The 56,179-nt window shown below is 64.1% G+C and carries 51 protein-coding genes (1 of these 51 cut by a window edge); 33 read left to right on the top strand and 18 right to left on the bottom strand.

Annotated elements, in window-relative coordinates:
* Positions 1-136 carry the 3' end of a phosphonate metabolism protein/1,5-bisphosphokinase (PRPP-forming) PhnN gene (gene phnN, locus AAG793_RS10500; RefSeq protein ID WP_341907853.1) on the top strand. Its footprint begins 503 nt before the window's first position, so only the last 136 of its 639 coding nucleotides appear in the window; the start codon falls outside the window, past its left edge; it ends in the stop codon at positions 134-136.
* On the opposite strand, the gene AAG793_RS10495 is transcribed toward phnN, so the two are convergent.
* From AAG793_RS10495 to phnC, 4 genes are all read right to left on the bottom strand, one after another.
* Positions 43-660: a phosphonate degradation HD-domain oxygenase gene (locus AAG793_RS10495; protein WP_341907851.1), complete on the bottom strand. Its 618-nt coding sequence runs from the start codon at positions 658-660 to the stop codon at positions 43-45. The two genes, phnN and AAG793_RS10495, sit on opposite strands and share 94 nt — an antisense overlap.
* Before the next feature lie 16 nt (positions 661-676).
* Positions 677-1,408, bottom strand: coding sequence for a phosphonate ABC transporter, permease protein PhnE (gene phnE / locus AAG793_RS10490; protein WP_341908415.1), 732 nt, complete (start codon positions 1,406-1,408; stop codon positions 677-679).
* An 85-nt stretch (positions 1,409-1,493) separates the two neighbouring features.
* A complete protein-coding gene (phnD, locus tag AAG793_RS10485) occupies positions 1,494-2,459 on the bottom strand; it encodes a phosphonate ABC transporter substrate-binding protein (RefSeq protein WP_341907849.1) in 966 nt (321 codons plus the stop codon).
* 73 nt (positions 2,460-2,532) lie between these two features.
* Positions 2,533-3,417 (bottom strand): phosphonate ABC transporter ATP-binding protein, encoded by an 885-nt coding sequence (phnC, locus tag AAG793_RS10480; protein WP_341907844.1) that lies wholly within the window; start codon positions 3,415-3,417, stop codon positions 2,533-2,535.
* A 185-nt stretch (positions 3,418-3,602) separates the two neighbouring features.
* Here phnC and AAG793_RS10475 point away from each other — a divergent pair, with 185 nt between their 5' ends.
* Positions 3,603-5,102 carry an AMP nucleosidase gene (locus tag AAG793_RS10475; protein ID WP_341907842.1) on the top strand — a complete coding sequence of 500 codons (1,500 nt, stop codon included), beginning with the start codon at positions 3,603-3,605 and terminating at the stop codon, positions 5,100-5,102.
* Between the two features lie 19 nt (positions 5,103-5,121).
* Positions 5,122-5,697 carry a D-alanyl-D-alanine dipeptidase gene (gene ddpX, locus AAG793_RS10470; RefSeq protein ID WP_341907840.1) on the top strand — a complete coding sequence of 192 codons (576 nt, stop codon included), beginning with the start codon at positions 5,122-5,124 and terminating at the stop codon, positions 5,695-5,697.
* 14 nt (positions 5,698-5,711) lie between these two features.
* Here the strand turns inward: ddpX and purT are convergent, their stop codons facing one another.
* From purT to AAG793_RS10455, 3 genes are all read right to left on the bottom strand, one after another.
* Positions 5,712-6,920, bottom strand: coding sequence for a formate-dependent phosphoribosylglycinamide formyltransferase (gene purT, locus AAG793_RS10465; RefSeq protein WP_341907837.1), 1,209 nt, complete (start codon positions 6,918-6,920; stop codon positions 5,712-5,714).
* Between the two features lie 165 nt (positions 6,921-7,085).
* Positions 7,086-7,379, bottom strand: coding sequence for a DUF1330 domain-containing protein (locus AAG793_RS10460; RefSeq protein WP_341907834.1), 294 nt, complete (start codon positions 7,377-7,379; stop codon positions 7,086-7,088).
* Positions 7,380-7,440: 61 nt separating this feature from the next.
* Positions 7,441-7,815 carry a VOC family protein gene (locus AAG793_RS10455; RefSeq protein ID WP_341907831.1) on the bottom strand — a complete coding sequence of 125 codons (375 nt, stop codon included), beginning with the start codon at positions 7,813-7,815 and terminating at the stop codon, positions 7,441-7,443.
* Positions 7,816-7,921: 106 nt separating this feature from the next.
* Between AAG793_RS10455 and AAG793_RS10450 the strand changes: the two genes are divergently transcribed.
* From AAG793_RS10450 to AAG793_RS10435, 4 genes are all read left to right on the top strand, one after another.
* Positions 7,922-8,887, top strand: a complete 966-nt coding sequence (locus AAG793_RS10450) for an ATP-binding cassette domain-containing protein (RefSeq protein ID WP_341907829.1) — start codon at positions 7,922-7,924, stop codon at positions 8,885-8,887.
* Positions 8,887-9,699, top strand: coding sequence for an ABC transporter permease (locus AAG793_RS10445; protein ID WP_341907826.1), 813 nt, complete (start codon positions 8,887-8,889; stop codon positions 9,697-9,699). The genes AAG793_RS10450 and AAG793_RS10445 overlap by 1 nt, the downstream gene beginning before the upstream one ends.
* A gap of 114 nt (positions 9,700-9,813) precedes the next feature.
* On the top strand, positions 9,814-10,320 hold the full coding sequence (locus AAG793_RS10440) for a pyridoxamine 5'-phosphate oxidase family protein (protein ID WP_341907823.1): 507 nt from the start codon (positions 9,814-9,816) through the stop codon (positions 10,318-10,320).
* A complete protein-coding gene (locus AAG793_RS10435; RefSeq protein ID WP_341907818.1) occupies positions 10,317-11,690 on the top strand; it encodes a GAF domain-containing protein in 1,374 nt (457 codons plus the stop codon). The genes AAG793_RS10440 and AAG793_RS10435 overlap by 4 nt, the downstream gene beginning before the upstream one ends.
* A 16-nt stretch (positions 11,691-11,706) precedes the next feature.
* On the opposite strand, the gene AAG793_RS10430 is transcribed toward AAG793_RS10435, so the two are convergent.
* The 3 genes from AAG793_RS10430 to pcaH all read right to left on the bottom strand — a co-directional run bounded on the left by AAG793_RS10430 (position 11,707) and on the right by pcaH (position 14,003).
* Positions 11,707-12,459 (bottom strand): hemerythrin domain-containing protein, encoded by a 753-nt coding sequence (locus AAG793_RS10430; protein ID WP_341907815.1) that lies wholly within the window; start codon positions 12,457-12,459, stop codon positions 11,707-11,709.
* Positions 12,460-12,676: 217 nt separating this feature from the next.
* A complete protein-coding gene (gene pcaG / locus AAG793_RS10425; RefSeq protein WP_341907812.1) occupies positions 12,677-13,276 on the bottom strand; it encodes a protocatechuate 3,4-dioxygenase subunit alpha in 600 nt (199 codons plus the stop codon).
* Positions 13,277-13,301: 25 nt separating this feature from the next.
* Positions 13,302-14,003, bottom strand: a complete 702-nt coding sequence (gene pcaH, locus AAG793_RS10420; RefSeq protein ID WP_341908413.1) for a protocatechuate 3,4-dioxygenase subunit beta — start codon at positions 14,001-14,003, stop codon at positions 13,302-13,304.
* Between the two features lie 118 nt (positions 14,004-14,121).
* Between pcaH and pcaQ the strand changes: the two genes are divergently transcribed.
* The gene (pcaQ, locus tag AAG793_RS10415) at positions 14,122-15,045 is read left to right on the top strand and encodes a pca operon transcription factor PcaQ (RefSeq protein ID WP_341907809.1); all 924 of its coding nucleotides are present in this window, start codon (positions 14,122-14,124) and stop codon (positions 15,043-15,045) included.
* A 7-nt stretch (positions 15,046-15,052) separates the two neighbouring features.
* Here the strand turns inward: pcaQ and AAG793_RS10410 are convergent, their stop codons facing one another.
* Positions 15,053-16,069 carry an SAM-dependent methyltransferase gene (locus AAG793_RS10410; RefSeq protein WP_341907806.1) on the bottom strand — a complete coding sequence of 339 codons (1,017 nt, stop codon included), beginning with the start codon at positions 16,067-16,069 and terminating at the stop codon, positions 15,053-15,055.
* A 90-nt stretch (positions 16,070-16,159) separates the two neighbouring features.
* Here AAG793_RS10410 and AAG793_RS10405 point away from each other — a divergent pair, with 90 nt between their 5' ends.
* The 6 genes from AAG793_RS10405 (at position 16,160) to AAG793_RS10380 (ending at position 21,328) form a co-directional block, all read left to right on the top strand.
* A complete protein-coding gene (locus AAG793_RS10405; RefSeq protein ID WP_341907803.1) occupies positions 16,160-16,618 on the top strand; it encodes a MarR family transcriptional regulator in 459 nt (152 codons plus the stop codon).
* Between the two features lie 77 nt (positions 16,619-16,695).
* On the top strand, positions 16,696-17,112 hold the full coding sequence (locus AAG793_RS10400; RefSeq protein ID WP_341907801.1) for an organic hydroperoxide resistance protein: 417 nt from the start codon (positions 16,696-16,698) through the stop codon (positions 17,110-17,112).
* Between the two features lie 132 nt (positions 17,113-17,244).
* Positions 17,245-18,294, top strand: coding sequence for a serine/threonine protein kinase (locus tag AAG793_RS10395; protein WP_341907799.1), 1,050 nt, complete (start codon positions 17,245-17,247; stop codon positions 18,292-18,294).
* 266 nt (positions 18,295-18,560) lie between these two features.
* The gene (locus AAG793_RS10390; RefSeq protein WP_341907797.1) at positions 18,561-19,538 is read left to right on the top strand and encodes a tripartite tricarboxylate transporter substrate binding protein; all 978 of its coding nucleotides are present in this window, start codon (positions 18,561-18,563) and stop codon (positions 19,536-19,538) included.
* Between the two features lie 54 nt (positions 19,539-19,592).
* Positions 19,593-20,588, top strand: coding sequence for a tripartite tricarboxylate transporter substrate binding protein (locus AAG793_RS10385; RefSeq protein ID WP_341907793.1), 996 nt, complete (start codon positions 19,593-19,595; stop codon positions 20,586-20,588).
* Between the two features lie 44 nt (positions 20,589-20,632).
* The gene (locus tag AAG793_RS10380; protein WP_341907791.1) at positions 20,633-21,328 is read left to right on the top strand and encodes a substrate-binding domain-containing protein; all 696 of its coding nucleotides are present in this window, start codon (positions 20,633-20,635) and stop codon (positions 21,326-21,328) included.
* A gap of 39 nt (positions 21,329-21,367) precedes the next feature.
* Here the strand turns inward: AAG793_RS10380 and htpG are convergent, their stop codons facing one another.
* From htpG to AAG793_RS10360, 4 genes are all read right to left on the bottom strand, one after another.
* A complete protein-coding gene (gene htpG, locus AAG793_RS10375) occupies positions 21,368-23,272 on the bottom strand; it encodes a molecular chaperone HtpG (RefSeq protein WP_341907788.1) in 1,905 nt (634 codons plus the stop codon).
* A 130-nt stretch (positions 23,273-23,402) separates the two neighbouring features.
* Positions 23,403-24,725, bottom strand: coding sequence for an alpha/beta hydrolase (locus AAG793_RS10370; protein ID WP_341907786.1), 1,323 nt, complete (start codon positions 24,723-24,725; stop codon positions 23,403-23,405).
* A 111-nt stretch (positions 24,726-24,836) separates the two neighbouring features.
* Positions 24,837-25,682: a pseudouridine synthase gene (locus AAG793_RS10365; RefSeq protein WP_341907783.1), complete on the bottom strand. Its 846-nt coding sequence runs from the start codon at positions 25,680-25,682 to the stop codon at positions 24,837-24,839.
* A 79-nt stretch (positions 25,683-25,761) separates the two neighbouring features.
* Positions 25,762-26,484, bottom strand: coding sequence for a Crp/Fnr family transcriptional regulator (locus tag AAG793_RS10360; RefSeq protein WP_341907780.1), 723 nt, complete (start codon positions 26,482-26,484; stop codon positions 25,762-25,764).
* Between the two features lie 218 nt (positions 26,485-26,702).
* Here AAG793_RS10360 and AAG793_RS10355 point away from each other — a divergent pair, with 218 nt between their 5' ends.
* From AAG793_RS10355 to AAG793_RS10315, 9 genes are all read left to right on the top strand, one after another.
* Entirely contained in the window at positions 26,703-28,673 is a 1,971-nt protein-coding gene (locus tag AAG793_RS10355; protein ID WP_341907778.1) for an AMP-binding protein, read from the top strand.
* Positions 28,670-29,455, top strand: coding sequence for an ABC transporter ATP-binding protein (locus AAG793_RS10350; protein WP_341907776.1), 786 nt, complete (start codon positions 28,670-28,672; stop codon positions 29,453-29,455). The genes AAG793_RS10355 and AAG793_RS10350 overlap by 4 nt, the downstream gene beginning before the upstream one ends.
* 128 nt (positions 29,456-29,583) lie before the next feature.
* Complete coding sequence (locus tag AAG793_RS10345) at positions 29,584-30,513, top strand: branched-chain amino acid ABC transporter permease (protein WP_341907773.1); 930 nt, start codon at positions 29,584-29,586, stop codon at positions 30,511-30,513.
* 128 nt (positions 30,514-30,641) lie between these two features.
* Positions 30,642-31,718 carry a branched-chain amino acid ABC transporter permease gene (locus tag AAG793_RS10340; protein ID WP_341907770.1) on the top strand — a complete coding sequence of 359 codons (1,077 nt, stop codon included), beginning with the start codon at positions 30,642-30,644 and terminating at the stop codon, positions 31,716-31,718.
* A gap of 93 nt (positions 31,719-31,811) precedes the next feature.
* Positions 31,812-33,146, top strand: coding sequence for an ABC transporter substrate-binding protein (locus AAG793_RS10335; RefSeq protein ID WP_341907768.1), 1,335 nt, complete (start codon positions 31,812-31,814; stop codon positions 33,144-33,146).
* A gap of 229 nt (positions 33,147-33,375) precedes the next feature.
* On the top strand, positions 33,376-34,185 hold the full coding sequence (locus tag AAG793_RS10330; RefSeq protein WP_341907767.1) for an ABC transporter ATP-binding protein: 810 nt from the start codon (positions 33,376-33,378) through the stop codon (positions 34,183-34,185).
* 273 nt (positions 34,186-34,458) lie between these two features.
* Entirely contained in the window at positions 34,459-35,706 is a 1,248-nt protein-coding gene (locus tag AAG793_RS10325) for an AMP-binding protein (protein WP_341907766.1), read from the top strand.
* A 195-nt stretch (positions 35,707-35,901) separates the two neighbouring features.
* Positions 35,902-36,894 carry a tripartite tricarboxylate transporter substrate-binding protein gene (locus tag AAG793_RS10320; RefSeq protein WP_341907765.1) on the top strand — a complete coding sequence of 331 codons (993 nt, stop codon included), beginning with the start codon at positions 35,902-35,904 and terminating at the stop codon, positions 36,892-36,894.
* A 182-nt stretch (positions 36,895-37,076) separates the two neighbouring features.
* Positions 37,077-38,093, top strand: coding sequence for a tripartite tricarboxylate transporter substrate binding protein (locus AAG793_RS10315; RefSeq protein ID WP_341907762.1), 1,017 nt, complete (start codon positions 37,077-37,079; stop codon positions 38,091-38,093).
* A 103-nt stretch (positions 38,094-38,196) separates the two neighbouring features.
* Here the strand turns inward: AAG793_RS10315 and AAG793_RS10310 are convergent, their stop codons facing one another.
* Complete coding sequence (locus AAG793_RS10310) at positions 38,197-38,505, bottom strand: DUF1840 domain-containing protein (protein ID WP_341907759.1); 309 nt, start codon at positions 38,503-38,505, stop codon at positions 38,197-38,199.
* Between the two features lie 117 nt (positions 38,506-38,622).
* Between AAG793_RS10310 and AAG793_RS10305 the strand changes: the two genes are divergently transcribed.
* The 8 genes from AAG793_RS10305 (at position 38,623) to AAG793_RS10270 (ending at position 46,975) form a co-directional block, all read left to right on the top strand.
* On the top strand, positions 38,623-39,372 hold the full coding sequence (locus AAG793_RS10305) for a 2OG-Fe dioxygenase family protein (RefSeq protein ID WP_341907757.1): 750 nt from the start codon (positions 38,623-38,625) through the stop codon (positions 39,370-39,372).
* Positions 39,373-39,625: 253 nt separating this feature from the next.
* Positions 39,626-41,935: a bifunctional salicylyl-CoA 5-hydroxylase/oxidoreductase gene (locus AAG793_RS10300; protein ID WP_341907754.1), complete on the top strand. Its 2,310-nt coding sequence runs from the start codon at positions 39,626-39,628 to the stop codon at positions 41,933-41,935.
* A gap of 31 nt (positions 41,936-41,966) precedes the next feature.
* Complete coding sequence (locus AAG793_RS10295; RefSeq protein ID WP_341907751.1) at positions 41,967-42,455, top strand: MarR family transcriptional regulator; 489 nt, start codon at positions 41,967-41,969, stop codon at positions 42,453-42,455.
* Positions 42,452-43,306: an enoyl-CoA hydratase family protein gene (locus tag AAG793_RS10290; protein WP_341907748.1), complete on the top strand. Its 855-nt coding sequence runs from the start codon at positions 42,452-42,454 to the stop codon at positions 43,304-43,306. The genes AAG793_RS10295 and AAG793_RS10290 overlap by 4 nt, the downstream gene beginning before the upstream one ends.
* A gap of 3 nt (positions 43,307-43,309) precedes the next feature.
* Positions 43,310-44,509, top strand: a complete 1,200-nt coding sequence (locus tag AAG793_RS10285; RefSeq protein WP_341907745.1) for an acyl-CoA dehydrogenase family protein — start codon at positions 43,310-43,312, stop codon at positions 44,507-44,509.
* On the top strand, positions 44,506-46,134 hold the full coding sequence (locus AAG793_RS10280) for an AMP-binding protein (protein WP_341907743.1): 1,629 nt from the start codon (positions 44,506-44,508) through the stop codon (positions 46,132-46,134). Before AAG793_RS10285 ends, AAG793_RS10280 begins: the two co-directional genes overlap by 4 nt.
* Complete coding sequence (locus AAG793_RS10275; RefSeq protein WP_341907740.1) at positions 46,131-46,559, top strand: thioesterase family protein; 429 nt, start codon at positions 46,131-46,133, stop codon at positions 46,557-46,559. Before AAG793_RS10280 ends, AAG793_RS10275 begins: the two co-directional genes overlap by 4 nt.
* A gap of 17 nt (positions 46,560-46,576) precedes the next feature.
* Positions 46,577-46,975 (top strand): RidA family protein, encoded by a 399-nt coding sequence (locus AAG793_RS10270; RefSeq protein ID WP_341907737.1) that lies wholly within the window; start codon positions 46,577-46,579, stop codon positions 46,973-46,975.
* Positions 46,976-47,023: 48 nt separating this feature from the next.
* Here the strand turns inward: AAG793_RS10270 and AAG793_RS10265 are convergent, their stop codons facing one another.
* On the bottom strand, positions 47,024-49,681 hold the full coding sequence (locus AAG793_RS10265; RefSeq protein ID WP_341907734.1) for a TolC family outer membrane protein: 2,658 nt from the start codon (positions 49,679-49,681) through the stop codon (positions 47,024-47,026).
* Between the two features lie 321 nt (positions 49,682-50,002).
* Between AAG793_RS10265 and AAG793_RS10260 the strand changes: the two genes are divergently transcribed.
* On the top strand, positions 50,003-50,680 hold the full coding sequence (locus AAG793_RS10260; protein ID WP_341907732.1) for a transglutaminase-like cysteine peptidase: 678 nt from the start codon (positions 50,003-50,005) through the stop codon (positions 50,678-50,680).
* Positions 50,681-50,769: 89 nt separating this feature from the next.
* Positions 50,770-52,695, top strand: coding sequence for a LapD/MoxY N-terminal periplasmic domain-containing protein (locus tag AAG793_RS10255; RefSeq protein ID WP_341907729.1), 1,926 nt, complete (start codon positions 50,770-50,772; stop codon positions 52,693-52,695).
* Between the two features lie 139 nt (positions 52,696-52,834).
* On the opposite strand, the gene AAG793_RS10250 is transcribed toward AAG793_RS10255, so the two are convergent.
* On the bottom strand, positions 52,835-56,179 hold a 3,345-nt coding region (locus AAG793_RS10250), incomplete at its 5' end, for a calcium-binding protein (protein ID WP_341907727.1).

The raw sequence follows: 56,179 nt of genomic DNA, 5'->3' as shown, positions 1-56,179 counted from the left end.
CAACGACACCGGCCTGGCACACGCCGGCCGGCAGCTGGCTGATTACCTCATCAGCGCAGCAGACTCCGAAGCGGAAGTGAAAACGGGCGTGGCCCCGGTGACAGCAAAACGTACTTTTTCGAGCAGCGATTCATAGTGGGCCCAGTCGGGCGTCACGGCGCTCGGGTCCTTGGCGCTGTCGTCCCAGCGGCGCAGCGCCACGGCATCAGCGGCAAAAGGCTGCGTGATGAACGCTTTCGCCTGCTGTGCATCGAAGGGGCCACCCTGCAGCGCCAGGCTGCGTTGCGATGCCGGCGACAACGTGGCCCAGTAGCCCTCATCGATCTGGCACAGATAACGCTTGGCATCCACATGCAGGCGAATCGGCTCCAGCACGGCGGGTGAAAACAAGGGCTTCAGCAGCGGCAGGGCCAGGTACTCATGGCGCCGGTCCTGGGTGGCAGGGCCTGCGTCCTCCCGCACCGCCATTCCGTTGGTGGCCACCAGATGCCCCAGGTCATGCAGCAGCGCAGCAGCCACCAGCGCCGGCCGGGCACCTGCGCGCTCCGCGAGGTGCGCGCACTGCAGAGCGTGCTGACACTGGTTCACGGCCTCCATGCCGTATTGCACCGCGCCGCGGGTCGCGTAGAGCGACGAAATGGCATCAATCGACAAACTCATGGTCAAAACCCCATCCTCAGACCAGTGCCTTGCGGATGCGGGCAGAGATCAGGTCGATCACGCTCACCGTGACCACAATGATGATCATCACCGCGCAGGTCTCGGCGTACTGGAAGCCGCGGATGATCTCCCACAGCACCACGCCAATGCCACCCGCGCCCACCATGCCGACCACCGAGGCAGAACGCACGTTGGATTCAAAACGGTACAGCGTGTACGAAATCCACAGCGGCAGCACCTGCGGAATCACACCGTAGAGAATTTCTTCCAGCACGTTGGCACCGGTGGCGCGAATGCCTTCCACCGGTTGCGGATCAATCGACTCCACCGCCTCGGAAAACAGCTTGGCCAGAATGCCGGTGGTGTGAATGAACAGCGCCAGCACACCAGCGAATGGCCCCAGACCCACCGCCACGATGAACAGCATGGCAAACACCATTTCATTGATGGCGCGTGCGGCGTCCATCAGCCGGCGCACCGGCTGCCGCACCCATACCGGGGCGATATTCGCTGAAGACAGCAGCCCCAGCGGCACCGCGCACACCACCGCCAACACCGTGCCCCACAGCGCAATCTGCACCGTGATGATCATTTCGTTGACGTAGGTCGGCCACTGGCTGAAGTTGGGCGGGAAAAAACTCGCCGCGTACTCGGTCATGTTGCTGGAGTCGCGCACCAGATCGAGCGGGCGAATGTCTGCGCCCTTCCATGACATCGCCAGCAAAGCGATCAGCACACCCCAGGCCATCAGGCCGAGCAGGCTGGCCTTGGGCGGCTGCGGCAGGCTGCCCGGCAGCTGGACGGAAAGCGGAACAGGGGTACTCACAGCCGACTCAGTTCTTCACCAACTCACTGAGCTTGCGGTCGATTTCAGCCACTTTGGCCTGCTTTTCGGCGGGCGGCAAGGCGGCGTCCGCTTCGAACTTGTTGCGCTCGCGGAACAGCTCCAGCTGACGGATGGGGACCAGCTGGGCATTGGTCGAGGGCTTGAAGCCAGAGAGCTTGGACAGCTTCATCAGGTTGTCTTTTTCGTTCTGGCCACCGTTGCCATAGGCGTAAAAGAAGTCCTTCAGCTTCTGCTTGGTCACTGCAGGCAGGTCCTTGTGCATGACCAGCGGGTCCAGCGGAATCAACGGGGATGTCCAGACGATGCGCAGGTCCTTGAACTTCTCCGGCATGCGCTCCTTGATCTTGTCCATGGTTTCGCTGTTGGTGACCGCCACATCCACCTGCTTGTTGGCCGCGGCCAGGGCATTGGTTTCATGGTTGGCGCTGCGCGAGACCTTGAAGGCGGTCTTGGGATCGATCTTGTTCTGTGCAAACACGTAGTAGCCGGGCACCAGAAAACCGGATGTGGAGTTGGGATCTCCGTTGCCAAACGACAGGGTTTTGGCGCTCTTCAGCACATCGTCCAGGGTTTTGAGCGGGCTGTCCTTGTGCACGACAAAGTGCGAGTAATAGCCTTGGGTGCCATCAGCGTTGACCATCTGCGCGAAGACTTCACCGTTGGCGCGGTCCACCGCCTCCATGGCCGACTTGTTGCCGTACCAGGCCAGTTGCACCTTGTTGAAGCGCATGCCTTCGATGATGCCGGCATAGTCGGGCGCAAAAAAGGCATTGACCTTGTAGCCGGTCTTTTTGGCCATGTCGTCCAGCAGGGGCTGCCAGCTTGACTTGAGGTTCTGCGTGGATTCAGTGGAAATGATGCCGAAGGTGATTTCCTTCAGGTCCTGCGCCTGGGCAGGTGTGAGGGCGACCAGCGCGGTGGTGGCAAGGCCAACCAGCAGTTTCTTGATCATGGGGAGTTCCTTGGGGTTGATGCGAACAATGGGTATGAGATGAAAGGCTCGGACGACGTATGACGGAAAGCAATCAGGCAGCCTGCGCCAGCGGCGTGGGCCAGGCCAGATGAGGAACTTGGGGCGCTGGCCGCACCTTGTCTTCCAGACTGGAGATGTGGTCGCCCAGAGAGAGGATGTCGTCGGCCTCGGCGCCATACAGGTCGCGCAGCACGGCAGGTGTGAGGCCCACCGACGGGCCGTCGTACACCACCTTGCCCTGGTGCAGCGCGACGGTGCGGGCGCAGTACTTGATGGCCACATTCACCTGGTGCAGCGACACCACCACGGTGCAGCCATCTTCGCGGTTGAGCTTGGCCAGGATGTCCATGACCTTGCGCGAGGACTCCGGGTCCAGCGAGGCAATCGGCTCATCAGCGAGAACCACCTTGGCGCCCTGCACCATCGCTCGGGCAATGGCGGCGCGCTGCTGCTGGCCGCCCGACAGCGTGGAGGCCCGCTGCGCATAGCACTCGGCAATGCCCACGCGCCGCAGCGCCTCGATGCCGCGGGCTTTTTCCTCCGGCGTGAACCAGCGCAGCAGGCTGCGCCACATCGGCACCTGATGCAGCGTACCCACCAGCACATTCACCAGCACCGGCAAGCGCCCGACCAGATTGAACTGCTGGAACACAAAGCCGATGCCCGAACGCACCGAGCGGATGTTGGAGGCGATCTTCCCGCCGCTCTGCACCGTGCGGCCGTGGATCACGATGGAACCCTGACCCGATGCGTCGCCGGCCATCAAACCGGCCATGTGGCGCAGCAGCGTCGATTTGCCGGAGCCAGAGGCGCCGATCAGCGCCACCATTTCGCCGGGGGCAATGGTCAGGTCTATCTGTTGCAGCGCGCGACGGCCGTTGCCAAAGGTCTTGTCGAGTCGGCTGATTTCGATGGCTGCGTTCGATGCGTGGGTCATGGTCTCTCCGGTGGGAAGGGTTGCCGAGAATCTAGGTTCGCAATGTGTCGATTTCATGTCAGGCCCCAAACGCCTGGCCAAGCCTGCAGCACCGCCACTTTTCGGTGCATTTCCACTGGATTCCAGCCAGCTCCAACCCGTTTCATCGGGTTTCCGCCGGTGGCAGCTCCGTGCACAATGGCCCAATGCCTTATTTGCCGCCCTTCATTGCCCCTACCCGCTACCGCGACCCGGCTGCCGCACTGGCGCAGGTGCGCACCATTTACGACCAGCAGATCGCCCACCTGCGCGACGCGATGCAGCGCTATGTGGCGGGCGAAACCCTGCCCGGCCATGTGCGGGCCTGCTACCCCTTTGTTCGCATTCACACCGACACCGTCGCCCGTGCGATTCTGGAAACGCCTGACATTGACCAGCTCAGCTACGGCTTTGTGGCCGGGCCCGGCCGCTTCGAGACCACGCTGACGCGGCCCGACCTGTACGGCAACTACTACCTGGAGCAGTTCCGGCTGCTGATGAAGAACCACGATGTGGAGCTGGAGATCGGCACCAGCACGCAGCCGATCCCGATCCATTTCTCGTTTGCCGAGAACGACCATATTGAAGGCAGCATGACCCCCGAGCGCCGCACGCTGATGCGCGACGTGTTCGACCTGCCCGATCTGGCAGCGATGGACGACGGCATCGCCAACGGCACCTACGAGCCGCGTGCGGGCGAGCCCCAGCCGCTGTCGCTCTTCACGGCGGCGCGGGTGGACTACTCGCTGCAGCGGCTGCGCCACTACACCGGCACCTCGCCGCACTGGTTCCAGAACTTTGTGCTGTTCACCAACTACCAGTTCTATATCGACGAGTTCGTACGCTTGGGCCACGAGGCCATGGCCGACCCGAACAGCGACTACATCGCCTTCATCGAGCCTGGCAATGTGGTGACGCGACGCACCGGCCTGCCCGCAGAGGCGGGCGACGACCTGGGCGTGCTGCCACCGCGCCTGCCACAAATGCCGGCCTACCACCTGCTGCGCGCGGACCGCACCGGCATCACCATGGTCAACATCGGCGTGGGGCCGGCGAACGCCAAGAACATCACCGATCACATCGCCGTGCTGCGCCCGCATGCATGGATCATGCTGGGCCACTGCGCGGGCCTGCGCAACAGCCAGCAGCTGGGCGACTACGTGCTGGCCCACGGCTATGTGCGCGAAGACCATGTGCTGGATGAAGAGCTGCCGCTGTGGGTGCCGATTCCGGCACTGGCCGAAATCCAGAAGGCGCTGGAGCAGGCGGTTCAGGACGTCACCGAAGCCACCGGAACCGATCTGAAGCGCATCATGCGCACCGGTACTGTGGCCTCAACCGACAACCGCAACTGGGAGCTGCTGCCCAACAACACGCCGCAGCGCCGCTTCAGCCAGAGCCGTGCGGTGGCGCTCGACATGGAAAGCGCGACGATTGCCGCCAACGGCTTTCGCTTTCGTGTGCCCTACGGCACCCTGCTGTGCGTGAGCGACAAGCCCCTGCACGGCGAGATCAAGTTGCCCGGCATGGCCAACCACTTCTACCGCGAGCGGGTCGACCAGCACCTGCGCATCGGCATCCGCGCCATTGAGCTGCTGCGCGCAGAGGGCCTGAGCCAGTTGCACAGCCGCAAGCTGCGCAGCTTTTCCGAAGTCGCCTTCCAGTAGATTTTTGCGCAGTGAGCCCATGCCCTCCACACTGATCCAGATCACGCCCGAAACCCACGGCGTCGAGATCGACCTGATTTACGCCAGCCCGAACAACTTCACTGGCCAGGTGATTTACGACCACGCGCTGTGCTACCTGCACCGCGAAGCCGAGGCGTGTTTGCGCAAAGCGATTGCGGCAGCGCGCCAGCTCGGCTACAGCATACGGGTGCTGGATGCCTTCCGGCCGCAAGAGGCGCAAGAAGCCCTCTGGGCGGTGGCGCCCAACCCCGACTACATTGCCGATCCGGCCAAGGGCTCCAACCACACGCGCGGTGTGGCGGTGGATTTGACGCTGATCGACCCCGACGGGCAGGCGCTGGACATGGGTACCCCAGTGGACACCATGCACCCCGCTTCACACCACTTTCATCGGGACCACCCGGCTCAGGTGCAGGTCAACCGCATGCTGCTGCTCACGGTGATGCTGGAGGCCGGCTTTGTGCACCACCCCAAGGAGTGGTGGCATTACCAGTTGCCCGATGCGCAGCGCTTTCCGCTGATTGACAGCCAGAGCGCCGAGGCGCGGGCGCTGCATGTTTCACCGCACGGATAGGCTTCTTCCAGCGATCAGGTTCCAGCCACACGCGGCTTCACGCGCGAAGCCGCCAGCTTGGCGTTGGTGCGCGCCACTTCCACATCGGCGTCAAAGGCCAGCGCCACGCCCATGCGGCGTTTGACAAAGCTCTCGGGCTTGCCGAACAGGCGAATGTCAGAGTTGGGCACGCGCAGCGCGTCAGCCACGCCGTCAAACACGATGCCCTGCGCATCGACACCACCGTAAATCACGGCACTGGCGCCGGGGCTTTTGAGTGCGGTGTTGACCGGCAGGCCGAGAATGGCGCGGGCATGCAGTTCAAATTCGTTCTGCCACTGGGTGCACATCGTCACCATGCCGGTGTCGTGCGGGCGCGGGCTGACTTCGCTGAACCAGACATCGTCACCCTTCACAAACAACTCCACGCCAAACAAGCCCTGACCACCAAGGTTGTCGGTCACCGCCTTGGCGATGTCGCGGCTCTTTTGCAGGGCAGCGGCGCGCATCGGGTGCGGTTGCCAGCTTTCCACATAGTCGCCACTCACCTGGATGTGACCGATCGGGTCGCAGAAGTGCGTCTCCACCTGGCCACCTTCGCCCAGCGCACGCACGGTGAGCTGGGTGATCTCGTAATCAAAATCAATGAAGCCCTCGACGATGATGCGGCCGTGGCTCACGCGGCCACCGGCCATGGCGTAGTCCCAAGCTTTCTTCACGTCGTCCGGCCCGGCGATCTTGCTCTGGCCCTTGCCGGAGGAGCTCATCACCGGTTTGACGATGCAGGGGTAGCCGATCTTGCTGTCAATCGCCGCCTGCAACTCGGCCAGCGAGTCGCAGAACACATAGGGGCTGGTCGGCAGGCCCAGTGTTTCGGCAGCGAGGCGGCGAATGCCTTCGCGGTCCATCGTCAGGCGCGCAGCGCGGGCCGTCGGGATCACCCGCACCACACCGGCGGCTTCCAGCTCTTCCAGCATGGGGGTGGCAATCGCCTCAATCTCGGGCACCACCAGATGCGGGCGCTCCTTTTCAATCAGGGCTTTCAGCTGCGCCGGATCGCTCATCGTGATGGTCCGCGCATGGTGCGCCACCTGCTGGCCGGGCGCGTTCTCGTAACGGTCGGTGGCGATGGTTTCCACGCCCAGCCGCTGCAAGGCAATCAACACCTCCTTGCCCAGCTCGCCGGAGCCGAGCAGCATGACTTTGGTGGCGTGGGGAGAAAGGGGGGTGCCGAGTGTGGTCATGGGGATTGGGTGGGTAAATGGGGGAGGAAACAAGAACTCAATTATCGCTGGGCGTCCGTTGCGACGGGGCAAGGCTGCCGCCCCACAAATAAGGCCTGCAAGAGTAACCCTGCAGGCCCTTGCGCGTGACGCTACCGGTCACATCCGATCAACTTAAGCGCCAGATCAACCCACCGCCTCAATGATGCGAATGTCGCGCTTGGCGCCATTGCCCAGCGCCCGCAGCGCCTCCTGATAGCCCGGGCTGTCGTGCGCGGCGGTGGCCTGTTCGACGCTGTCGAACTCGATCAATACCGCACGCTCCTTCACACCGGCTTCATACACCACCGACGGCATGCCGCGCGCCAGAAAGCGGCCGCCTGCTGCCATCAGCGACGGGCCGGCGAGCTTGGCGTATTCGGCCATGGCGGCTTGGTCGTGAATGGCGTGGTAGGTGGAAATCCAATAGGCTTTAGGCATGAGTTGTCTCTTTTCAGAATGGAAATGATGGGGTCGTGGCAATCACGACCAGCTTGTTGATTTACTTCGTGGGGCGGTACAGGGCGCAGAGCTTGTTGCCGTCCGGATCGCGCAGGTAGGCGAGGTACAGCTTGCTGTCTTCGCGCAGACCGGGCGGGTCTTCGCAGGTGGTACCGCCGTGGCTGATGCCCGTGGCGTGAAATGCGTCGACCTGCTCTTGCGACTTCGCCACAAACCCGACGGTGGTGCCGTTGCCTGCGCTGGCAGGCTCGCCATTGATGGGGGTGGTGATCGCGAACGACCCGGTGGGGCTGCGGTAGAAGTAGCGGTTTTTGTTGGCAGCACCGGGGGCGGTTCCCAGCGTGCCGAGCAGGGCGTCGTAAAACTTGCGTGACACTTCCAGATCTTTCACGCCCAACATCACATGACTGAACATTTTTGTCTCCTGAGATGCCCGGCACAACAGGCGCCAGGCCGTTGGTGATGTTACTGGAAGGCTTGGCAGCGCGTCGGCACACACCACGATGGTTGACAATCCTTTCATGAGTCCTGCGACCGCTTCCAATGCCTCCCCTATCTTCTCTGTAGAGGGCCTCAGCAAGCGCTATGGCGACGCCACTGTCGTCAACGACCTGTCGTTTCACATCGCCCCGGGTGAATGCCTGGGCGTGATCGGCCCCAACGGTGCCGGCAAGACCACCACCATCCGCATGTGCCTGGGCCTCACGGTGCCTGATGCGGGGCGTATTGCCTTTCACCCGCCCGAGGGGCAGCCCCCTGCCCTGCACATGCCGCAGGACGCGCTGGCCATCAAGGAGCGGCTGGGCATTGTGAGCCAGTTCGACAGCCTGGACCCGGACTTCAGCTGCGCTGAAAACCTGTTGGTGTTTGGCCGCTACTTTGGCCTGAAGGACGCGGTGATCCGCGAACGCATTCCGAAGCTGCTCGAATTCGCTGCGCTGACCCACAAGGCCGACGCCAAGCTGAGTGAACTTTCGGGCGGCATGAAGCGGCGCCTGAGCCTGGCCCGCGCGCTGGTGAACGACCCGCAATTGCTGCTGCTCGACGAGCCCACCACCGGCCTCGACCCGCAGGCCCGCCATCTGATGTGGGAGCGGCTGCAGCGGCTGGTGCAGCAGGGCAAGTCCATCCTGCTGACCACGCACTTCATGGACGAAGCCGAGCGCCTGTGCAACCGCCTGCTGGTGCTGGACCACGGCAAGAAGATGACCGAAGGCACGCCGCGCGACCTGATCGCGCAGAACCTGGAGCCAGACGTGGTGGAGGTGTACGGTGCAGGCGCACTGGCGCTGATGGATTCACCACTGAAGGCACTGGCCGCGCGCACCGAAGTGAGCGGCGAGACGGTGTTTTTCTACACGCAGGATTCAAAACGCCTGCTGGCCGCACTGGCCGACCACCCGCAGCTACGCACGCTGCACCGGCCCGCCAATCTGGAAGACCTGTTCCTGAAGATGACTGGCCGCCAGATCCGGGAGGACGCATGATGTCCAACACTCACAACCGGCAACGCCTGTTCGCACCGCCGCGCATCAGCCTGCGCTGGTGGCCGGTGTTCCGCCGCAACTTTCTGGTGTGGCAAAAGCTGGCCATTCCCAGCCTGGTCGGCAACATTGCCGAGCCACTGATCACGCTGGTGGCGTTTGGTTACGGCCTGGGTGCGCTGGTCGGGCAGGTGCAGCTCAATGGCACGGCGGTGCCCTACATTCTGTTTCTGGCCAGTGGTTCGATCTGCATGAGCGCGATGCAGGCCGCGTCGTTCGAGGCGCTCTACTCGGCGTTCTCGCGCATGCACGTGCAGCGCACCTGGGACGGCATCATGAACGCACCAGTGCGGCTGGACGACGTGGTGTTTGCTGAAATGCTGTGGGCCGCCTTCAAGTCGCTTTTCACCACGTTGGTGATCCTGTTGGTGATGCTGGCGCTGGGCATCAGCCACAGCCCGCTGCTGCTGGTGGCGCTGCCGCTGCTCGGGCTGGTGGGCATCACCTTTGCCAGCATCGCGCTGATCTTCAACGCGCTGGCCAAAGGCTATGACTTTTTTACCTACTACTTCACGCTGTTCCTCACGCCCACCATGTTCCTGAGCGGTGTGTTCTTCCCGCGCGACCAGTTGCCGGGCGTGATGCGCACGGTGTCCGACTGGCTGCCACTGACGGCAGCGGTGGAACTGATCCGCCCACTCTTCATGGGGCAATGGCCAACAAACTGGCTGCCGCATGCAGCGCTGCTGGTGTTTTATGCGGTGGCAGGCTTCTGGCTCGCACTGGCGCTCACGCGCAAGCGGTTCCGGAGCTAGTTTTAGGACCATCCCTTGCCCACAGGGATGGAGTGGGACGGGGTCAGGCTGGGGCCCCAGTCGCGTGGCAAAGTCGACCCACAGCCCGGGCAACACTTTTACAATTCGCGCGATATGACCGCCGCTGCCGTCACCCTGCCCGCCGACTTTCTGGCCATGATGGACCGGGGGGTGTCGGTGATTGTGAGCAGCGCGGGACTGGACCTGCGGCCCAGCGTGATGCGGGCAGTGGGCAGCCGCATCGAGGCGGGTGGCGGGCAGATCACCGTGTATGTCTCGCGCCAGCAGTCGGGGCAACTGCTGCAGGACATTGCCAGCACCGGCCGCATAGCCGTCGTGTTCTGCGAACCCAGCACCCACCGCACCGTGCAGGTCAAGGCGCGCCAGGCGCAGATTCGCTGCGCGGAGCCGTCTGATGAACCAGCGCTGGCACGCTACTTGGAGTCGATGATCCACGAGATCAGCCTGGTCGGGCACTCCAGCCGCTTCACTCGCGCCATGCTGAACCAGCAACTCGATGACGTGGTGGCCATCAGCTTTGTGCCTGCCGACGCCTTTGACCAGACCCCGGGCCCGCAGGCCGGTGCGCGCTTGCACCACAGCGCTGGAGCCAACCCATGAGCGCGCTGCTGGGCACCCCCTCCCCCCGGCTGGCCGACATTCGCCCCTGCCTCGAAGGCGCGGTTCCGGCCGTGATGGCGACCTGCGCCCCTGACGGCACGCCCAACGTGGCCTACATCTCGCAGGTGTTTTATGTCGACGAGCGGCATGTGGCGCTGTCGTTCCAGTTCTTCAACAAGACACGGCAAAACATCCTGGCCAACCCGGTGGCCAACGTGCTGGTGATGCACCCGCTGACGGCAGCGTTTTTCAGGCTGCACATCCGCTACCTGCGCACCGAGACCGAGGGCCCGGTGTTCGAGGCGATGAAGGCGCAGCTGGCCGGCATTGCCTCGCACAGCGGCATGGCTGCGGTGTTCAGACTGCTGGGCTCCGACATTTACGAGGTGCGGTCTATTGAATGCGTGGCCGGCGAGGCCCTGCCCGCGCCGCCGGCACGGGCCAGCCGCGTCACCCGGCTGCGCCGCGCCAGTGAGCAGATTGCACGCTGCACCGCGCTCGACGAGTTGCTCAACACCACCCTGAGCGCCATGACCGCGCTGCTGGAAACCCGCCATGCGATGGTGCTACTGCTCGATGCGGCGGCGCGGCGGCTCTACACCGTGGCCAGCACCGGTTATTCCGCGTCGGGTGTGGGCTCCGAAATCGCCATGGGCGACGGCGTGATCGGCATGGCCGCGCGCGAGCGGGTGCCGGTACGCATCATGCACATGACCAACGCCTACAGCTACCACCAGGCCATCCGCCACAGGCTGCAAGGCGACGGTCACGCGGAATGCGTGGCGATGGAAACCGACATTCCCTACCCCGGTCTGCAGACGCCGCACAGCCAGTTGGCAGTGCCCATGGTGTCGGCCGGGCAACTGATGGGTGTGCTGTTTGCCGAGAGCACGGAAGACCTGCACTTCGACTTTGAAGCCGAAGACCTGATGGTGGCGCTGGCCCACCATGTGGCCGCGGCGGTGGACAGCCTGCAGTCAGGCAGCGACCCGGCTGACACGACTGAGCCGGCGCCGGGCCGCAAGGACAGCGCCGCCAGTAAGGGCACGGCCCTGCAAGTGCGTTACTTCGCGGCCAGCAGCAGTGTGTTTATTGGCGACACCTACCTGATCAAGGGCGTGGCCGGCGCGATTTTCTGGAAGCTGGTCACCGACTGCCAGCAGCACGGACGCACCGAGTTCTCCAACCGCGAGCTGCGGCTGGACGCGGCCATCAGGCTGCCGGATGTGACCGACAACCTGGAGGCCCGCCTGTTGCTGCTGCAGCGGCGGCTGGCCGAGCACGGACCGGATGTGCGCATCGAGAAAACCGGGCGCGGACGCTTCAGGCTGGCGCTGACGCGCCCGCTGGTGCTGCAGGCGCTGGCCTGAGCACCGCAGACGCCTTTCAGGCCTGCACCAACCCCGGCACGGCGGGCAAGCCGAGCCCGCGGGTCAGTTTGGCCCATTCCACATCGCTCAGGTGCGGGCGCACCACATCGAGCGCTGCAGCAAAAGCCGGTGCTGGCGCATGGGCCTGCATGCCAGCCATCGTGGCCAGGCGCTCGGCGGGGTTCATGAAGGGCACCATCCAGCGCACGATGCCCATCATCTTTTCAGGCGGGATGGAGGCTACCAGTGCATCGTGAATGGCCAGCAGCTCGGCGTCGCTGTAGGCAGCCCAGAGTGCGGCGTTGTGGGTGGATTCCTCGTACAGCATGTGCTCGAAGTTCTCGGCCATGAACTGCGAGAGTGCACGGTACAGCGCCAGCGTGGCCGATGCACGCGCAGCCACGGGGGCCTTGAGCACCGCGGTTGTCTGGGCGCGCAGCTGGTCGAGGTGGCGGATGTGCTCCTCGTGTTCGCTGGCGATCTGGCTGCTGGCGCCGCGGCGGCCCATTTCGATGGCGGGGTGAACGAAATCGTTCTCGTGCTGCAGATGCGAGGCGCAGAAGTCCAGCAACTCCATCACGCGCTGGCAGGTTTGTGCGAGCTCCAGTGCGTCGTCGGTGTCAGCCCGGCCCACAGCGAGCAGGGTGTCGGCCATCAGAGCACGCAGCGCCTTGTGGATGGTGGCGTACATGTCAAAGCGCGGAGCGGCGCAGCCCTCTCCGGCGGCGACCTGGGTCACCTGGGTCATTTCCTGGGAATCGATGTTCATGGTTCTCTTCTTTCTTTGGCGGTAACCGCTGTTGGATGCTCAGCGGGGAGGGGCCCAGCCCCCTCTGCAACGGGTGAAGAGAGGTGATGTGGAACCCGACCAGAAGTCTAGAAAGAAGAGCCACCAGGGCTTGCTAAAAATTGCTTAATGCAACCCTAAAGAAACCTTAATCACGGCAGAACGGCCAGTGAATATTGCCAGGATCACCCGCAGGCGCTCACAAGTCAAAGAACACCGTCTCCGGGCCTGCAGCGCTGTCCTGCATGCGGATGTCGAAACGGTACACCGGGCCGGCACCCGTCATGGTGCGCTGGGCCACCAGCGTGGCGCGGCGCTCTGCCGGCACGCTGCCGAGCACCGGGTCGGCGCTGTTGGCGGCGGCTTCGTCGCTGAAATAGATGCGGGTGAAGGTGTGCACCAGCAGGCCGCGCATGGTGATGCAGACCTGCACATAAGGTGCCTGCCCGGGCGCGGCGGCGCCGGGCTTGACGGTTTCAAACAGGTAGTGGTTGTCGGGCAGCGTGCCGGTGCCGCAGCGGCCGAAACCGGTTAAGCCTTTGGCCTTGGCGTCAGCCACCGAATTCACCGGGTGGCCATGGGCATCAACTTGGCTGATTTCGACAATCGCATCGAGCACGGGCTTGCCCGCGCCGTCAAGCACCTGGCCGGTGATGCGGACGTGCTCGCCGTCGGCATGCGGCTCGGCCAGCACCGGGGTGAACAGGCTTTTGAGGTCGTAGCCGTACTGGGTGGGCGTGAGACCGTAGGCGAAGAAGGGGCCGACGGTCTGCGAGGGGGTTTGTTTGAGTGGGCTCATGGGGTGCTCCTGACTGTTCGCCGACTTATTCAAACCGGGTGGCCTTGGGGCCACGCAGCACGATGTCAAACACATAACCGAGCGCGTAGTCGGGCTGGGTCACGTCGAGGCTGAACTTCGACACCATCAGATCACGCACATGCTCGGGCACGCCCATGTACATCGGGTCGTAGGGCAGCAGCGGATCGCCGGGGAAGTACATCTGCGTGATCAGGCGGCTGGCGAAGTACTCGCCAAACAGCGAAAAGTGAATATGGTTGGGTCGCCAGGCGTTGGGGTGGTTGCCCCAAGGGTAGGCGCCGGGCTTGATGCTCTTGAACAGGTAGCGGCCCTGGTCGTCCGTCATGCAGCGGCCTGCGCCGAGGAAGTTCGGGTCCAGCGGCGCATCGTGCTGGTCGGCCTTGTGCACATAGCGGCCGGCCGCATTGGCCTGCCACACCTCGACCAGCGTGTTGCGCACGGGGCGGCCGTCTTCGTCGCTCACACGGCCGGTGACGATGATGCGCTCGCCGAGCGGTGCACCGTTTTTCACGGCGTTTTGGGTCAGATCGTTGTCGAGCGGGCCGAGTTGATCGGAGCCATAGACCGGTGCGTTCAGCTGCGACAGCGCCTGCTTGATGGGCACCAGCGTCTGCTTGGGACCGCGCAAGGCAGTGGACTTGTAGCCGCTGTAAATATGCTCGGGATGGCAAGCCCAGTCGCGCGGGGCGAGGTAGCTGTCGTGCAGGTCGGGTTTCATCGGTGGCTCCGCTGGGATGAGGTGGATGCAGCACTTTATCCACATCGATTGGTTATGTATATTGAGTTTTTATCGATTTATCCATAACCAAAACGATAATCGAGCGATGATTGGCGAGCACATCAAGTTCCGGCACCTGCAGTGCTTTCTGGCCGTCGCCCAGCACGGCAGCCTGCAGAAAGCCGCCGACGTGCTGGCCATCACCCAGCCGGCGGTGTCGAAAACACTGAAGGAGCTGGAAGGCCTGCTGGCGGTACGCCTGTTCGAGCGCGGGCGCAAGGGTGCGGTGCTGACGCACAGCGGCGAGGCCTTCATGCGGCACGCGGGCGCCAGTGTGGGCGCGCTGCGCGAAGCAGTGGCCAGCGTGGCACAGACCCAGGGCCGCACGGTCATCACGGTCGGTGTGCTGCCCACTGTGGCGCCGTGGCTGGTGCCACAGTTGCTGATGGCACAGGACGCCCAGGCGCGGGACGGCGTGCGCCCGGCCAGCCTGCGCATCGTGACCGGCTCCAACCCCGATCTGCTCACACGGCTGCGCCAGCGCGAGCTGGACCTGGTGATCGGCCGCTTTGCCGAGCCGGCGCAGATGCTGGGCTTGAGCTTTGAGCATTTGTATGCTGACCCGCTGCTGCTGGCGGTGCGCCCGGGTCATCCGCTGGTGGCCGCGCCGGTAGCCGACCTGCTGGCGCAACTGGGCCACTTCCCGGTGATTCTGCCCACCGCAGGCACCGCGATCCGCCATGCGGCCGATGGCTTCTTTCTGAGCCGGGGCCTGCCTGCGCCGCAGCGGACGGTTGAAACGCTGTCGGTGTCCATCGCGCGGGGTTACGCGCTGCAGAGCGATGCGGTGTGGGTGTCGCCCTGGGGCGCGGCGAGGCCGGACATCGAGAGCGGAGGGCTGTGCGCCCTGCCGGTCAACATGGCCGGTACCGAGGAACAGGTGGGCCTGACCTTGCAGGCCGACCGGGTGCCCACCGCGGCCGAAGCGGCCTTGATGGCGCTGATCCGCCAGGTGGCCGCCCTGCGCTGAAGCGCGCTCAGGCCTCTGCGGTTTGTTCCGCGGTTTGCGGTGTGTTCGGGACGGAGAAACGATTCGTCAATTCCACTAGACCCAGCTGGTCGAGCACCTCATGCAGCCGCTGCTGCGCCGCGCGGGTTTTGGCGGTGTTGATCTGCGCGGGACGGCTGGCAAGGATCAACTCGTTCTTCATCGAATGCTCCCAGCCCACCAGCTCGGTCACCGTGACCTGGTAGCCGTGGGCTTCAAGCTGCAGGCAGCGCAGCACATTGGTGATCTGGCTGCCGAACTCGCGGGTGTGCAGCGGGTGGCGCCACAGCTCGGCCAACGGTGTTTTGGCGAGTGACAGCGCCCGGGTTTTCTTCAGCACACTGGCCACCTCGGCCTGGCAGCAGGGCACCAGCACCATATGGCGCGCGCGCTTGGCCAAACCAAACGCGATGGCGTCGTCGGTTGCGGTGTCGCAGGCATGCAGCGCGGTGACGATGTCCACCACGGGCGGCAGCACTTCCGACGTGGTGGCCTCCTGCACCGTGAGGTTAAGGAAAGACATGTGCGCAAAGCCCAGCCGCTCGGCCAGTGCGCGCGATTTCTCCACCAGCTCGGCGCGGGTTTCGATGCCGTAGATATGACCGATAGGGCCTGCCCTTTTCACGCCCGCTTCACCAGCTTGGGCGTGGTTAGCCACATTGAAAAATAGGTCGTACAAAATGAAACCGAGGTAAGACTTTCCAGCCCCGTGGTCGGCGAGGGCCGGCACATGGTCCGGCATACGGTCCAGCAGGTGGCCGCCGCCCGCACCGGCCACGAACACCTCGTTCAGCAAGGGCTCGATGAAGTGATACAGGTGATACACCTGCTTGAGCTTGCGCCGCGTATCCTGATTCAGGCGTCCGTCGCGGGTCAGGATATGCAGCTCCTTGAGCAGCTCGATCGACTGGCCGAGGCGGATTTCCTCGATCACCTGCTCGGGTGGGTCGGCAGGCCTGGCACCGGGCTTGCCGCTGGCCGCTTTGCTTTTGGGGTACTGTTTCATGGCCCTCGCAGTTTAGGGCCTTGGCGTTCGTTTGAAACTCCCTCAAGCAATTATATTGCACACAATTTAATTGTTCGCTATAATTTAACCATGCCATCCAAAACCCCATCGCCCGACAAGACCTCCGCCATGCTGAGGCTGGACAACCAGCTCTGCTTTGCGCTGTATTCAACCTCGCTGGCCATGACCAAGCTGTACAAGCCGCTGCTTGAAAACCTCGGGCTCACTTACCCGCAGTACCTGGTCATGCTGGTGCTGTGGGAGCGCGATGACCTGACCGTTTCCGCGCTGGGTGAGAAGCTCTATCTTGATTCTGGCACGCTGACCCCACTGCTCAAGCGGCTGGAAGTGGCCGGACTGATCTCGCGCCTGCGCGCCGCCGAAGATGAGCGTCGTGTGCACATCACCCTCACTGCGGCTGGCCGCAAGCTCAAGGCCAAGGCAGCCGAAGTGCCGGGCTGCATCATGAGCGCTGCGCAGTGTTCCGTTCCCGAACTCATCAGCCTCACGCAGCAGGTGCAGGCCCTGCGCCAGCGGCTGGTGGCTTGACGCTCACAGCCAAACACACCGATTTCATCGACCCATCCCAACCACCTCTGACCGGGGTATTTTTCAAAGGAAACACCATGACCAAGCTCGAAAAAGTGCTTTACACCGCCCACGCCCATACCACCGGCGGCCGCGATGGCAAATCCAAGACCGACGACGGCCGGCTGGAAGTCAACCTGAGCTCACCCGGCACCGCCGGCACCGGAACCAACCCCGAGCAGCTGTTTGCCGCCGGCTACTCGGCCTGCTTCATCGGCGCGATGAAGGCCGTCGGCGGCATGAAGAAAATCGCCGTGCCTGACGATGTGTCGGTCGACGCCAGCGTGGACCTGGGCAAGATCCCCAACGCCTACGGCATCGCCGTGCGCCTTGACGTGACCCTGCCGGGCATGGACCGCGCCGCCGCACAAGACCTGATCGACGCCGCACACCAGGTGTGCCCCTACTCCAACGCCACGCGCGGCAACATCGACGTGACCATCACGCTGAAGTAATTGCCGGCCACGCGGCCACCACAGCCCGCCTGCACCTTGCCTGTTCGCATTGTGCCAGCGGGCTTTTTCATGGCCGCGCGCGCAGCAGGGGCGCAACTTGAAGCGGCGCACGCACTGCAACGACAATCAGCCATGACCGAAATCAACCAGGCCGCCCCTGACCGCCCGACTGTCCATGCCTACGAGGCCCTGACCCCGGTGGTGGTGCTGGACGCGCTGGCCAGCGTGGGCCTGTTTGGCGATGGCCGCATGACGGCGCTGTCCAGTTACGAAAACCGGGTCTACCAGGCGCATCTGGAAAGTCCGGTGGGCGAGGCCGATCTTGCTGGCGATGTGGTGGTGGTGAAGTTTTACCGCCCCAACCGCTGGACCGACGCACAGATCACCGAGGAGCACGCCTTCGCCGCCGAACTGATGGCGGCCGAGATTCCGGTGGTGGGCCCGCTCACGCTGAACGGCTCCGCGATTCACCACTTTGGCGGCTTCACCTTCAGCGTATCGCCCAGCCGCGGCGGGCGTCGGCCCGAGCTGGACAACATGGAGGTGCTGGAATGGATCGGCCGCTTCCTCGCCCGCATCCACACCGTGGGCTGCGCCAAGTCCTTCACGCATCGCCCGGCGCTCAATCTGCAGACTTTCGGCCTGGCCTCGGGCGAGCTGTTGCTCAGCGGTGGCTACCTGCCGCTGGACATGGAGTCGCGCTGGCGCAAGGCCTTTGAGGAAGCCACGCAGGTGGCGCAAGCCGTGTTTGAAAGTGCAGGCGACATTTCCACGCTGCGCCTGCACGGCGACTGCCACCCTGGCAATATTCTGTGGACGCCTGAGGGCCTGCCGCTGGCCGGCCCGCACTTTGTGGACCTGGACGACGCCCGCAGCGGCCCGGCGGTGCAGGACCTGTGGATGCTGGTATCGGGTGACCGTGCCCAGTGCACACGCCAGCTGGGTGCGCTGGTCGATGGCTACGAAGAGTTTCGCGAATTCGACCGGCGCGAGCTGGCCTTGATCGAACCGCTGCGTACGCTGCGCTTGGTGCATTACAGCGCCTGGCTGGCGCAGCGCTGGCACGACCCGATTTTCCCGATCAACTTTCCGTGGTTCGGCTCCAGCGACTACTGGAAGGGCCAGGTCGACATGCTGGAAGAGCAGACCGAGGCCATGCAGGACGCTCCGCTGATCGTGTGAGTTTTACCACCCAATCGCAACCAATCGCTTGCTGCGATGGCCATTGCGATGCGGCACCTGCGACAACTACGTACACCCGGGCTAGGGATAGCGATGACGGCAGGGTGCTGCGAAAAAAGATACGCTAAGCGTACTTATCTTTTGGTGGTTGTCGGCAAGTGATAGAGCGTCATCAGGCGCCTTTGTATCTGGACGAAAGCCATCACCCACAACACCAGCCGGCACGCCTGATGCACGGCGGGATAGAGACACATCTGGAGACACACATGTACCGTCGCTCATGGCTTTCATTGCTTGCCGTCAGCCTGCTGGCCGGCGCCACCACACTTGCTGCAGCGCAGGGTGCCTGGCCCACCAAACCCATCACCATGATTGTTCCGTTCCCGCCCGGCGGCCTGGCCGACCTGGTGGCGCGCCCGGTGGCTGAAGCCATGTCGCGCGATCTGGGGCAGCCGGTGGTGATCGAAAACAAGGCCGGCGCCGGTGGCGGCATTGGCATGGCGGCCGCGGCCAAGTCCAAACCCGACGGCTACACCATCCTGATGGCCCTGTCGTCGCTGACGGTGATTCCCGAAGCCGATGTGCTGCTCGGCCGGCCTGCGATGTTCACGCTGCCCGACCTGCGGCCGATTGCCCGCTTCACGGCCGACCCCACCGTGCTGGCCGTGCGTGCCGATTCGCCGTGGAAAACCGTGCAGCAATTTGTGGAAGACGCCAAAAAGCGCCCCGGTGCCATCAACTACGGCTCATCGGGCAACTACGGCACCATGCATGTGCCGATGGAAATCCTGGCGCAGAACGCTGGCATCAAGCTCACACACATTCCATTCACTGGCGCGGGGCCGGCTGTGGTGGCGCTGCTCGGCGGACAGATTGACGCCGTGTCGTCTGGCCCGGCCACCGTGCTGCAGCAGGTCAAGGCTGGGAAGCTCCGGGTGCTGGCGCACTGGGGCACCGCACCGCTCGGCGCCCTGCCCGACGTGGGCAGCCTGAAAGACGCCGGCTTCAACGCCGAGTATGCGCAATGGTCCGGCCTCTTCATTCCCCAGGGCACACCCGAGCCGGTGGCCCAGCGCCTGCGCGCCGCCGCCAAATTTGCCGCACAGGATGCCAAGGTCAAGGACGTGATCCTCGGCGCCGGCAGCCCGGTGCTGTATCAGGACAGCCCTGACTTCGACAAGTACGTGCAGGCCGATGCCAAGCGCATGGCCGAGGTCGTCAAGCGCATCGGCAAGGTCGAGTAAATCGTCGAATAAGCGGCCACCCACTTCCCCCCACACACTTTCCCGGAGACACCCATGCCCCATCGTTTGATCCGCTCTTTGACCACCCTGCCCGCCATGCTCAGCCTGGCACTGGGCCTGACGTTTATTACCGCCAAGCCCGCCATGGCGCAGGCCTATCCCAACAAGTCGGTGCGCATCATCGTGCCGTTTGCCGCCGGTGGCCCCGCCGACGTGTATGCGCGCTTCATCGCCCAGCGTTTGCAGGATTCACTCGGTCAGTCCTTCGTGGTGGACAACCGCCCCGGTGCGGGCTCGGTGATCGGCACCGACGCCGCCGCCAAGTCACCGGCTGACGGCTACACCCTGCTGCTGATGTCGAACGCCCACACGGTGAACGAGACCCTGATTCCGAACAAGCCCTTCCAGCTGATGCGCGACTTCGTGGCCATTGCACCGATCAACTATTCCGATCTGGTGCTGGTGGCCAATCCGGCGGTGGCGTCTTCCACCCTCAAGGCCCTGATTGACGACGCCAAGGCGCGGCCGGGCAAGCTCAACTACGCCTCGTCCGGCCCCGGCACCCCGTACCACATGGCCGGTGAGTTGTTCAAAAGCATGGCTGGCATTTACCTGGTGCACATTCCGTACAGGGGCAGCACCGGCGCCCGCACCGACGTGATCGGCGGTCAGGTGGATGTGATGTTTGACGCGGTGACCACCATGGCCGAGCAGGTGAAGGCTGGCAAGGTCAAGGCGCTGGCCACCACCGGCCGGCAGCGCTCTGAAGTGCTGCCGAACGTGCCCACTGCCAACGAAGCCGGCCTGCCCGGCTACGAGGCTACCATCTGGCTGGGCCTGATGGCGCCCACCGGCACGCCCAAAGCTGTGGTGGACAAACTCAACGACGCCGTCTCGAAGATTGCCAGCCAGCCGGAGGTGAAGCAGGCCTGGGGCAGGCAGGGTGCAGTGCCGATGGTGATGACGCCGGAAGCGTTTGACAAATACGCCCGCGAAGACATCAACAAATGGGCCCGCGTGATCAAGAGCGCCAACATCAAGGTGGATTGATCTACCCTGCAGACTCACCTCTTTTCAGTTCAAGAAAACACGTCATGACCATGATTCACCTGCTCAGCGGCGGCGCCGCACAGGGCCTTGTCACCCAGCTGGAAGAACGCTTCCAGACCGACCAGAAGATCGGCATCAATGCCTGCTTCGGGGCGGTCGGCATGATGAAGGACAACCTGCTCGCGGGCGCCGCCTGCGACGTGCTGATCCTCACCGAAGCACTGGTGGCCCAACTCACCGCCAGCGGTGAACTGCGCGCCGGAACGGCCAAGGCGCTGGGCCAGGTCAAGACCGGCGTGGCGGTGAAAAGTGGTGAGGCCATGCCCGCTGTGGACAGCCCCGAGGCATTGAGAGCAGCCTTCCGCGCGGCACGCGGCATCTACTTTCCAGACCCAGTGAAGGCCACCGCTGGCATCCATGTGATGGGCATGCTCAAGCAGCTCGGGCTGGACGTGGAACTGGCCGACCGCCTGCGCGTGTACCCCAACGGCGCCACCGCGATGCGGGCGATGGCCGAATCCAGCGAGACAGGGCTAATCGGCAGCACGCAGATCACCGAGATCATCTACACCGCCGGCGTGGACCTGGTGGCGCCGCTGCCCAAGGCGTTTGAGCTGGCCACCACTTACACGGCCGCCGTCTGCACCCACGCGCAGAAACCCGAGGCCGCACAGGCACTGATTGACCTGCTCACCAGCGCAGACGCGGCCGGGATTCGGCGCGACTGCGGGTTTGAGTAAGCAGGTTCAGACCTGCAACGCGTTCACGCGTCGCAGGACCTAGACAAGCAACGCGTTCACGCGTCGCACATAGGCCGCCGGGTCTTCCGGCATGCCTCCTTCGGCCAGTAGGGCTTGGTCGAACAGGATGTGGGCCAGGTCGTCGAACTGCGCGCCTTCCGCACCAGCTTCAAGTTTTTTGACCAGCGGATGCTGGGCGTTGACTTCCAGGATCGGCTTGACCTCAGGCACCGGCTGGCCGGCCTGCTTGAGCATACGGGCGAGCTGGGTGGACATGTCGCCGTCCTGCACCACCAGACACGCGGGTGAATCGACCAGACGGGTCGAAGCGCGCACGTCCTTGGCCTTGTCTTTCAGCGCTTCTTTCAGCTTGTCGAGCACCGGCTTGAACTGGGTCTGCGCTTCTTCGGCGGCTTTCTTTTCTTCCTCGTCCTGCAGCTTGCCGAGATCGACCGCGCCTTTGGCGACCGACTGCAGCGGGGTGCCGTCGAACTCGTGGAGGTAGTTGAGCGCCCACTCGTCCACACGGTCGGCCATCAGCAGCACTTCAATGCCCTTCTTGCGGAAGATCTCCAGCTGCGGGCTGTTCTTCGCAGCGGCCAGCGTGTCCGCGGTGATGTAGTAAATCGCCTCCTGGCCTTCCTTCATGCGGGCCTTGTAGTCGGCAAAACCGACGCTCACGGTGTCGGTGGTCGAGCTGGCAAAGCGCAGCAGCTTGGCGAGGCGGTCGCGGTTGGCGAAGTCTTCACCCAGGCCTTCTTTCAGCACAGCGCCAAACTCGGCGTAGAAGGTCTTGAACTTCTCGACGTCGTTGGTGGCCAGGTCTTCAATCATCGACAGCACGCGCTTGGTGCAGCCTTCGCGGATGGCTTTGACGGCGCGGCTTTCCTGCAGCAATTCGCGCGACACATTCAGCGGCAGATCGGCAGAATCCACCACGCCCTTGACGAAGCGCAGGTAGGTGGGCATCAGCGCCTGGGCGTCGTCCATGATGAAGACGCGCTTGACGTACAGCTTCACGCCGGCCGCTTTGTCGCGGTTGAACAGGTCCATTGGCGCCTTCGACGGGATGAACAGCAGCTGCGTGTATTCGGTCGAGCCTTCGACCCGGTTGTGGGTGGTGGCCAGCGGCTCATTGCTGTCGTAGCTGAGCTGCTTGTAGAACTCGTCGTACTGCTCCTGCGTGATGTCTTTCTTGGCGCGCGTCCACAGCGCTGCCGCCTGGTTCACGGTTTCCCATTCGCCCGTCGTCACCATCTGGCCGGGCTGGTCATTCTCGCCTTCTTTCCACTCTTCCTTCTGCATCAGGATGGGCAGGGAGATGTGGTCAGAGTACTTGCTGATGATGCCCTTGAGCTTCCAGTTGTTCAAGTAGTCAAGCGAGTCCTCCTTCATGTGCAGGATGATGCTGGTGCCGCGCTCGGCACGCTCGATCTCGCTGACCTCGAACTCGCCGGTGCCGTCGCTGACCCAGCGCACGCCCTGGTCGGCGGTGGCGCCGGCCCGGCGGCTTTCCACCGTGATCTTGTCGGCCACGATGAAGCCGGAATAAAAGCCCACACCGAACTGGCCGATCAGCTGCGCATCGTTCTTCTGGTCGCCGGAAAGCTTGGCCATGAAGTCGCGCGTGCCGCTCTTGGCGATGGTGCCCAGGTTGTCGATGGCTTCCTGCTGCGACAGGCCGATGCCGTTGTCGGTGATGGTCAGCGTTTTGGCGGTCTTGTCGAAGCTCACCCGCACCTTGAGTTCGGGGTCGCTCTCATACAGGGCGGCGTTGTTGAGCGCTTCAAAGCGCAGCTTGTCGCAGGCGTCAGACGCGTTGGAGATCAGCTCGCGCAGGAAGATTTCCGGGTTGGAGTACAGCGAATGGGTGACCAGCTTGAGCAGCTGGGCGACTTCCGCCTGGAAGGCGAGCGTTTTGGACGGTTGGGCTGTTTTGGACATGGTCTCTGTTGACATGGCTTTTGGTGAGGAGGTCGGTTTGAAAAAACGCTCCGCCAATGAGGCGGCGCCCTGCACCCCAACAACTGGAGGCAGCGCCGGTTTTTTTCAAGCGCCGGGAACAGCCGGGATTCTACAAACCGGCTCGGCGGGGCCGGAGCCAGCGCAGCAGCTGCGCCGTGACGTCCGGGTGGTGCAGCAGCGCCATGTGGCCCATGCCGCTCGCCAGCCACTGCCGCTCGGACGCAAAGGTCAGACTGCGCGCCGGGTTGCTGTGCTGGCCCAGCGCGCTGGGCACCGGTACCAGGCCGTCGCCCCACAGCTGACCGGTCAGCTCGCCCGGCTGGGCGGTGGTGCTGGCCGCCACCGCAAAGCAGGCCACGCCATCCGGCAGCGGTACGAGGGGCGCCGCACTGTCCTCACCCCCGTCCGACACCCGGCCATGCCGCAAATCGGTGATGCCCTGGCTGCGCAACTGCGCGAGGCGGGCAAACGGCCGCGTCAGCGGGTTGCCGTCCAGCAGGGCATCGACCCAGCTGCCCAGCCGCTCCAGCGGTGCGCCGTGGTGCGGGGTGCCAAGAAACACCATAGTTTTCAGGTGCTGGCGCCAGGTGGGCACCGGTCCGGCGTCGGCGACAGCCACCGCGCTGCGCGCCACCAACCCGCCCATGCTGTGGGCCAGCACAGTGATTTCCTCGACCGGTACCGGCCAGGCCTGAGCCAGTTGATCCAGCAACTCACACAGTTGCCGGCCATTGGCCACCACTGGCAAGCCAGTGTTGTAATGCAGATAGATCGGCGTGCAGCCCAGTGCCTCGGCCAGAGCCGGTGCGTGGCCGGGCATGCCGGCAGCGCCGTCGGTGGATGGGGGCGCCCATTGCAAGTCGTTCATGCACAGGCCATGCATCAGCACCAGTAGCTTGCCGGTGGCCTGGGGCAGTTGCTCGGCCAGGGCTGCCTTGTTCAAAGTCAAAGCGGCGCCGTCAGCCCGCGCGGTGCGCCAGCGCATGGTGATGGCCAGCGGGTTGGCCGTCTCCACCAGCCGGTCACCGAGCACACCGTTTAGCGCCGAGAGCATGGCCTCACGCTGGGGAGACGACGCTCTGTCGCGCTGGGCAGGGGCGAGCCCGCCAAGCACCGCATTTGCCGTGCCGCCCGCCAGCCGCGTCACACCGCGCACACTGCCATAGACCAGCCCGGTGATGCCGCTGCGCCGCACGCCGGTGGCGCCCTCGGCACGGTCCACCCAGCGCGCGCCCAGCGGGCCGAAGGCAGTGGCGACCGCCTTGTAGACATTGCCCTGAACCGTTTCAGCCAGCCCCGCCACGCCCAGCGTGGCCTGCGTGGTCAGCTGTGCCAGCCCCTGCAGGTCGGAGAGGTGCAGCTCGCGGACCCACGAGGGTCGGCGCGGCTTCGTGCGAGATGCAGCAGGATCGGTACCCGGACGTTCGGTCATGGGCCGATTGTGGCCTCACCCGCCGGAATTCATTGAAACATCTGCATCACCTCACCGGGCTGGGGCTGGGCCAGCGCATCGGCGCCCGGCTGAGCGTTCTTCAACGCAGCGCTAGAACCGCTCGTGCGGCGCGAGGTAACGCCACTGCCCCACCGGCAGGTGGCCCAGGTTCACGCCGCCAATGCGCACGCGCTTGAGGCCCGTCACAAACAGGCCGACCTGCTCGCACATGCGGCGGATCTGGCGCTTCTTGCCTTCTTTCAAGACAAAGCGCAGCTGCTCAGGGTTCTGCCACTCGACGCGGGCCGGGCGCAGTGCCTGCCCGTCGAGGCTGAGGCCATGGCGCAGCAGCGCCAGCTTTTCAGGCGGGAACAGCGCCTGCACATTCACCGACTCGGCGCCGTAGCTCACGCGCACCAGGTATTCCTTTTCCACCTCGGAGTCTTCGCCGATCAGCTGGCGCGCGACGCGGCCGTCCTGCGTCAGCACCAGCAGGCCGATGGAGTCGATGTCCAGCCGGCCCGCCGGCGCCAGCCCGCGCAGTTGCTCGTGGCCCCAGCGCATGCGGCTGTTGCATTCGCGCCAGCGGTTCTGCGGCTGCACCAGCGCCACCGCCGGTTCGTGGCCGTCTTCGGCTTGGCCACTGACATAGCCGACCGGCTTGTTGATAAGGATAGTGACCTGCTGGCGCTGCTGCTGCTCGGCCTGCCGGTCGATCTCGATGCGCGCATCGGCAGCCACCGGCTGGCCCATCACCGCCGGTGCGCCATTCACGCGCACCCAGCCCCGGGCAATCCAGTCGTCGGCTTCCCGGCGCGAGCACAGCCCCAGCTCGGCCATGCGCTTGTTCAGTCGCACGGTGGCACCCGACGCGGAGGGGGCTGCCGCTTTGACCACGCGCACGGCGCCGCTGGCCGGGCTGCGCGGGGGTTGGGTCGGACGGAGGGGGTCGGTCATGAAAGGAAAAGAGGTGAGGTGGGCAGCAGAATCGTCGATGGATTGTCCCCGAAGCCGCCGCACGAAGGGCGGGGAATGCTCAGGCCCGGTCTGCCGGCATCACGCTGGAGCGCAGCGCCGCCAGATCCAGCACCCGCAGGCCGCCGTATTCGACCCGGATGGCGCCCTGCGCTTCAAGGCTGGCCAGCGACTCATTGACGCGCTGGCGCGACAGTCCCACCAGATAGGCCAGCTCCTGCTGGGTGATGCGCAGCACCTCGCCCACACCGGGGTAAAGCACCGGGTTGAACAGCGCGGCCAGGCTGCGTGCCACGCGCAGGTCGGGGTTGTTGATGCGGTCAATCTCGCGGGCGGCGATGAACTGGCCCAGCCGCTCATTAAGCTGGTTCATCACGAAGCGGTTGAAACCGATGGAGTGGTCCAGCAGCCAGTGGAAGCTGGCCACCGGCAAACCGGCCACCACGCTTTTGCGCAGGGCCTGGATGTTGTAGCGGTAGGGCTCTCGCTTGAGCACGGTGCCCTCGCCGAACCAGCCGCCGGGCGGCACGCCGGTGAAGGTCATCGTCAGGCCCTGGGCGTTGTCTGCACTCATCTTGAGCAGGCCCTCGATCACGCCGAACCAGTAGGTCACGGGTTTGCCGACGCGCGCGACGTAATCCGCAGGCGCAGCATCACCCACCTGCAGCTCGGCCACCGCATAGGCCCGCTCCTCGGGGCGCAGCAGCCGCAACCACGGGATGCCCTGCAGCTCGTCTGGCGTGGGTGCCCTGCGGCGCTGGTGAAGGGAGAGGTCGTTGGACATGCGGACGAAAAACCCCAAAAGAGAACACGGCGAAACCAAAGCACAAGCCGGCAGGATTCGGCTGACTGGGGCTGACACACCCGGGCACACCCCAGTAGGACTTACCCCGAAATTGTCGTCGCAATGACAAGGCAGCGTCAAACGCGGTCCTAGTATCCGGGTCATACGAGCTGCCGTCAGCCCATCAAGGCGGCACCCATTGGAGACAAGGAACCGGAATGCAGAGCGCATCAACCAGCACGGTCAAGACGACGTTTCCCCGCTTGCTGCTCAAGCACGCCGCCGAGCGCCCGGGCGCGGCCGCCATGCGGGAAAAGGAATACGGCATCTGGCAGTCCCACAGCTGGGGCGGCATGGCTGCCCTTGTGGAACACATCGCCTGCGGGCTCCACCAGGCCGGGCTGCGCCGCGGCGAGCACATGGCGGTGATCGGCGCCAACCGCCCGCGCCTTTACGCCACCATGCTGGCTGCGCAATCACTGGGCGCCATTCCGGTGCCGCTCTACCAGGACGCGGTGGGCGCCGAATGTGTTTTCCCCATCGACAACGCCGACATCCGCTTCGCGATGGTCGAAGACCAGGAGCAGGTCGACAAACTGCTGGAAATCCGCGACCGCTGCCCCAGCCTCGCCTTCATTTATTACGACGATCCGCGTGGCCTGCGCAACTACCAGGAGGCCGGCCTGTCGGCGCTGGACCAGCTGATCGCTGCCGGTCAGGACTTTGCCAAGGCACAGCCCGGCTTTTTCAAGACGGAAGTGGAAAAAGCGCAGCCCGATGACGTAGCGGCGATGTTCTTCACCTCGGGCACCACCGGCAACCCCAAGGGCGTTGTGCACACCCACAACACGCTGCTGGACCGCGCACGCGCCGGCGCGGCCTTTGACCGGCTAACGTCGGCCGAGGAAGTGCTGGCCTACCTGCCCCCCGCGTGGATTGGCCAGAACATCTTCAGCTACGCCCAGTGGCTGGCCTGCGGCTATGTCGTCAACTGCCCCGAAAACGCCAGCACGGTGACGATTGACCTCAAAGAGGTTGGCCCGACCTACTACTTTGCCCCGCCACGGGTGTTTGAAGGCCTGCTGACCACGGTGATGATCCGCATGGAGGATGCCAGCCGCATCAAGCGCGGCATGTTCCACTACTTCATGGACCTGGCCCGGCGCGTGGGGCCCGACCTGATGGACGGCAAACCGGTGGCAGCGCCCCAGCGCCTGATGTACGCGCTGGGCAACCTGCTGGTTTATGGCCCGCTGCGCAACAACCTCGGCATGAGCCGCGTGCGGGTGGCCTACACCGCCGGTGAGGCCATCGGCCCGGACTTGTTTACCTTCTACCGCTCCATTGGCATCAACATCAAGCAGCTGTACGGCTCCACCGAAACGGCCGTGTTCGTCTGCCTGCAGCCGGACAACCAGGCGCGCGCCGACACCGTGGGCATTCCCATCGATGGCGTGGAAATCAAGGTGGCTGACAACGGCGAGATCCTCGTTCGCTCCGCCGGCTTACTCAAGGAGTACTATAAGAACCCGGCCGCCACTGCCGAGGTGCTGACGGCCGATGGCTGGTACCACACCAGCGACGCCGGTTTCATCGACGCCCAGGGGCACCTGAAGATCATCGACCGTGTGAAAGACGTGGGTCGCCTCAAGGGTGGCGCCAACGACGGCGCGATGTTTGCGCCCAAGTATGTCGAGAACAAGCTCAAGTTCTTCCCGCACATCAAGGAAGTGGTGGCCTACGGCGACGGCCGCGATAAGGTCTGCGTGATGCTCAATATCGACTTCGACGCGGTGGGCAACTGGGCCGAGCGCCGCAACCTGCCCTACGCCGGCTACACCGATCTGGCACAGAAGCCCGAGGTGTACCAGCTCATCCGCGAATGCGTGGAGAAGGTCAACGCCGACCTGAGCGTGGACGCGCTGCTGGCCGGCTCGCAGATCAGCCGCTTCCTGGTGCTGCACAAGGAACTGGACGCCGACGATGGCGAGCTGACCCGCACCAACAAGGTCCGGCGCGGCTTCATCGGCGAGAAATACCAGCCACTTGTGGATGCGCTGTACAGCGGCAAGACCGAGCAGTACATCGAAACCACGGTGAAGTTCGAAGACGGCCGCACCGGCAGCGTCAGCGCCACGCTGCGGGTGTCTGATGCGACCACCTATGCCCCCGTGAAGGCTGCCGCATGAGTCAGAAAAAAATCGGCGACGTCATTCTGGACGTCAACAACATCAGCCTGCGCTTTGGCGGCGTGAAAGCGCTGTCGGACATCTCGTTCAATGTCCGCGAGCATGAGATCCGCGCCATCATCGGCCCCAACGGTGCCGGCAAGAGCTCCATGCTCAACTGCATCAACGGCGTATACACGCCGCAGGAAGGCAGCATCACCTTCCGCGGGCAGAAATTCAGCCACATGAATTCGCGGCAGGTGGCAGAGATGGGCGTGGCCCGCACCTTCCAGAACCTGGCGCTGTTCAAGGGCATGAGCGTGATTGACAACATCATGACGGGCCGTAACCTGCGCATCAAGAGCAACATCTTCCTGCAGGCGCTGCGCATCGGCCCGGCGCAGCGCGAGGAAGAACAGCACCGCGAGTTTGTCGAACACATCATCGACTTCCTTGAAATCCAGGCCTACCGCAAGACCCCCGTGGGCCAGTTGCCCTACGGCCTGCAAAAGCGTGTGGACCTGGGCCGTGCCCTGGCCATGGAGCCGCAGGTGCTCCTGCTCGACGAGCCGATGGCTGGCATGAACGTCGAGGAAAAGCAGGACATGTGCCGCTTCGTGCTCGACATCAACGACGAGTTCGGAACCACCGTGGTGCTGATCGAGCACGACATGGGCGTGGTGATGGACATCTCCGACCGCGTGGTGGTGCTCGACTACGGCCGCAAGATCGGCGACGGCACCCCGGAAGAAGTCCGCAACAACCCGGACGTGATCAAAGCCTATCTCGGCGTCGAACACTAATGAAAGCCTTGGCACACCCCTGTTGCGGACTCGCTGCGCGTAGCCGCCTCTCCCCTTGCAGGGGACGCCGCCAGCAGCCCGGCAAAGCCGATTCTGCGGCGGCCGCTGGAAACTGGAGTATCTGATCTATGGGATTTTTTTTAGAGACACTGCTGGGCGGCCTGATGGCGGGCATGCTGTATTCGCTGGTGGCGCTCGGCTTCGTGCTGATCTTCAAGGCCTCGGGCGTCTTCAATTTTGCGCAGGGCGCGATGGTGTTGTTTGCCGCACTGGCCATGGCGCGGTTCGCCGAGTGGCTGCCGAAATGGCTGGGCACCGACAGCCTGATTTTGGCCAACGTACTGGCCTTTGTTCTGGCGGGTGTGGTGATGTTCATCCTGGCCTGGCTGGTGGAGCGGCTGGTGCTGCGCCACCTGGTCAACCAGGAGGGCGCCACGCTGCTGATGGCCACGCTGGGTATTGCCTACTTCATCGACGGCCTGGGTCAAACCATCTTCGGCAGCGACATCTACAAGATTGATGTCGGCATGCCGAAGGAGCCGGTGATCGCGTTCGAGAACGTGTTCCAGGGCGGCATCCTGATCAACAAGGAAGACCTGATTGCCGCCGCCATTGCCGCCACGCTGGTGGCACTGCTCAGCCTGTTCTTCCAGAAGACCTCGACCGGCCGTGCGCTGCGCGCGGTGGCCGACGACCACCAGGCCGCGCAATCGATTGGCATTCCACTCAACCGCATCTGGGTCATCGTCTGGTGTGTGGCCGGCATTGTGGCGCTGGTGGCTGGCGTGATCTGGGGCAGCAAGCTGGGCGTGCAGTTCTCGCTGGCCACAGTGGCACTGCGGGCGCTGCCGGTGGTGATTCTCGGTGGCCTGACCTCAGTGCCCGGCGCCATCATCGGCGGGCTGATCATCGGCGTCGGCGAAAAGCTGTCCGAGGTGTATCTGGGACCCTACGTCGGTGGCGGTATCGAGATCTGGTTTGCCTATGTGCTGGCGCTGGTGTTCCTGCTGTTCCGGCCGCAAGGACTCTTCGGCGAAAAGATCATCGATCGCGTATGAAATACGCGAAGAATCAACTGGTTGATTCTCTGCCCGCAAGGGCAGTGATGATCTTTCAGCGAAGACTAACTTTGCAAAGCAAAGTTAAGCGCAGCGTGTCGTAGCTAAAAGATTGATCGAGTCTAAAAATGTTCTACAGAGAAAACGGCCAGTTCAAGACCTCCTACCGCGCAGACCAGCAGATCTTCCCGATCCTGCAGGACCGCATTGCCATCGGCCTGCTGCTGGCGTTCGCGTTTCTGGTCGTGCCCATGCTCGCCTCCGAGTACATGCTGCGCGCCATCCTGGTGCCCTTCCTGATTCTCGCCATGGCGGCATTGGGCGTGAATGTGCTGGTGGGCTACTGCGGACAAATCTCGCTGGGCTCCGGCGCCTTCATGGCAGTGGGCGCCTATGCGGCCTACAACTGCATCGTGCGCGTCGACGGCATGCCGCTCATCATCGCGCTGCTGCTGGGAGGGTTCTTTGCTACGGTGGTCGGTGTGCTGTTCGGCATTCCCAGCCTGCGGGTGCGCGGCCTCTATCTGGCGATTGCCACGCTGGCCGCTCAGTTTTTCTGCGACTGGGCCTTCCTGCGCATCAAGTGGTTCACCAATTACACCGCCTCCGGTTCGGTGTCGGTGTCCAGCCTCAATGTGCTGGGCTGGTCGATTGACTCACCGCTCGACAAATACCTGTTCTGCCTCGGCTTTCTCGCAGTGTTCGGGCTGCTGGCCAAGAACCTGGTACGCAGCGCAATCGGCCGCGAGTGGATGGCCATCCGCGACATGGATGTGGCCGCTGCGGTGATCGGCATCCGGCCGATGTACGCCAAGCTCAGCGCGTTCGCAGTCAGCTCCTTCATCATCGGTGTGGCCGGTGGCCTGTGGGGCTTTGTACACCTGGGCTCGTGGGAGCCGGCGGCCTTCTCGGTGGACCGCTCCTTCCAGCTGCTCTTCATGGTCATCATCGGCGGCATGGGCTCCATCATGGGCAGCTTCTTCGGTGCGGCCTTCATCGTGGTGCTGCCCATCATCCTGAACCAGCTGCTGCCAGCCCTGGGCTCTCTGGTCGGCATTGAAATTTCAACCGCCGGTATCTCGCACACCGAGTTCATGGTGTTCGGCGCACTGATTGTCTGGTTCCTGATCGTCGAGCCGCACGGGCTGGCACGGCTGTGGTCCATCGGCAAGCAGAAGCTGCGGCTGTGGCCCTTCCCGCATTAACCCCACTGGCGTCATTGCTCGCAAGTCCCGATGGTTTTTCAATGTGTTTTTTCGTTCACTGACAGTGCTTCCATTTTCAACAAGGAGACAGGTATGAAGTTTCGCAATCTCGTTCTGGCAGCCGCCATGGTGGCTGCTGGCGCCTCGTCAATGGTGACGACTGGCGCATTTGCCCAAGCCAAGGAGCAATTCTTTCCGGTGCTGGTGTACCGCACCGGCGCTTACGCACCCAATGGCGTGCCGTTCGCCAACGGCTATGTCGACTACCTCAAGCTGGTCAATGCACGCGGCGGCATCAACGGCGTGAAGGTGTCCTTCGAGGAATGCGAGACCGGTTATGCCACCGACCGCGGCGTGGAATGCTATGAGCGCCTGAAGGGCAAAAACGGCGGCGCCACCGTGTTCCAGCCCCTGTCCACCGGCATCACCTTCGCGCTGACCGAAAAGGCCCCCGGCGACAAGATTCCGCTGATCACCGCTGGCTACGGCCGCAGCGAGTCGGCTGACGGCGGCGTTTTCAAATGGAACTTCCCGATCTCCGGCACCTACTGGGTCGCCGCTGACACGCTGATCCAGCACATCGCCAAGAAGGAAGGCGGCCTCGACAAGCTCAGGGGCAAGAAGATCACGCTGATCTATCACGACAGCCCGTTCGGCAAGGAGCCCATCCCCCTGCTCGAAGAGCGTGCCAAGATGCACGGCTTCCAGCTGAGCCTGCTGCCTGTGACCCACCCCGGTGTGGAGCAGAAGGCCACCTGGCTGCAGATCCGCCAGAACCGCCCTGACTACGTGCTGAACTGGGGCTGGGGCGTGATGAACTCCACCGCCTTGAAGGAAGCCCAGGCCACCGGCTACCCGCGCGAGAAGATGTACGGCGTGTGGTGGGCTGGTGCCGAACCAGACGTCAAGGACGTGGGCGCGGGCGCCAAGGGCTACAACGCCATCATGATGCAGCACGGCGCCGAGCCCAATTCCGCAGTCGTCAAGGAAATGCTGGAGAAGGTGCACGCCAAGGGCCAGGGCACCGGGCCGAAGGAAGAAGTCGGCCAGGTGCTATACATGCGCGGCCTGCAGGCAGCCATGCTCGCGGTGGAAGGCGTGCGCGCTGCGCAGGAACGCTTCGGCAAGGGCAAAGTCGTGACGGCCGAGCAGGCACGCTGGGGCTACGAGAACCTGAACCTGACGCAGGCCAAGCTGGATGCGCTGGGCTTCAAGGGCGTGATGCGCCCGATCTCCACCAGCTGCCAGGACCACATGGGCGCCTCGTGGGCCCGCGTGCACACCTGGGACGGCACCAAGTTCCAGTGGACCTCGGACTGGCTGCAGGGTGATGAGCAGATCATCAAGCCGATGGTCAAGGCCGCTGCCGACAAGTACGCTGCCGAGAAGAAGCTGACGCGCCGTACGCCGGCTGATTGCCAGAGCTGATTGCACACCCCCGTGGTCTCGCGCACTTCGTGTCGCTCACCCTCCCCCCTTGCAGGGGGCGGCGCCTGCTGGTGAAGACACTTGGTTAGCGAAGACCGGGGGTACTCCCGTGGTTTCGCGCACTTGGTGACGCTGAAGCCACGGGCGTGATTTGCCAACCGCGGCTCTCACGAGCCGCCAATCGACAGGCTTGCAGGCAGGCCTGTCGATTGGTACAGAAAACGAAGCTATGAACTCAAACGACATCGTTCTCAACGTCAACGGCATCGAGGTCATCTACAACCACGTCATCCTGGTGCTCAAGGGCGTGTCGCTGCAGGTGCCGCAAGGCCGCATCGTCGCACTGCTGGGCGGCAACGGCGCCGGCAAGACCACCACGCTGCGGGCTGTTTCCAACCTGCTCAAGGGGGAACGTGGCGAGGTGACCAAGGGCTCCATCGAGCTGCGCGGCGAGCGCATCGAGAACCTCTCGCCCGCCGACCTGGTGCAGCGCGGCGTGGTGCAGGTGATGGAAGGCCGTCACTGTTTTGCCCACCTGACCATCGAGGAAAACCTGATGACCGGCTCCTACACCCGCAAGGACAAGGGCGAGATCGCGGCCAATCTGGAGAAGGTCTACAACTACTTCCCGCGCCTGAAGACGCGGCGCACCTCGCAGGCGGCCTACACCTCGGGCGGTGAGCAGCAGATGTGTGCGATTGGCCGCGCGCTGATGGCCAACCCCTCGATGGTGCTGCTCGACGAGCCCTCGATGGGCCTGGCGCCGCAGATCGTTGAAGAGGTGTTCACCATCGTGAAAGACCTCAATGAGCGCGAAAAAGTCACCTTCCTGCTGGCCGAGCAGAACACCAACATGGCGCTGAAGTTTGCCGACTATGGCTACATCATGGAGAGCGGCCGTGTGGTGATGGACGGCGCTGCCAGCGACCTGGCCAACAACGAGGACGTGAAAGAGTTCTATCTGGGCGTGGGCGGTGGCGAGCGCAAGAGCTTCAAGGATGTGAAGAGCTACAAGAGGCGCAAGCGGTGGCTTGCTTGAATATGGCCCCCACGCTTGTCACTTCGTGTACTGCGCTGCCCCCCGAGGGGGCTGTGCTTGCTTGGGGCGGCCCGGCGCTGCGCACCGTGGCCCCCACGCTTGTAGCTTCGCTTGCCGCGTTACTCCCCCCGAGGGGGCCGTCCGCCTGCGGCCCGGCAGAGCCGGTTCCGCGGCTCCGCTGGGCTTTGAACTTCGCATTTTCCCGTTCGCCCTGAGGTATCGAAGGGTCCTCCCTTTTTGTAACCCTACTTTTCAACACCTTCGGAATTTCACATGAGCGATTTCTTCGACGCGCTTGAAACCCGCGATCCGGCGCAGCGCGAAGCGGCGTTGATGGCGGCACTGCCGCGGCAGGTGGCCCATGCGCAAAAGACCACCACCGCGCTGGCAGAAATTCTGGCTGGCGTGGATGCGGCTGGCGTGACCTCGCGCGAGGCGCTGGCGCGCTTGCCGGTGACGCGCAAGCACGACCTGTTTGACCGCCAGAAGGCCAGCCGGCCTGCGGATTCCTTCGGTGGCTTCTCGGCACTGGTGCGTGGCCCCGGCATGCCCCGGCTGTTTTCCTCGCCTGGCCCGGTCTATGAACCCGAGGGCACGGCAAAGGATTACTGGCGCGCAGGACGTGCGGCGTTTGCTGCAGGCTTTCGCGCCGGTGAGCTGGTGCACAACGCGTTCAGCTACCACATGACACCCGGTGCCTTCATCATGGAATCCGGTGCGCACGCCGTCGGCTGCACCGTGTTCCCCGCCGGTGTGGGCCAGACCGAGCAGCAACTGCAGGCGATCGCCGAGCTCAGGCCCGACGCCTACATGGGCACCCCGAGTTTTCTGCGTATCCTGGTCGAGAAAGCGCAGGAAACCGGCAGCGACATCTCCAGCCTGCGCAAGGGGCTGACCGGCGGCGAAGCCTTGCCACCCAGCCTGCGCGACTGGTTCGCGGAGCGGGGCCTGGCCGTCTACCAAAGCTATGCCACCGCAGACCTGGGCCTGATCGCCTACGAGACCCCGGCCCGCGAAGGCCTGGTGCTGGACGAAGGCGTGATGGTTGAAATCGTGCGGCCCGGTACCGGCGACCCGGTGCCCGAGGGCGAGGTCGGCGAGATGGTGGTCACCACACTCAACCCAGACTACCCGCTGATCCGCTTTGGTACCGGCGATCTGTCGGCCGTGTTGCCGGGGCACTGCCCCACAGGTCGCACCAACACCCGCATCAAGGGCTGGATGGGGCGCGCCGACCAGACGACCAAAATCCGCGGCATGTTTGTGCACCCCAGCCAGGTGGCTGACATTGCACGGCGCTTTCCGGAAGTGCTCAAGGCGCGCCTGGTCGTCACCGGCGAGATGGCCAGTGACAGCATGACGCTGAAGGTCGAGGCCGAGTCGCATCCCCACGGGCTGGAGTCGCGCATCGGCGAAGCCATTCGCGACATCACCAAGCTGCGCGGCGATGTGGAACTGCTGGCGCCGGGCAGTCTGCCCAACGACGGCAAGGTGATTGAAGACGCGCGCAGTTACAAGTAAGACAAGCGCCATGTTGCGCACTGTCTGAGCGTTCCGGAAGGGCTCAAGGAAGGCTCAACAAGGGCTCGGTAAAGGCTCAGTAAAGGGCCGGCGGGATTGTCCCTACATGGGATAGCACTTACGTAGTTCCCGCGATGCGCGGGGCGTAAGCGAGCCGTAAACTGCGCCCATATTCACACATTCAAGGAGACTTCGATGAAGCGTCTTTTAGTTCTTGCAGCAGCCGCAACGGCGATGTTCGCCAACGCCCAAGCCCAAACCTTCCCGGGCTCCCGCGCCGTCACCTTCGTGGTGCCGTTTGCAGCAGGCGGCCCGACCGATCGCGTGGCACGCGACCTGGCTGAAGCCATGCGCAAGTCCATGGGTGGCGGTGCCAACTTCGTGGTGGAAAACGTCAACGGCGCTGGCGGCACCATCGGCGCCACCAAGGTCGCCAAGGCCGCTCCGGACGGCCACACCCTGCTGCTGTTCCACATCGGCATGGCCGCCACGCCAGCGCTGTACCGCAAGCTGCAGTACAAGCCGCTTGAAGACTTCGAGTTCCTCGGCATGATCAACGAAGTGCCGATGACGCTGATTGGCAAGCCCCAGCTGCCCGCCAACAACTACCGTGACTTCGAGAACTACATCCGCGCCAACGCCGGCAAGCTGAACATTGCCCACGCCGGTCTGGGATCAGCCTCACACCTGTGCGGCCTGATGTGGCAGTCGGCCGTGAAGGCCAGCGAAGCCATGACGACGATTCCGTTCGGCGGCACCGCACCGGCCATGAATGCACTGGTCGGCGGTCAGGTCGACCTGATGTGCGACCAGACCACCAACACGGTCGGCCAGATCGAGGCCGGTCGCGTGAAGGCCTTTGCCGTCACCACCGCCAAGCCACTGAGCGGCAACAAGCTGCTCAAGGACTACCCGACGCTGCAGGAAATGGGCCTGAAAGGCTTTGACCTCACCATCTGGCACGGTCTCTACGCACCGAAGGGCACGCCCCCTGCCGTGCTGACCCAGCTCAACAACGCGCTGAAGGTCGCCCTGAAGGACCCTGACTTCATCAAGAAGCAGGAAGGCCTGGGCGCCGTCGTGGTGAACGACAAGCGTGTCGAGCCTGCCGCTCACAAGGCCTTCGTGGCCGCAGAGATCGCCAAGATCAAGCCCGTGGTGGAAGCCGCAGGCAAGTTCGCGGACTGATACGCAGCAACACAGCAGGGCAGGCCGGGCCTGCTTCTGAATCCAAAGCCGCCCGGGGCAACCCTGGCGGCTTTTTTCATGGGCCTTCGCATGCGCTTCTGTCAGGTGTAACCCTCTTGAAGCCGCATGCCGCGAACGATATCGTTAGCCCGCAACACACCACAATGATGGAGACACACGTGATGAACCCTTCTCACCAAAAGAATCGCCGGCACCTCGTGGCCGGTTGCGTGCTGGCCGCGCTGACGGTTGGCGCATGGCCCGCACTGGCGCAAAGCCCCTGGCCCAACAAGCCGGTCAAGATCGTCGTGCCTTTCGCGCCCGGCGGTACCACCGACATCCTGGCCCGCGCGATGGCGCCCGAGCTGTCCAAGGCCTTCGGTCAGCAGTTTGTGGTCGAGAACCGCGCGGGTGCAGGTGGCAACATCGGTGCCGATGTGGTGGCCAAGTCGGCACCAGATGGCTACACGCTGCTGATGGGCACTGTCGGCACGCACGGCATCAACAAGAGCCTGTACACCAAGCTTGCCTACGACGCGCAGAAAGACTTCGCACCCATCACACTGGTGGCCGGTGTGCCCAATGTGATGGTGGTCAATGCCGAGAAAGCCAAAGCAGCGGGTATCAACAGCGTGCAGGACTTCATCCGCGTGGCCAAGTCCAAGCCCGGGCAGTTCAACATGGCGTCCAGCGGCAACGGCACCTCCATCCACCTGGCGGGCGAGCTGTTCAAGACCATGAGCGGCACCTACATGACGCACTTTCCGTACAGCGGCTCCGGCCCGGCCTTGCTGGCCCTGGTCAGTGGCGACATGGATGTGATGTTCGACAACCTGCCCTCGTCAATGCAGCTCATCAAGTCGGGCAAGCTCAAGGCACTGGCCGTGACCAGCGCCGAGCGTTCAGGCGCCGTGCCCGATATTCCTACAGTCGAGCAGGCCGGTGGCCCGACGCTCAAAGGCTTTGAAGCCAGCTCGTGGTTTGGCTTGCTCGCACCTGCGGGCACACCGGCCGACATCGTAAGCCGCATCCAGCAGGAAGTCAGCAAATCACTGAGCACGCCAGCCATCAAGGAAAAGCTGCTGGCCCAGGGCGCCATTCCGGGTGGCAATACGCCGCAGCAGTTCACGGCCTTCATCGATGCCGAACACAAGAAGTGGGCGCAGGTGGTCAAGGCCTCCGGCGCCAAGGTGGATTGAGGGCGCAACGCCAGCACCTTCAGTCACCTGAGAAATAAATAGGCCCGCAGTCGCGGGCCTTTTTCATGGGCGGCGTGCAAAGGCCGCATCCTCATGCGGCCGATCAAACGCCCCACACCACCTCATGCCCGGCGGCATGGCAGCGGCGCAGCATGCCGATGAGAGGCATGGCGCGCTGGTGAAGGCTCACGCTGTCGCCGGGCACATCCTCGCCTTCCTCGCCCTTTTCCTTGTCGCGGGCGTGCTCCAGGGCAATCGCCTGCTCCAGCGCCTCGATGGCGGCGGGCATCTGTTCAGGCAGGATGATGCCCTTGGGCCCGGGGTCCTTGCCGATGATTTCCAGCACGCGCCGGCCGTTGGCCTCCAGCATGATCACGTCGCCGGTGTCCTTCGATCTGAATTTGTAAAGCATGCATACCTCCTGAAGACGCCATGTCCGCTTTCATTATGGACACCTGCAGGCCACATGTCTGTAGGCCAAGCCTGCCCCGCCACGGCCAGTTGATCAAGGTCACGCAAAATAGCGGACATGTTCAATATCGCCACCGTTCAAAAACCGGCCGCCCAGGGCCTCCGGCAGGATGGCATCAGCCTGCTGATGCCCGCCGAGCTGACCGCCACCCTGCAGCTGCCCAGCCCCGGCTGGGCCGATGGATGGGCCCCCATCGCCCGCTCGTGGGACCGCCTGCCTCCAGATGCGCACCTGAAAGACGGCGGGCACTACCGCCGTCGCCGGCACGCCTGCTATGTGCAAACCCAAGCCACCGGTGCGCTGGCGCCCACACCGCACCGCGCCCACTGGCAGCCCACCGACTACAACGCCCTGCACGGCGGCTTTGAGCGCTGGTTTGACCCGGTCGAACCCGCCGTGGCGCAGGCCCCCGAATGGACCACCCTGCTGGCCGGCTTTGGCCGGCTGTTTGCCGAGGTCACGCCGGTGCCGCACTGGTACATCGAGGCGCACCAGTTCCGCATCGACACTGCGGGCGGCGTGGGTCGCCCCACCCCTGAAGGCGCGCACCGCGATGGCGTGAACTTCGTGGTGGTGATGATGGTGGCCCGCCACGGTGTAAAGGGCGGCGAGACCCGGGTCTTTGATGCACATGGCCCGCACGGCGTGCGCTTTGTGATGCAGCAGCCGCTGACTGCCCTGCTACTGGACGATGCGCGCGTGATCCACGAAACAACGCCCATCCTGCCGGCCGATGAGCAAACGAGCGATGGCTTCCGGGACACGTTGGTGCTTACTTACCGGGCGGGTGGTTTTCAGGCGAAGTGAATGGAGCCCCCACGGTCGTTCGCTTCGCGTAACTCCCTGCCCCCTCAGGGGGCCGTCCGCCTGCGGTCTGGTGAAGCCAGGTCCCGCGGCTCCGCTGGGTTGAAGACCTTGCGGCCTCTATCTCAGGCTGATTGAATTCCGTTCGTCCTTAGCCTGTCGAAGGGCACCGGGCGCATGACTCGGAAAACCCGCTTGACGATTTTAGTTTAGACCTCAACAATTAAGGTCAAACCAATTTCGGGAAGCGGCATCCATGCACATCCTTTGCCTCGGCGGCGGCCCTGCCGGCTTGTACTTCGCGCTGCTGATGAAGCTGCAGAACCCGGCCCACCAGATCACCGTGGTGGAACGCAACCGCCCGTTTGACACCTTCGGCTGGGGCGTGGTGCTGTCTGACCAGACGCTGGGCAACCTGCGGGCGGCCGACCCGGTCAGCGCGCAGCTGATCGGTGACGCCTTCAACCACTGGGACGACATCGAGGTGTTCTTCAAGGGCCGCAGCGTGCGCTCGGGTGGCCATGGCTTTTGCGGCATTGGCCGCAAGCGGTTGCTCAACATCCTGCAGGACCGCTGCATGGCGCTGGGCGTCGATCTGGTGTTTGAAACCGATGTGCAGGACGACCAGGCCATCGCCGCCCGCTATGCGGCTGATCTGGTGGTGGCCAGCGACGGCCTCAACAGCCGCATCCGCAACCGCTACGCCGACACCTTTAAGCCTGACGTCGAACTGCGCGCCTGCCGCTTTGTCTGGCTGGGCACACGCAAGACCTTCGACGCCTTCACCTTCGCCTTCGAGCGCACCGAACACGGCTGGTTTGCCGCCCATGCGTACAAGTTCGATGCCGACACCTCGACATTTATTGTCGAAACGCCCGAAGCGGTATGGAAAGCCCATGGCCTCGACCAGATGAGCCAGGAAGATGGCATCGCCTTCTGCGAGCGGCTGTTTGCCAAGTACCTCGATGGCAACCCCTTGATGAACAACGCCACCCATGTGCGCGGCTCGGCGATCTGGATCCGCTTTCCGCGTGTGGTGTGCGAGCGCTGGGTGCACCGAGAAGACATCGGCAACAAGCAAGTGCCCATCGTGCTCATGGGCGACGCCGCACACACCGCGCACTTCTCGATTGGCAGCGGCACCAAGCTCGCGCTGGAAGACGCAATCGAGCTCACCAACTGCTTTGCGCAGCACCGCAGCACCGACGCAGCGCTGCAGGCCTATGAAGCGCTGCGGTCGGTCGAGGTGCTGAAGATCCAGAACGCCGCCCGCAACTCCACCGAGTGGTTCGAGAATGTGGATCGCTACAGCGGGCTGGAGGCTGAGCAGTTTTTCTATTCGCTGCTAACCCGCTCACAGCGCATCAGCCACGAGAATCTGCGTGTACGCGATGCCAAATGGCTGCAAGGCTACGAGCAGTGGCTGGCCGGCGGCAAGCCGGTGCTTCCAATGCTCACACCGCTGAAGGCGCGCGAGCTGCTGCTCAAGAACCGCATTGTCGTCTCGCCCATGGCCACCTACAGCGCTGTCGATGGTTTGGTGCAGGACTTCCATCTGGTGCACCTGGGCGCACGCGCACTGGGCGGTGCAGGCCTGGTGTTTGTCGAGATGACAGCCCCCTGCGCCGAAGGCCGCATCACCCCGGGCTGCCCCGGTTTGTGGAACGCGGTGCAGATGCAGGGCTTCAAACGCATCGTTGATTTCGTCCATGCCTCGGGCCAGGGCGCGAAGATCGGCCTGCAACTCGGTCACAGCGGCCCCAAGGGCTCGACACAAGTGGGCTGGGAAGCCGCCGACGAGCCTTTGCCCACAGGCAACTGGCCGCTGCTCGCAGCAAGCGCCGTGGCCTACGGCCCCAACAACCAGACACCGCAGGCGATGACGCGCGCCGACATGGACCGCGTGAAGGCCGAATTCGTGCAGTCCACCCGTTACGCGGCGGAAGCCGGCTTTGACTGGCTGGAACTGCACTGCGCGCACGGCTATTTGCTGTCGAGCTTCATCACGCCGCTGACCAACCAGCGCACCGACGAGTATGGCGGCAGCCTCGACAACCGTTGTCGCTACCCGCTGGAGGTGTTCGCCGCCATGCGTGCGGTGTGGCCCGCCCATCTGCCGATGAGCGTGCGCATCTCCGCACACGACTGGGCACCGGGTGGCAACACCGCCGATGACGCCATCCACATCGCGCGCCTGTTCAAGGCCGCCGGTTGCGATTTCATCGACGTGTCTTCGGGCCAGACCACGCGCGCCGCCAAGCCGGTGTACGGCCGCATGTACCAGACGCCGTTTGCCGACCGCATCCGCAACGAGGTGGGCATCCGGACGATTGCCGTCGGCGCGATTTCAGAGGCCGACCATATCAACAGCATCATCGCGGCCGGGCGTGCCGACCTCTGCGCCATTGCCCGTCCGCACTTGGCCGACCCGGCCTGGACGCTGCATGAAGCCGCGAAGCTGCAAAGCCGGCAAGTCGACTGGCCACTACCTTACCTGAGCGGCCGTGACCAGCTGTACCGCGAGCTGCAGAAACAGACGGCATCCACCGGACCCGCCCTGAAATAAGAACAGCCCACAGAACGGAATGGAGACACCCATGGACCTGGAAGCCCGAGGCCACAGCGAACACCCGGAGGCGCTCCGCCTGTGGCTGCGCCTGCTGACCTGCACCCAACTGGTCGAGAAACAGGTGCGCACCCAGCTGCGCGAGCAGTTCGACACCACCCTGCCCCGCTTTGACCTGATGGCGCAGCTCGAACGCAGCCCCGAAGGTCTGAAGATGAACGAGCTGTCGCGCCGCATGATGGTCACCGGCGGCAATGTCACCGGCATCACCGATCAGCTGGTCAATGAGGGGCTGGTGGAGCGTGTCGAGGTCACGGGTGACCGGCGCGCCTACCGCGTCAGGCTCACCGCCCGCGGACGCAAGCAGTTCGACGAGATGGCGCGCCAGCACGAGGCCTGGATCGTCGCCGCGTTCGAAGGCCTCTCCGCACGCGAAGTCGAATCGCTGCACCGCCTGCTGGGCAAGGTCAAGCAGCACCACACCGATCAACTCAGCGCCAGCAAACTGGAAGCCGCATGAAGCACTACATCACACACCACAACCCGATGCGCGCCCAGTTCGATGCGATGGCCAGTCATCAGGCGAAGCACTTTGCCTACGCGGTGGAAGGCGGCGTCGCCACGCTCACGCTGAACCGGCCCGAGCGCAAAAACCCACTCACCTTTGACTCGTATGCCGAGCTGCGCGACCTGTTCCATGCGCTGAACCGCGCCACCGACATCAAGGCGGTGGTGATCACCGGGGCCGGTGGCAATTTCTGCTCAGGCGGCGATGTGCACGAGATCATCGGGCCACTCACCAAAATGACCATGCCCGAACTGCTGGAGTTCACCCGCATGACGGGCGACCTGATCAAGGCGATGCGTCTGTGCCCGCAGCCCGTCATCGCCGCCATTGACGGCATCTGCGCCGGCGCCGGCGCGATGATGGCGCTGGCTGCCGACATGCGCCTGGGCACGCCGCAGGCCAAGACCGCCTTCCTCTTCACGCGTGTCGGGCTGGCCGGCGCTGACATGGGGGCCTGTGCGCTGCTGCCGCGTCTGATCGGCCAGGGCCGCGCATCCGAACTGCTGTTCACCGGTCGCGCCATGACGGCGCAAGAAGGCTTGAACTGGGGCTTCTTCAATGCCCTGTACGAGCCGCAGGACGTGCTGGCGCAAGCACAGAAGCTCGCACACGAACTGGCCAGCGGCCCCACCTTTGCCCATGCAATGACCAAGACCATGCTGCACCAAGAGTGGGCCATGACGCTGGACCAGGCCATCGAGGCCGAAGCGCAGGCTCAGGCGATCTGCATGCAGACGCAGGACTTCACCCGCGCTTATGAAGCGTTTGCAGCGAAGCAGAAGCCGGTGTTTGCGGGGGACTGAGCCATGACGCCCACCACCGAGCATCTTGCGCTCCCCTTCTTCGACGATGTGCACCGGGCACTGGCGGCGCGCCTGTCACCCTGGGTGGCGCAGCAACAGCTGGACGAAAGCGACGACCGGCGCGCCTGTCGTGAATGGGTAAAGCTGCTGGGCGCGCAGGGCTGGCTGCGCTACTGCGTGCCAGCCGGGAACAACGGCGCCTTGGGTGGTGCACTGCCCGCACTCGACTCGCGCGCGCTGGTGATCCTGCGCGAGGCGTTGGCCTTTCAATCGCCGCTGGCCGATTTCTCCTTTGCCATGCAGGGGCTGGGCAGTGGTGCCATCACGCTGGCGGGCACGGCAACGCAACAGGCGGCTTACCTTCCAAAAGTGGCTGCAGGCGACAGGATTGCCGCCTTTGCACTGAGCGAGCCCGAGGCCGGATCGGATGTGGCCGCGATGGCCACCACCGCGGTGCAAACAGCCAGCGGCTGGACGCTGAACGGTACCAAGACCTGGATCAGCAACGGCGGCATTGCCGACTTCTATGTGGTGTTTGCCAAGACCGATGCGAGCGCCGGCGCACGCGGCATCACCGCCTTCATCGTCGATGCAGACACACCGGGTCTCGACAGCAGCGAACACATCGCGGTGATGGCGCCGCACCCGCTGGCCACGCTGCGTTTCAACGACTGCCAGTTGCCGGCCTCGGCGCAACTGGGTGAGGCGAATGGCGGTTTCAAGCTGGCGATGCAGACACTGGATATTTTTCGCGCTTCGGTCGCGGGCGCAGCACTGGGCATGGCGCGCCGTGCGCTGGCAGAAGCCATTGCCCATGCGCAGCAGCGCAAGATGTTCGGCCACACGCTGGCGGATTTCCAGTTGACGCAAGCCAAGCTCGGTGAGATGGCGGCGCTGATCGACGCGGCCGCGCTGCTGACCTACCGCGCGGCGTGGCTGCGCGACAGCAGCGAAATCCAGCCCGACGCATCGGGCGCCGCGGCCCGCCAGCAGCGCACCGTGGCCGCCGCCATGGCCAAGATGACGGCCACCGAGAACGCGCAAAAGGTGATCGACATGGCGCTGCAGATGCACGGCGGCATGGGCGTGAAGGTGGGAACGAAGGTAGAGAGCCTGTACCGCGACATCCGCTCGCTGCGCATTTACGAAGGCGCCACTGAAGTGCAGCAACTCATCATCGGAAAGGCGGTGTTGCAATCATGAGCGCCACCGTGCCCTCTGCACAGACCGACCGCTTTGTGCATAACCGCCTGCCGCCGCGCGAGCAGTGGCCAGCACTCATCTACAACCGGCCCGAACTGCAGATTCCCGATCAGGCCAATCTGGTGCAAACGCTTTTTGACAAGGCTTTCGCCAACGGCCACGCCGACCGGCCCTTTCTGCGCTCGGACCGCATCACCCTGAGTTACCGCGACGCACTGGAGCGGGTGAACCGCATCTCGCAGGTGCTGGTGGAGGACTTCGCGTTGGTACCTGGCAACCGGGTGCTGCTGCGCGGCGGCAACTCCATCGGCATGGCGCTGGCCTGGCTGGGCGTGGTGCAGGCCGGGCTGGTGGCGGTGGCGACCATGCCGCTGCTGCGCGCCAAGGAACTGGGCGAGATCATCAACAAGGCCCAACCGGCGCTGGCTTTGTGCGATGCCACCCTGCTGGACGAATTGCAGACGGCCAGGGCTCAAGGCGACATCCTGCAGACCATCGTGCCCTTCAATCTGATGAGCGAGCCGGGCTCGCTGGCGGTGTTGTCGTCGCAGAAAGACGGACGCTACACACCCTGCCCGGTGGCGGCAGACGATGTGGCGATGATGGCCTTCACCTCCGGCACCACCGGCCAACCCAAGGCGGCCGTGCACACGCACCGCGACATCCTCGCGGCCTGCGAGGCCTGGCCGCGCCATGTGCTGAAGGCCACACCGGACGACATCGTGATGGGCTCACCACCGCTGGCCTTCACCTTTGGTCTGGGCGGCATGCTGATCTTTCCGATGTGGGCGGGCGCGTCGGTGTACTACCCGTCGATTCCCTACACGCCCGAAGCCATGGTGCAGCTGATCGGCCAGCAGGGCGCAACCATCTGCTACACCGCACCCACTTTTTACCGGCAGATGGCGCCCTTCGCCAAGCAGCGAGGCCTGCCGAAACTGCGCTTGTGCGTCAGCGCCGGTGAGGGTCTGCCAGACGCCACCCGCCAGCTCTGGAAAGACGCCACCGGCATCGAGATGATCGACGGCATCGGCGCCACCGAGATGTTTCACATTTTCATTTCTGCCGCCGGTGCCGACGTGCGCCGCGGCGCGATCGGCAAGGTGGTGCCCGGCTACGAAGCCAAAGTGGTCGACGACGACGGCGCCGAACTGCCGCGCGGCAGCGTCGGCAAGCTGGCAGTGCGCGGCCCGACCGGTTGCCGCTATCTCGCTGATGAACGCCAGACCCGCTACGTGAAGGACGGCTGGAACTACCCCGGCGACGCCTTCCTGCAGGACGCCGACGGCTACTTTTTCTACCAGGCCCGTGCGGACGACATGATCATCACCGCCGGCTACAACGTGGCCGGACCGGAGGTCGAAGACGCGCTGCTCAAGCACCCGGCGGTGGCCGAGTGCGGCGTGGTCGGCATGCCCGATGAAGAGCGGGGCATGATCGTGAAGGCCTTTGTGGTGCTCAAGCCTGGCGCTGCGGGCGATGCGGCGCAGGTCAAGGCGCTGCAGGAGCACGTCAAGGCCACGCTGGCACCCTTCAAGTACCCACGGCAGATCGAGTTCGTGCCCCGGCTGCCGCGTACTGAAACCGGCAAGCTGCAGCGCTTCAAATTAAGGCAGTTGTCATGACGACTGCACTGACGTTTTCCGTGCAGAAGCAGGTGCGCTTTCACCACTGCGACCCGGCGGGCATTGTGTTTTATCCGCAGTTCTTCTACCTGCTGCACGAGGTGCAGGAGGACTTTCTCGCGCACATCGGTTTTCCCGAGCACACCCTGATTACCAGCGGCATCGGCGTGCCCATCGTGGACCTGAAAACCGAGTTCCTCGGCATGTGCCGCAACGGTGATGTGCTGACACTGACGCTGTCGCTGACCAAGGTGGGCAACAGCAGCATCGGCATGCACTACGAGATCCATGGTCCGGGCGAGGCGGGAAGCACCCTCAAGCTCAGGGCGCATGGCGTGGTCGTGTACTCCGAGGTCCCGAACGGCAAGCCGGTGCGCATTCCGCAGCCGCTGCGCGACGCGCTGCTGCCCTACCTTCAACAATAACAACTGAACAAAACACCATGACACTGCAGAAAATCCAGCCACCCGACTGGGCCGAACCCAGGGGCTACGCCAACGGCATTCTTGCGCAGGGGCGCCTGCTGTTCGTTGGCGGGCAGATCGGCTGGAACGCCCGGCAGGAATTTGAAAGCGACGACTTCGTGGTCCAGACGCGGCAGACGCTGCTCAACATCCGCGCGGTGCTGGAGGCCGCAGGCGGTGGCCCTGAGCACATGGCCCGCATGACCTGGTATGTGGTGGACCGCGAGGAGTACATCGCCAGCCTGAAGGCGCTGGGCGGCGCCTACCGCGAGGTGATGGGCAAGCACTTTCCGGCCATGACCTGCGTGCAGGTGGCAGGCCTGGTGGAAGCCAGGGCGCGGGTGGAGATTGAAGTCACCGCTGTACTGCCCGCTTGAACAGGCAGGGTGAATGAGTTGCCCCGAGGAGCAACCCAAGCGTTCTAATCAACGATTGTTTGAGGCCACCGTGTCATCCTGACCGGTCCACTTGGCAGAAATCTCGCGCACGATCAGCCAGCGGCCATCGACCAGTTCCCAGCGCAGCGTCTTGCTGACCACGTCCTGGTAAGTGGCAGAGCGGTACGACTGCTTGAACACCGTGGTGGCACGCGTCGGCTCGTTCTGTGTCACTTCCACGCCCGACACATCAATCCACACCTGCGAGGCGCGGCTGATCAACGCCCGACGGTTCTCTTCCCACACCTTTCGGTCGCCGCTGCCAGAAGGCGCTTTGTCAGGCGCATACACCGCAAGGTAACGCTCGACATCCCGCTGGACCCACGCAGAACGCCATGCTTCCAGCGCTTCAGCCAGTGCAGGGGGAACGGCTGACGATGCAGGCGGCGCTGAGGGGCCAGCCGCGACGGTCTGGACAGACGGCGCTGCGACTGCTTTTGCTGCTTCAACCGCCGGCGCTGCTGGTGCAGCCGCGGCCGGTTGCACCGCAACCACAGGCGCAGTCACTGCACGGGCGGCGCTCGCATCAGTGGCACTGTTCTGCGCGGGTGGAGCGCTTGCCACGGCCAACTGGGGCGCCGACACTTCCCGCACGATCACCCAGCGGCCGTTCTGCCGCTCCCAGCGCAAGGTCTTGGTGACCACGTCCTGGTACTTCGGCGAGCGATAGGTCTGCGTGAACACGGTCGTCGCGCTCTGGTCATCGCTCGGCGTTGCCGTCACGTCGGAAAGTTTGACCTCGACCTCGGCAACGCGGCGGAACGAACTGCGCAAGCCCTCCTCCCACGCACTGCGGCTGCTGCCTGCAGGTGCCAGCGGCGCATAGCTCTCGGAGTAGGCGGCGAGGTAGGTGTCGATATCCCGGTTCACCCACGCGGCCCGCCAGGCTTGCAAAGCACGCAGCAGCTCGGCACGCGCTGAAGGTTGCGGGCTGCTTTCGGTGGCCACACCGGCCTCGCGCGCCAGAGGCTGTGCGTTGCCGGTCGGCGGCAGTGACGGAATCACTGACGAGGACGGCGAAGGCGATGGCGGCCGCGCCGGCTGACGGGCGGGCGGCGTCGATGGTGGTGCTGGCGGCGCGGCGCCGGCCTCGCTTTCGCGCTGGCGCAAGGTTTCCTGGGCGGCCTCCTGCAAGGCCCGCTCGCGGGCATTGAGCACCGCCGTCTGTTTGATCTGCTCGTTAGCGCGCTCGTCGAGGACGCCCTTGTTCACGGTGTACACCGCCACCGCGTCGGGCGGGCACTGGCGTGACACATCGTTGGCGCCATCGGCACTGTCGAGGGCGGGAATGGCTCCCACATCCATGCGGGTGAGGTCCAGCGAGGTCAGCAGCGTGCCGAGTGCGGCATGGGCGCGGATGTAGGCCAGGCTCAGGTCCTGCTCGGCGTTGGAGACGGTGCGGCGCGACTGGTAAAGCTCATTCTCGGTATCAAGCAGGTCCAGCAGGGTACGCTGACCAATCTCGAACTGCTGGCGGTAGGCATTGCGGGCCTTTTCCAGCGACACCTTGTTCTGGTCCAGAAAGGCCAGCTGCTCCTTGATCTTGCGGATATCGTTGAAGGCGATCAGCAGGGTTTGACGGATGTCGCGGCAGGTCTTGTCGCGCTGGTCCTTGGCCGCATTGAGCTGGCTGGCGAACTGCTGGTTGCGGGCGCGGTCGGCACCGCCGGCGAAGAGGTTCCAGTTCAGCACGACTTCGGCCACATTGCTGTCCAGCGTGCCGGTGGTGCCGCTCAGGTTCCTGCCGCTTTCACGGCGCAAGCGCAAATCCACACGGGGACCGAAGGCGCCGCTGCGGCTGTCCAGCGCAGAGCTGGCGGCGCGCACGTTTTCCACGGCCGCCAGCAAGGCGCCGTTGCGCTGCTGGGCCTGCTGCACGGCGGCGGCCGGATCAGCCGGCATGTTCAATGTCAGTTGCGCCGGCACCGGCATTTCGGCGGCGGGCAGCATGCCGACCACACGCTGAAAGCGCGCAGTGGCGTCGTGCAGATTAGCGGTTTCCGTCAGCAGATTGGCTTCGGCGGATGACAGCCGGGCAGAAGTCTGCTCCAGATCGACGCCGCGGGCCACCTTGGCCTTGACGCGGCGTTCCATCTGCGCGAAGACTGCACGGTGCTCCACGTAGTTGTCTTCGGCCAGCCGCACCATTTCCCGAAAGCGCAGGACATCAATGTAGGCGCGCGCCGCCTCGAAAGCCACGGCTTCGGAGGTGTCGAGGAATTCATACAGCCGCACCAGCCGTGCGTGGTCCAGGCGCCGCACTTCGTTGCGGGTTGCAAAGCCGTCGTACAGCAACTGGCTGATCGAGATCGTGGTGGAGGAACGGTTCAGGTTGCCGCGGAAGGTGGTGTCGTCGCGACGCTCGCGCCCGCCTGACAGGGCCAGGTCCACCCGCGGCAACAGCGCGCCTGCGGCCGCTGAACGCTCGCCATCGGCTGCACGAATGGAATGCCATTTGGCCAGCACGTCGGGGTTGTTCAGTACCGCGCTCTGGGCGGCGTCGCGCAGCGTCAGTACCGTCGGCGGCGATGCCGGTTGCGCAGCAGCAGCCATGGAAAAAGCCAGGGCAGCCACAGCCAGCCAGACGGAGGTGAGGCGGCTGTTGACAGGGAAGTCAGCGTCGAATCGACTAGGCGTGGAGGTCATATTCAGCTACGCTGGGCTGTGGAGGCCAGAACATGCGGCACCCGGCTGGAAAAATCCATGCCGGTGATCCGTGCCGATGGATGGCCAGCAGAAAAATGAAGGTGGCATGGAATGGCTGTAAGCGGCATGTGTTGACGGTGGCAAGGCGGGTTTTTCGGCAAATCAGACGGGCTCAAACGACACCTCAGATGAATTTGAAAACGCTTTAATAAAACCCGCTTAGTGACTGTTTTATATGACTTTTTTCATGGTAACTTAGGTTTTTGGCGACTGCAAACAAATAAACCACGGAAGCTCCGTTTTTAAGCGGAAACCACACACTTGAGCCGCGTCAGAACCGTCGTCGCTGTATTTTCGGTGCTTTTGGCGCTGCTGCTGGCCACCTTCCGGGTGGCCGCAGTCGATTACGAGCGCATGCGCAGCGTGATGAGCCAGCGCTTCGGCCAGCCGGGCCTGGCCTCGCTGCGGGACTGGGAGGCGCTGGTCCAGCCACGCGCGGCAGAAGCCGACACCGCCAAGCTGCGCCGGGTCAACGACTTCTTCAACCGGCGCACCCGCTTTGGCGACGACAAGGTCATCTGGTCGCAAAACGACTACTGGGCCACGCCGCTTGAAACCCTGGGCCGCGGTGCCGGTGACTGCGAGGACTTCGCCATCGGCAAGTACTTCAGCCTGCTGCTGCTGGGCGTGCCCGACGAGCAGTTGCGCCTCATTTATGTCCAGGCCCGCATTGGCGGTGCCAGCAGCAGCATCACGCAGGCCCACATGGTGCTGGCCTGGTACCCCGAGCCAAATGCCGAGCCGCTGATTCTGGACAACCTGGTGGGCGACCTGCTGCCAGCGTCGCGCCGCGCTGACCTGTTTCCGGTGTTCAGTTTCAACCGCCAGGGCTTGTGGCAGGGCGTGCAGGGCCCGCGCGGCCCGGGTGGCGCTGCCAGCCTGTCGCGCTGGCAGGAGCTGCTGGCGCGTGTGAAGGCTGAGGGATTCGATGGGATCTAGCGCCATGAACCACGAACCGGATTGCGAACTGGATTGCGATTTGACTTGTTTTGCACCCGCTATCAAGAGATAGTACCGAGAGGATTCTTATGTCGATGTACCGCCAACTCTGGCTAGCCATGATTGTCAGCACGCTGCTCGCGCTGCTGGGAGGTCTGCTGGCCTCCACACAGAACGCACGGCAGTACCTCTCGCAGCAACTGACCTCAAAGAACGTCGACAACGCCGCCGCGCTGGCCCTGTCCCTGAGCCGGCAGGAGCCCGACCCGGTTATGGTGGACCTGACTGTCGCCTCGCTGTTCGACAGCGGCCACTACGAGCTGATCCGCGTGGTCGATCCCGCAGGAAAAATCATGTCTGAGCGCATTGCACCTGCAGGCCAGTACGGCGTGCCCGACTGGTTTGTGCGCCTGCTGCCGCTGAACGGCGAGGCGGGCGAAGCCAGCATCAGCAACGGCTGGCGGCAGCTGGGCACCATCACGGTGATCAGCAACAGCGGCGTGGCCTACCGCAGTCTCTGGAACAGCATCTGGCAGCTGATGGGCGCGCTGTGCGTGACCGGCTTGCTCGGCGGTTACCTCGGCACCCGCATCCTGCGGCGGCTGCAGGGCCCGCTGGACCGCGTCATCGGGCAGGCCCAGGCGGTGAGCCAGCGCAACTTCGTCACCATCGAAGAACCGGCGGTGCCCGAGCTGCGCCAGCTCGCCGCCGCGATGAACAGCATGGTGCTGCGCATCAAGACCATGTTTGAAGAGGAAGCCGGCAAGCTCAAGGACGTGCGCCTGAAGGCCAATGCCGACCCGCTCACCGGCCTGGCCAACCAGACCTTCTTCGTGGTGCAGCTGCTCGAATCGCTGGAAAGCGAAGACAAGATCGACCACACGCTGCTGCTGGTGCGCCTGCTCGACATGTCGGGCATCGAGGCGAGACTCGGCACCCCGGCAACCAACCAGCTGCTCAAGGCCTGCGCCAAGATACTGGCCGACCACACCCGCGGCGCCAATGCCCTGGCAGCCCGCTTCAAGGATGCCGACTTTGCCATGCTGATGCACCGCACCGCCGACACCCACGCGCTGGCAGACACGCTGATTCTGGAGCTTCAGGCCGCCGGCCGACAGGCGCAGGTCGATCACCTGCAGGTGGCCATCGGTCTGGCGCGGCTGCAACCCGGCCAGGACCTCGCCGGCCTGATGGCGGAGGCCACCTCCGCATTGGCCCAGGCCGCTGGCAGTGCAGCGGCGGGCGGTGGCCGCGCGGTGCACCACGCATCGACTGCGATGTCGGGTACATCGCCAGCCGCGTCGCAATGGATGCCGGTGTTCCAGCAGGCGCTGGAGGAAAAGCGCGTGCGGCTGGCCAGCACGCCCGTGGTTGACCTGAACGGCCGGCTGATTCACCGCGAATGCGTGCTGGAGGTCTTGCTGCAGAACCAGGACGGCTGGCAGCCGATGGGCCGCCTGTCGCAGATTGCCGAGCAGCTGGGCCTGACCAGCACGCTGGACATGAAAGCCGTGCAGCTCGGTCTGGCCCAGCTCAAGGAGGTGCCCGGCATTTCACTGGCCATCACAATCTCGGCCATTTCCTGCCGCGAGGCCCGGTTCGTGAAGGAGCTGCTGGGCGAACTGGCACACGATGCGTCGCTGGCCTCCCGCCTGTCGCTGCAGCTGCCCGAGGCCGATGCCACCGAACAGCTGCCCGCCTTCCGCGCCTTCTGTGTGGCGGTGAAGAAAACCGGGTGCAGCGTCGGCCTGCAGCATGTGGGTCGGCAGCTGGGCGACATCGGGCAATTGCACGATCTGGGCCTCAGCTATCTCAAGGTCGATTCCAGCTTCATCCGGGGTCTGCACTACAACACCGGCAACCAGAACTTCCTGCGCGGCCTGACCAGCATCGCCCACCACATCGGCACCGATGTGTATGCCGAAGGCGTGGTCGATCCGCTGGAGCTGGCCGAGCTGGCAGCCCTCGGTCTGAACGGCGCGGCAGGGCCCGCAGCGCGCGAACACACCGGCTGACGGGCCGTGCACACGTAGACAGCGTCTCAACCCGAAGCCGCTGGCCGGCGCCGTATGTGGGCGCCAGAGCGGAGACGCAGCACCACAAGGGCACCACATCCGCACCCTGCCCGGCTCCGTGCCAGCAGGTGCGGATCGATCAGTCCGTGTTGAGCTTGCCCTTGTTCAGCATGTCCTGAATCACCTGCTGGTCGGTGGTGTTCATGCCGATCATGTCCACGCCGGCCAGCACGATGCGCTGGTCTGCAGCGCCCAGCACGGCAGCGGACGGCGCGCCCACCTCGTGCGAGTCGCTGGCAAAACCGCCGGTGCTGCTGATGTGAACAATCGTGTCGCTGCCCGACTTCTCGAAGTGCAGGAAGTTGGCCAGGTTGTCCTGGTCCACTGCAGCGCTCTCGCCAAGCAGCAGATCGCGCAGGTCCAGTACATCACCGCCCTCGGAGCGCGCTGCGATACCGAAGTCCAGCAGCGTATCGACCACCGGTGAACCTGCCGTGCTGCCATCGTTGAGGTGCCACTCGAACACGTCAGCCGCCGTGGTGCCAATATAGGTGTTGCCGCCTGGCTCCACCACGATGGCGTTGCTGTCGTCGGCCTCGGCGGTGTCCGTGGTGCTGAGGGTGGCATCAAATCCGATCTCGGCGTACATGCCTGTGCCACCGTCGATGTAGGTGAACGCTCCCTCGGACATGACCAACTGTCCGTCGATCTCGCCGCCGCTCACGATGGTGTGCAGGTTGAGGGACGCGATACCCACATCGGTCAGGCTGACCAGCTCGCCCATGTCGCTGACACCATCCTGGTCGGCATCCAGCCACACCTGCAGCTTGTGGAAATTGTCGTCCTCGCTGCTCAAAACGCCGTCGGCATTGCTGTCCAGCGTGGCCATGGCTGCCACACCGCTGGCGTAGTTGCCGTTTGCGTACCACGGGGTGAACATCTCGCTGCCGTCTTCAATGATGCCCGAGCCATCCAGGTCAATGACCAGAATGCCGTCGGTTCCGGTCGTCCACGCGGTTTGATCCTGGATGCCGTCGGCATTCAGGTCAAAACTGACGCCATTGCCAATCGGGTTGAAGCTGAAGCCGGTTTCACCCAGGTCGAGGATGATCGGGTCGGTGGGGTTGTTGTACACCACGATGTCGGCAGCAGTGATGGCTGTCAACTGGGCCAGCGAGGTGATGTTGTCCAGCGTCGCAATCTGCGTGCGGTTGGCGGTGTTCTTCCAGTCATCGTCAAACCAGATTTCACCCCGACCCGTCGTCGAGTTGAACACGAAAACATAGTCGTTGAGGCGCGAGTTACCGCCAGTTGCCTGTGTGGTGATCTGCGCCGTGGTCAACGAAGCTGTAATGACCACCACCTTGTTGTCGGTGTTGTTGGCCATCGCCGAGATGGACGCCGACGTTACAAAGTCTGCTGCAGCCAGCGCGGTACCGGCCAGACTGCCCGTGGTATTCGCAAAGTTCACGCTGCCCAGCGTGGTGCCACCATTGTCGAGGAAGGCAATCTTGTCGGTGCCGTCGACATAGTCAACAATCCTGTCGTTACCGCTCAGGTCGGTCATGCGGAACTGGTCAGCGCCCGCGCCACCCGTCAGGGTGTCATTCCCCGCACCGCCCGCCAGAATATCGGCGCCATCGCCACCCAAAAGGGTGTCTGCGCCCGCACCACCGAGTATCTTGTCAACACCGGTCGAGCCGGTCACGGTGAAGGCTTCGGTCTGGTTGCTCAGGTCTACCGTCGCCGCCGCTGTGAGAACGATGTTCTCGATGTTGGCGATCTGTGCGTCGCTGGTGGCAACGAAGTTGGCGCCAACGTTCAGCGTGTCCACATCGGCCCCACCATCGAGCAGCGTGTCTTCAACTGCGCCCACAATCGTGTCGTTGCCGGCACCGGCGCTGATGCTGTCGGCACCTGCGCCGCCAGTGATGGTGTCTGCGCCACCAGAGCCGGTGACCGTGAAGGCCTCGGTCTGGTTGGCCAGATTCACGGTGGCGGCCGCTGTGAGGACGATATTCTCGATATTGGCGATTTGTGCATCGCCAGTGGCGGTGAAGTTGGCACCAATGTTCAGGGTGTCGACATCGGCTCCGCCGTCGAGCAGGGTGTCGTTGGCTGCACCCACAATCGTGTCGTTGCCAGCACCACCGTCAATGGTGTCTGCGCCGGTACCCCCGGTAATGGTGTCTGCGCCGCCAGAGCCGGTGACCGTGAAGGCCTCGGTCTGATTCGCAAGGTTCACTGTGGCCGCTGCGGTCAGCAGGATGTTCTCCACATTAGCGATCTGTGCATCACCGGTGGCGGTGAAGTTGGCACCAATGTTAAGGGTGTCCACATCGGCGCCACCATCGAGCAGGGTGTCGTTGGCTGCACCCACAATCGTGTCGTTGCCCGCACCGGCACTGATGCTGTCGGCACCTGTGCCACCAGTAATTGTGTCTGCGCCGCCAGAACCAGTGACCGTGAAAGCCTCGGTCTGGTTGGCCAGGTTCACCGTGGCAGCTGCCGTCAACACGATGTTCTCGATGTTGGCGATCTGTGCATTACTGGTCGCGGTGAAGTTGACACCAATGTTCAGGGTGTCGACATCGGCGCCACCATCGAGCAGCGTGTCGTCGGCTGCGCCCACAATCGTGTCGTTGCCGGCACCGGCGCTGATGCTGTCTGCGCCCGTGCCGCCAGTGATCGTGTCTCCGCTGCCAGAACCAGTGACCGTGAAGGCCTCAGTCTGGTTACTCAGGTCTACCGTCGCCGCCGCTGTGAGAACGACGTTCTCGATATTGGCGATCTGCGCATCGCCAGTGGCGGTGAAGTTGGCCCCAATGTTCAGGGTGTCCACATCAGCGCCACCATCCAGCAATGTATCGTTGGCTGCACCCACAATCGTGTCGTTGCCGGCACCGGCGCTGATGCTGTCGGCACCTGCGCCGCCAGTGATGGTGTCTACGCCACCAGAGCCGGTGACCGTGAAGGCCTCGGTCTGATTGGCCAGGTTTACCGTGGCCGCTGCGGTCAGCACGATGTTCTCGATGTTGGCGATCTGCGCGTCACCGGTGGCGGTGAAAGCGGCTCCGATGTTCAGGGTGTCCACATCAGCGCCACCGTCGAGCAGGGTGTCGTTGGCTGCGCCCACGATCGTGTCGTTACCGGCGCCGGCGCTGATGCTGTCAGCAGCCGTACCACCAGTGATGGTGTCCGCACTGCCAGAGCCGGTGACCGTGAAGGCTTCTGTCTGGTTCGTCAGGGTGATCGTCACGCCCGCAGCCGCCGTGGCAGCCGAGATGGCCTCGACGCCCTGAATCGAGGCATCCGTTGCACCCAGGGTGTTCAGGTCGGCCGAGGTCGAAGTCAGGTTGAGGGTGTCGCCTGTGCCTGCGCCCAGGTTGATGGTGCCTGCACCTGCAAGGATCGCGTCGAGCTGTGCGCCGGTCAGCGTGATGGTGTCAGCACCCACCGTCCCGGTGAGGTTACCGGTGGTGAT

Source organism: Polaromonas sp. YR568 (assembly GCF_943372955.1).
Taxonomy (GTDB): Bacteria; Pseudomonadota; Gammaproteobacteria; order Burkholderiales; family Burkholderiaceae_C; genus Polaromonas.
This window is presented reverse-complemented; position numbering and strand designations above follow the sequence as displayed.

What these genes read in the sequence shown, in the direction of transcription:
- AAG793_RS10400 (WP_341907801.1), top strand. Translation starts at nt 16,696, where the DNA reads ATGACCAAGCTCGAAAAAGTGCTTTACACCGCCCACGCCCATACCACC.
- AAG793_RS10360 (WP_341907780.1), bottom strand. Translation starts at nt 26,484, where the DNA reads ATGTCCAACGACCTCTCCCTTCACCAGCGCCGCAGGGCACCCACGCCA.
- AAG793_RS10440 (WP_341907823.1), top strand. Translation starts at nt 9,814, where the DNA reads ATGACCGCCGCTGCCGTCACCCTGCCCGCCGACTTTCTGGCCATGATG.
- phnE (WP_341908415.1), bottom strand. Translation starts at nt 1,408, where the DNA reads ATGGCCTGGGGTGTGCTGATCGCTTTGCTGGCGATGTCATGGAAGGGC.
- pcaQ (WP_341907809.1), top strand. Translation starts at nt 14,122, where the DNA reads ATGATTGGCGAGCACATCAAGTTCCGGCACCTGCAGTGCTTTCTGGCC.
- AAG793_RS10280 (WP_341907743.1), top strand. Translation starts at nt 44,506, where the DNA reads ATGAGCGCCACCGTGCCCTCTGCACAGACCGACCGCTTTGTGCATAAC.
- AAG793_RS10350 (WP_341907776.1), top strand. Translation starts at nt 28,670, where the DNA reads ATGAGTCAGAAAAAAATCGGCGACGTCATTCTGGACGTCAACAACATC.
- AAG793_RS10410 (WP_341907806.1), bottom strand. Translation starts at nt 16,069, where the DNA reads ATGAAACAGTACCCCAAAAGCAAAGCGGCCAGCGGCAAGCCCGGTGCC.
- AAG793_RS10265 (WP_341907734.1), bottom strand. Translation starts at nt 49,681, where the DNA reads ATGACCTCCACGCCTAGTCGATTCGACGCTGACTTCCCTGTCAACAGC.
- pcaG (WP_341907812.1), bottom strand. Translation starts at nt 13,276, where the DNA reads ATGAGCCCACTCAAACAAACCCCCTCGCAGACCGTCGGCCCCTTCTTC.
- phnC (WP_341907844.1), bottom strand. Translation starts at nt 3,417, where the DNA reads ATGACCCACGCATCGAACGCAGCCATCGAAATCAGCCGACTCGACAAG.
- AAG793_RS10310 (WP_341907759.1), bottom strand. Translation starts at nt 38,505, where the DNA reads ATGCTTTACAAATTCAGATCGAAGGACACCGGCGACGTGATCATGCTG.
- AAG793_RS10315 (WP_341907762.1), top strand. Translation starts at nt 37,077, where the DNA reads ATGAACCCTTCTCACCAAAAGAATCGCCGGCACCTCGTGGCCGGTTGC.
- AAG793_RS10430 (WP_341907815.1), bottom strand. Translation starts at nt 12,459, where the DNA reads ATGAACATCGATTCCCAGGAAATGACCCAGGTGACCCAGGTCGCCGCC.
- AAG793_RS10405 (WP_341907803.1), top strand. Translation starts at nt 16,160, where the DNA reads ATGCCATCCAAAACCCCATCGCCCGACAAGACCTCCGCCATGCTGAGG.
- phnD (WP_341907849.1), bottom strand. Translation starts at nt 2,459, where the DNA reads ATGATCAAGAAACTGCTGGTTGGCCTTGCCACCACCGCGCTGGTCGCC.
- AAG793_RS10270 (WP_341907737.1), top strand. Translation starts at nt 46,577, where the DNA reads ATGACACTGCAGAAAATCCAGCCACCCGACTGGGCCGAACCCAGGGGC.
- AAG793_RS10455 (WP_341907831.1), bottom strand. Translation starts at nt 7,815, where the DNA reads ATGTTCAGTCATGTGATGTTGGGCGTGAAAGATCTGGAAGTGTCACGC.
- purT (WP_341907837.1), bottom strand. Translation starts at nt 6,920, where the DNA reads ATGACCACACTCGGCACCCCCCTTTCTCCCCACGCCACCAAAGTCATG.
- AAG793_RS10305 (WP_341907757.1), top strand. Translation starts at nt 38,623, where the DNA reads ATGTTCAATATCGCCACCGTTCAAAAACCGGCCGCCCAGGGCCTCCGG.
- AAG793_RS10275 (WP_341907740.1), top strand. Translation starts at nt 46,131, where the DNA reads ATGACGACTGCACTGACGTTTTCCGTGCAGAAGCAGGTGCGCTTTCAC.
- AAG793_RS10355 (WP_341907778.1), top strand. Translation starts at nt 26,703, where the DNA reads ATGCAGAGCGCATCAACCAGCACGGTCAAGACGACGTTTCCCCGCTTG.
- AAG793_RS10460 (WP_341907834.1), bottom strand. Translation starts at nt 7,379, where the DNA reads ATGCCTAAAGCCTATTGGATTTCCACCTACCACGCCATTCACGACCAA.
- AAG793_RS10295 (WP_341907751.1), top strand. Translation starts at nt 41,967, where the DNA reads ATGGACCTGGAAGCCCGAGGCCACAGCGAACACCCGGAGGCGCTCCGC.
- AAG793_RS10390 (WP_341907797.1), top strand. Translation starts at nt 18,561, where the DNA reads ATGTACCGTCGCTCATGGCTTTCATTGCTTGCCGTCAGCCTGCTGGCC.
- AAG793_RS10325 (WP_341907766.1), top strand. Translation starts at nt 34,459, where the DNA reads ATGAGCGATTTCTTCGACGCGCTTGAAACCCGCGATCCGGCGCAGCGC.
- AAG793_RS10450 (WP_341907829.1), top strand. Translation starts at nt 7,922, where the DNA reads ATGAGTCCTGCGACCGCTTCCAATGCCTCCCCTATCTTCTCTGTAGAG.
- AAG793_RS10285 (WP_341907745.1), top strand. Translation starts at nt 43,310, where the DNA reads ATGACGCCCACCACCGAGCATCTTGCGCTCCCCTTCTTCGACGATGTG.
- AAG793_RS10380 (WP_341907791.1), top strand. Translation starts at nt 20,633, where the DNA reads ATGACCATGATTCACCTGCTCAGCGGCGGCGCCGCACAGGGCCTTGTC.
- htpG (WP_341907788.1), bottom strand. Translation starts at nt 23,272, where the DNA reads ATGTCCAAAACAGCCCAACCGTCCAAAACGCTCGCCTTCCAGGCGGAA.
- AAG793_RS10385 (WP_341907793.1), top strand. Translation starts at nt 19,593, where the DNA reads ATGCCCCATCGTTTGATCCGCTCTTTGACCACCCTGCCCGCCATGCTC.
- AAG793_RS10445 (WP_341907826.1), top strand. Translation starts at nt 8,887, where the DNA reads ATGTCCAACACTCACAACCGGCAACGCCTGTTCGCACCGCCGCGCATC.
- AAG793_RS10365 (WP_341907783.1), bottom strand. Translation starts at nt 25,682, where the DNA reads ATGACCGACCCCCTCCGTCCGACCCAACCCCCGCGCAGCCCGGCCAGC.
- AAG793_RS10335 (WP_341907768.1), top strand. Translation starts at nt 31,812, where the DNA reads ATGAAGTTTCGCAATCTCGTTCTGGCAGCCGCCATGGTGGCTGCTGGC.
- AAG793_RS10330 (WP_341907767.1), top strand. Translation starts at nt 33,376, where the DNA reads ATGAACTCAAACGACATCGTTCTCAACGTCAACGGCATCGAGGTCATC.
- AAG793_RS10370 (WP_341907786.1), bottom strand. Translation starts at nt 24,725, where the DNA reads ATGACCGAACGTCCGGGTACCGATCCTGCTGCATCTCGCACGAAGCCG.
- ddpX (WP_341907840.1), top strand. Translation starts at nt 5,122, where the DNA reads ATGCCCTCCACACTGATCCAGATCACGCCCGAAACCCACGGCGTCGAG.
- AAG793_RS10395 (WP_341907799.1), top strand. Translation starts at nt 17,245, where the DNA reads ATGACCGAAATCAACCAGGCCGCCCCTGACCGCCCGACTGTCCATGCC.
- AAG793_RS10475 (WP_341907842.1), top strand. Translation starts at nt 3,603, where the DNA reads ATGCCTTATTTGCCGCCCTTCATTGCCCCTACCCGCTACCGCGACCCG.
- AAG793_RS10345 (WP_341907773.1), top strand. Translation starts at nt 29,584, where the DNA reads ATGGGATTTTTTTTAGAGACACTGCTGGGCGGCCTGATGGCGGGCATG.
- AAG793_RS10320 (WP_341907765.1), top strand. Translation starts at nt 35,902, where the DNA reads ATGAAGCGTCTTTTAGTTCTTGCAGCAGCCGCAACGGCGATGTTCGCC.
- AAG793_RS10290 (WP_341907748.1), top strand. Translation starts at nt 42,452, where the DNA reads ATGAAGCACTACATCACACACCACAACCCGATGCGCGCCCAGTTCGAT.
- AAG793_RS10255 (WP_341907729.1), top strand. Translation starts at nt 50,770, where the DNA reads ATGTCGATGTACCGCCAACTCTGGCTAGCCATGATTGTCAGCACGCTG.
- AAG793_RS10340 (WP_341907770.1), top strand. Translation starts at nt 30,642, where the DNA reads ATGTTCTACAGAGAAAACGGCCAGTTCAAGACCTCCTACCGCGCAGAC.
- AAG793_RS10435 (WP_341907818.1), top strand. Translation starts at nt 10,317, where the DNA reads ATGAGCGCGCTGCTGGGCACCCCCTCCCCCCGGCTGGCCGACATTCGC.
- AAG793_RS10300 (WP_341907754.1), top strand. Translation starts at nt 39,626, where the DNA reads ATGCACATCCTTTGCCTCGGCGGCGGCCCTGCCGGCTTGTACTTCGCG.
- AAG793_RS10495 (WP_341907851.1), bottom strand. Translation starts at nt 660, where the DNA reads ATGAGTTTGTCGATTGATGCCATTTCGTCGCTCTACGCGACCCGCGGC.